A 55,897-nucleotide genomic window follows, 5' to 3' on the forward strand; every position below is an offset into this window, starting at 1 on the left:
GGACACCGGGCGGCTCCGCGCACGGGCCCAGCTGATGGTGGCCGCCGATGTGCTGCACCCGCTGACCGCGCATCCGCAGGACGGTATCGCGCTCGGTCTCGACCTGGGCATACGGACGGGTCTGGGGGACGACACGCTCTCCGTCGGGCCGGTGAAGATCTTCCTGGACGGCTCGCTGTTCGGGCGGACCGCCGCCGTCACCGAACCGTTCTGCGGCTGCCCGCACGAGAACACCGGCTACTTCCAGGGCGATCCGGACGCGATGGCCGACACGGTCGTCGCCGCGCACCGGGCGGGCTGGACGGTGGCCGCGCACGCCATCGGTGACCGCGCCGTCGATCTGGCCCTGTCGGCGTACGCACGGGCGCAGCGCGAGGCGCCGCGCCCCGGGGTGGCCCACCGTGTCGAGCATGCGGGGGTGGTCCGCCCCGACCAGCTCGCGGCGTTCGCGTCGCTGGGGGTGGTGCCCGTGCCGCAGCACAACTTCATCCCGGCGTTCGGCGGGAGCATGGCCACCGGTCTCGGGGAGCGCCGCGCCGACTGGGCGTACCGGCTCCGTTCCTTCCTCGACCTCGGGCTGACCGTGCCGGGCAGCTCCGACCGGCCGGTCGCGCCGGGTGCGCCGCTCGCCGCGATGCAGGCGATGGTGGAGCGGCTGACGGAGACCGGCGCGCGCTTCGGCCCGCAGGAGCGGGTGCCCGCCGCCACCGCGCTGCGCGCCTGGACGGTCGGTTCGGCCCGGGCCACCGGCGCCGCGGACCGCAAGGGCCGGCTGGCCCCCGGTCTGCTGGCGGACCTCACGGTCCTCGACGCCGACCCCACGGCCTGCGCCCCCGACCGCATCGGGGCGATCGGTGTCCTGGCCACCCTGGTCGGCGGCCGTCCGTCCCACGATCCGCACGGTCTCGTCACGTCCGGAGGCTGAGCCGGGCTGCCGCACCGGCGCCGAGCAGGCGGCGCGCTCCGTTCCACTCCCCATCTTCCCTAAGCGCTTAACTATTCATATGCTCGGCGCGTCCGTCTCCTCCACGCCCTGAGGACTCGTTCCATGACGCCTGCTCAGCGCCGCCACAACACCTCCGACCCGTCCGGCGAGGACGGGCCCCGCGCCGCGGCGGGCCCGCTCTCCCGCCGTCGGCTGCTCGGCGCCTCGGCCGCGGCCCTCGCCGCGGGCGGGGCCGCCGCGACCGTTCCCGGCGCGGACCCGGCTCAGGCCACCGAGCCGCCGTCGGCCCCCGCGCGCCCCTCCCGGGAGGGCACCGAACTCTTCCTGCTGGGCACGGCCGGCGGTCCGCCGCCGGTCACCACCCGGGCGGGCACCGCCTCCGCGCTCTCCGTCCGCGGCAGGGTGTACGTCGTCGACTGCGGGCGCTCCGCCGTCACCCAGTACGGGCGGAGCGGACTGCGGTTCCAGGACCTGACCTCGGTCTTCGTCACCCATCTGCACATCGACCACCTCGCCGACTACGCCAACTTCGTCCTGCTGGCCGCGCACGGCGCGAGCGGCGGGGGCGACGGCGTGCGGCCCCCGTTCGACGCCTACGGGCCCGGCCCGGCGGGCGCGCTGCCGGACGCCTACGGCGGCGGGCCGGTGGGGACCGTCTGCCCGGCCGATCCGACGCCGGGCCTGCGGACCCTGACGGAGAAGTCCCTCGAAGCCACCGCGTACAGCAGCAACATCTTCATGCGCGAGTCCGGCACCGCCGATCCGCACACCCGCATCGACGTCCACGAGATACCGCTGCCGCCCGCGACGGGCGCCGATCCGCTCGGGAACACCGCGCCGGACATGGAACCGTTCCTGGTCATGGACGACGGGACGGTACGCGTCAGTGCGGTCCTCGTCCCCCACGGACTGGTCTTCCCGTGCTTCGCGTACCGCTTCGACACCCCGGACGGTTCGGTGGTCTTCTCCGGGGACACCGCGCCGACCGACAACATGGTCCGCCTGGCCCGGGGCGCCGACATCCTCGTCCACGAGGTGATCGACCTCGACTTCTACCGCAACGGCACCGGCTACGGCGAAGCGCTGCTGCACCACATGGCGGCGGCGCACACCGACGTCACCGAGGTCGGGCCGCTGGCCCGGCGCTGCGGGGTGTCGACCCTGGTCCTCACCCACTTCGCCCCGCCGGACACCTTCCAGGTCCCGCACGAGTCCTGGCTGCGCCGGGCCCGGCGGGGTTTCGGCGGCCGGGTGGTGGTCGGCAACGACCTGGACCGGATCCCGCTGCCCCGGCGGTGACCTGCGGCGGCCGTGCTCCGTAGGCCGCCCCGGGGCAGGACGGATCCGTCCGTCTACCGGCCCTTACCCTCTGCTTCCAGGAGTTCCTTGAGCTGCTGAAGGTCGCTGCGTACCCCGCGCTCGATCGCGACCGCCTGCGCGAAGCCCTGGGGCCCGCCGAAGCTCTCCTTGATCGTGCCGGGGTCGTACTCGAACCGGGCCTGGAGCCGGGTGTGGCCCCGGTCGATCGGCAGCAGCGAGAAGGTCCCTGCCAGGTCGGGACCGGTCGTCGTCTGCCACGTCATCACGTTTTCCCGCTCCCGGTCGGCGATCTCGACCTCGCACTCCTGCGCCCGGCCGCCCGTGTCGATGTCCAGGTGCGTGCGTCGCTCCCCTTCCGTGCGGGCTTGGCGTACACCGTTCAGGAACCGCGGGTAGCTCTCTGGGCGGTGCAGGCAGTCCCAGGCCGTTTCGAGCGGAACGCCGATGTCGATGTGCTCTTCGAGAGTGCTCATCAGGCACCTCACACTTTCTCCACGACTTGCCCTGACCTCTCCAGCCTCCCCCGCCCGGCCGCCGGAAGCGACCCGGGCACGAGCCCGGCGAGCACGCGGCCGGGGAACTCGGCCGCCGCTCCGGCATCGGGCGCCCTCACATGTTGATCATGTGGCCGGCCAGGCCGTGCACGGCTTCCTTGACGGCTTCGCCCAGGGTCGGGTGGGCGTGCACATTGCGGGCGACCTCGTGCACGGTGAGGTCCCACTGCTGGGCCAGGGTCAGCTCCGGCAGCAGTTCGGTGACGTCCGGGCCGATCAGATGGCCGCCGATCAGCTCGCCGTGCGTGGCGTCGCTCATGAGTTTGACGAAGCCTGTGGTGTCGCCCAGGCCATGGGATTTGCCGTTCGCGGAGAACGGGAACGTGGCGACCTTGACGTCGTACCCCAGGTCGCGGGCCTGGGCCTCGGTGTAGCCGAAGCTTGCGATCTGGGGTTGGCAGTAGGTGGCCCGCGGGATCATCGCATAGTCGAGTTCCATGGTCTCGGCGCCGGCAAGCGTCTCGGCGGCGATGACGCCCATGGCCTCGGCGGCGTGCGCGAGCATCAGCTTGGCGGTCACGTCACCGATGGCGTAGAGGTGCGGGACGGACGTGCGGCAGCGGCCGTCGACGGCGATCGCACCGCGTTCGGTGAGCGCCACGCCCGTGTGCTCCAGGCCGTAGCCGGTGATGTTGGGAGCGAAGCCGATGGCCTGGAGGACCTTGTCGGCCTCAAGGATCTGCGGGGCGCCGTCCTTGCCGGTGACGGTGACCCGGACCTGCGGCCCGGACTCGTCGAGGGAGTCGACGCGGGTGGAGGTCAGGACCTCGATGCCCAGCTTGCGGTACTGGCGGGCGAGTTCGGCCGAGACCTCCGCGTCCTCCAGGGGCGCCATGCGATCGAAGAACTCGACGACCGTGACCTTCACGCCGTAGTGGTGCAGCACATAGGCGAACTCGATGCCGATGGCCCCGGCGCCCGCGATGACGATCGACCGCGGAAGCTCCTCGGCGAGGATCAGTTCCTCGTAGGTCACCACGCACGCGCTCCGCTTGGTGCCGGGCAGCAGCTTGGGGGTGGCGCCGGTGGCGATGATGCAGTCCGTGAAACCGATGGTCCGGGTGTCGCCGTCGTAGTCGGTGACCTGGAGGGTGTGCGGGTCGAGGAAGGTGCCGCGCCCGTTCACCTCGGTGATCTTGTTCTTCTTCATCAGGTAGTGGACGCCCCTGACCCGGCCGTCGGCGACCTTGCGGCTGCGGCGGAACGCCTCGCCGTAGTCGAAGGAGACCTGCCCGTCGACCTTGATACCGAAGGTCTTCGCCTCCCGGGTGAAGAGGTGGGCCAACTCCGCGTTGCGCAGCAGGGCCTTGGTGGGGATGCAGCCCACGTTCAGGCAGACGCCGCCCCAGTACCGCTCCTCCACCACGGCGACCCGCTTGCCGAGCTGTGCGGCACGGACGGCGGCGACGTAGCCACCGGGCCCCGCGCCGAGTACGACAACATCGAATCGCTCGTCCTGCTCGGCCATGATCCCGTCCTCCTCAACCACCTTCACAGGTCTTCCCGACTTCGTAGCATCCTGCCGAGCCCGCCGGCCCGACCGCCGCTCGGCCCGATGGGTCTTTCCTCCTCAGGCGGACCGCCCGGCCTCGCCGCCCACGGCGCGCAGGACGAAGGGCAGGAGGCGGTCCGCCACCTCCTGCGCGGTGGCCGCGTCGACCTGGTCCGGCAGCCGGGGCGTGAGCAGGAACCTGCTCATCACGGGGCCGACCACCACCTCCCCGAGCAGCTCGGCGTCCTCGACCGGCGGGATCTCCCCCCGCTCGGCGGCGCTCCGCACGACCTCGGCCACCCGCCGGTGGACCGGCTCCAGGAAGGCCGAGGTGAGCGCCCGGGCCAGCACGGTGCTCCGCGCCGCCTCGCCGATCAGGGCCCGCATCAGCCGGCCGCTCTCGCCGGTCACGGCGGCGGCCTTGTCGCGGAGCACCACCCGCAGATCGCCTTCGAGGCTGCCGGTCTCCGGGAGCCCGTAGGGGTCCTCGGCGAAGGTGGCGGCCGCGGCGATCACCAGGTCCTCCTTGGACGACCAGCGCCGGTAGAGGGTCGCGGTGGAGACGCCCGCCCGGGCGGCCACGGCGGCGGTGGTCAGTCCGCCGTAGCCGCTCTCGGCGAGCACGGCCAGGGTGGCGTCCAGCAGGGCCCGGTCCCGGGCGGCGTCGCGGGGACGGCCCCGGCGGGACGGGGCCTTGGGCTCGGGCTGCGGGGCGGGGGCGGTGCGACGGGTCATGCCACGACCTTAGCGGAATGCGAAACGAAAGCATTTCGTTTCGTTTATGCTCGCCGCCATGACCGCTTCCCCGCAGACCGCCGGGCCCGCGTCCGCCCCGGCGGCCGAGACGCCGTCCACCGACGTGGCAGCCACCGTCGCCCGTCTGAACGCCGCCTTCGCCACCGGCCGCACCAAGCCCCTGGCCTGGCGCAAGGCCCAGCTGCACGCCCTGCGGCGGCTGCTGGTCGAGCAGGAGGAGGCGTTCACGGCCGCGCTCCGCGCCGACCTCGGCAAGAGCGCCACCGAGGCGTACACCACCGAGATCGGGTTCACCCTCCACGAGATCGATCACACCCTGCGCCATCTCGACCGGTGGCTGCGACCGCGGCGCGTCCCGGTGCCGCCGGCGCTGCGACCGGCCCGGGCCCGTACGGTGCGCGAGCCGCTGGGCACCGTCCTGATCATCAGCCCCTGGAACTATCCGCTCCAGCTGGCGCTGTCGCCGCTGGTCGGCGCCCTGGCCGCGGGCAACGCCGCGGTGGTCAAGCCCAGCGAACTCGCCCCGGCCACCTCCACCGCGCTCGCCCGCCTGCTGCCGCGGGCACTGGACCCGCAGGCCGTGGCCGTCGTGGAGGGCGGCGTTCCGGAGACCACGGCCCTGCTGGAACACCGCTTCGACCATGTCTTCCACACCGGCAACGGCACGGTCGGCCGGATCGTCATGGCCGCCGCGGCCCGCCATCTCACCCCGGTCACCCTGGAGCTGGGCGGGAAGAGCCCGGCCCTCGTGGAGCCGGGCACCGATCTGGCGACCGCCGCCCGCCGCATCGTCTGGGGCAAGTTCATGAACGCCGGCCAGACCTGCGTCGCCCCCGATTACGTCCTCGCCGTCGGTGCGGCCGGGGCGGCCCTCGAACCGCTGCTGACCGCCGCGATCCGGGAGATGTACGGGCCCGACCCGGCGCGGAGTGCCGACTACGGACGGATCGTCAACGAGCGGCACCACGACCGGCTGACCGCGCTCCTCGCGGACGGCCGGACCGTGACCGGCGGCGACCACGACCGGGCCGACCGCTACCTGGCCCCGACCGTCCTCGCCGATGTGGCCCCGGACGCGCCGGTGATGCGCGAGGAGATCTTCGGGCCGATCCTGCCGATCGTCCGCGTCCCCGATCTGGACGCCGCCCTCGCCTTCCTCACCGCCCGCGACAAGCCCCTGGCCCTCTACGCCTTCACGGACTCGGCCGCCACCAAGCGGCGGCTGACGACCGAGACCTCCTCGGGCGCCCTCTCCTTCGGCATCCCCACCGCCCATCTCACCGTCCCCGGGCTGCCGTTCGGCGGTGTCGGCGAGAGCGGTCAGGGCGGCTACCACGGCGAGCACTCGCTCGACACCTTCAGCCACACCAAGGCCGTCCTCGACAAGCCCCTCCTCGCCGACCCGCTGCGCCTGGTCTATCCGCCCTTCACCGCCCGGAAGTCCCGCATCCTGCGCCGTTTCCTCTGAGGCCGGCGCGGCTTCGGCCGCCTCTCCGGGCGCTCAGCCGCCGACGGCCGCCGCGATCCGCGCGGCGGCCTCGGCGGGTGTGAGGTGCGTGGTGTCGACGACCTCGGCCGCGCCGTGCAGCCAGGTGCGGGCCGCCTCGGCGTAGGGCGCCAGATGGTCGAGGCGGAAGGGGGAATCGGGGCCCAGCACGGTGTCCCCCGCGATCCGCCCGCGGAGGGTCTCCTCCTCGGCGTGGAGGACGAAGTGCCGTACGGGAATGCCGTGGTGGGCGAGGCCGGTGCTGATCTCGCGCCAGTACTCCTCGACCAGGACGGTCATCGGCATCACCAGCGTGCCGCCGGTGTAGTCGAGGACATGGCGGGCGGTCTCGACCACGAGCGGCCGCCACGGCGGCCAGTGCTGGAAGTTGCCCGTCCAGGGCAGCCCCGGCGCGATGTCCATGAGGGTCTCGCCGACCTTCTCGGCATCGAGGACCCGGGAATCCGGGATCAGCTGCTGCACGAGTGCGCCGGTCGTCGTCTTGCCCACACCGTGGGTGCCGTTGAGCCATACGATCACGGGCCCGAGGCTAGCGCCGGACGGGCCACGGGGACAGGCGCCGCTGTGCGCGAAGATCCGCTCGGCTCAGGTCCGGGTGACGGTGACGAGCAGCGGCGTCCGGACGCCGAGGGCGGCGGCGGAGTCGGCGACGGCCTCGGCCAGCCAGCCGATCGCCTCGCACGACCACTCCGCGAGTTCGCCGGTGAGCGTCGTGCCGTACCCCGGCGGGCCGTTCCAGAAGCTGTCGTCGAACGGCGGCACCGGCGCACCGCCCGGGTCCGCGAGGTCGCTCGCCCCGTACGCGAAGACGCCCTGCTCCCACCGGCCGAGGCCGTCGGCGAGCTGCGGTGCGACCGAGGGGAGCGACGGGGAGCGGCCGCTGTCGACGCGGACCGTCACCGGCGTCCGCGACCGTGGATCGCACTCGCCGAACCAGTCGACCGTCTGCAGCGACGGCACCTGCGCGGAGGGCGGGCGCACCGACGGGTCGAGCCCCTGGACCGGCAGCAGGAGCTGTACCGCGGAGAGCTGCACCGTACCGATCCGCGCCGTCGTGTCCTCGGCGCAGCGCAGGAACGGCTGTACGGGGAGCGGCCGGTCCTCCGCCACGGCGCTGGCCTCGACCTGGAACCACGAGATCAGCCGCGGTTCGGAGGCGGCGCGCGGATGGCTCCACCCGGCGTCGTTCATGGCCCACAGCCCCGGGGCGACGGCCGCGCGCCGGGCGCGCTCCGCCTCCGCCACGGCGCCGGACCGGTCGTCGAGCCAGCCCATGGCGAGTGAGCGCTGGTGGAACAGCTGGTAGGCGTCGTGCTCGGATCGGGGGTCGTGCCAGGAGTGCGGGGTCACCTCACCGTAGAGGGCGGCGAACAGGGTGCCCGCGGTGGGACGGGCCGTGGGCGCGATGCCCGGCTGTGCGGTGGCGTCCTGTTCCGTCACTTCGTCCTCCGTGGTTCTGCGGCGGCTTGCGCGGCCCGCCCCAAAAGAGGCAGGCCGCGCCCGGTCTCTCAATACACCCGGCAGTCCACATCGGCCTGGTTCATCGGCTTCTCGGCGGTGTCGATCTCGCCGATCACGTCGACGTCCACATGGTTGCGCCACGACGTCCGCCGCGTGTCACGGCAGTCGCGCCGGGCCGCCGTGCGGTGGGTGCTCCCGCCACCGGGTTTGAGCGTCTCGGTGGCGGAACACGCCTGCTGGCGCCAGCTGTTGTCCGTATACCACTCGTACAGGCAGTTGAACACCTTGGCCCGGTCGTTGCTGCAGTTCCCCTTCTTCCACCAGCCGTGTCCGGACGCCGCCACGCCGGTGCCGGAGCGGTGCGGGTTGTCCCGCCCGCTGACCGGGGTGCAGCCGAACGCCGCGGGCTGCCAGGGCAGGCCGGAGCGCGCGGCGCCGGGCATGTCCAGTACCCGGCCGGTGCGGTCCCGGTAGACCGCGGTCGCCCCGGCGCCGGGCGGTGCGACGCCCGGCACCGCTTCCGCGGCGGTGTCCTGCGGAACGTACGCTCCCGGTGCGTGATCGCCCTGGGCGGATACGGAGGTTGCCGGTGCCGCCGCGCCCGCCACGGCCAGCGAGGCGAGTACGGCGAGAACACTGAGGTGAAATCTCCTGTGACGGATCGCTTTCCCCCTTCTGTGTATCCGGGACACACCTGGTCCGATCAGATGATCCCGGCATTCCGCACCAGTGTCGGGGCGGCCGGGCGGGGCCGACCGGAAGCGTCGGAGAGGTTCCACCCAAGTGATGAACCGGGCCACCGATCGGAATAATCGGGGGCCGGGCGGGTGCGAAGGCCGCGGACACGCCCTAGCTCGTCTGCAGCAGTTTGCGGGCCATCACGATCCGCTGGATCTGGTTGGTGCCCTCGTAGATCTGGGTGATCTTCGCATCGCGCATCATGCGCTCGGCGGGGAAGTCCTGGGTGTAGCCGTAGCCGCCGAGCAGCTGCACCGCGTCGGTCGTCACCGCCATGGCGACGTCGGAGGCCAGGCACTTGGCGGCCGCGCCGAAGTACGTCAGGTCGGCGGCGCCCGCGGAGCTGCGGGCCGCGGCCGCGTAGACCATCTGCCGGGCCGACTCCACCTTCATCCCCATGTCGGCGAGGAGGAACTGGACGCCCTGGAAGTCGGCGAGGGCCTTGCCGAATTGCCGGCGCTCCCGCACATAACCGACCGCGAGGTCGAGGGCTCCCTGGGCGATGCCGAGGGCCTGGGCGCCGACCGAGACGCGGGTGTGGTCGAGGGTCCCCAGTGCCACCCGCAGTCCCCTCCCCCGCTCGCCGAGCAGGCGGTCGGCGGGGATCCGGCAGCCGTCGAAGTACACCTCGCGGGTGACCGAGCCCTTCAGGCCCATCTTGCGTTCGGGCTCGCCGTAGCCGATGCCGGGGTCGTCGGCGTGGACGACGAAGGCCGAGATACCGCGGGATCCGGCGTCCGGGTCGGTGACCGCGAAGACGATGAGGTACGCGGCGACCCCGGCGGAGGTGATCCAGGTCTTCACGCCGTCCAGCACCCAGCCGTCGCCGTCGGCGACCGCCCGGCAGCGCATCGCGCCGACATCGCTGCCGGCCTCGCGCTCGCTGATCGCGTACGCCATCAGCGCCTCGCCCGCGGCGACTTCGGGCAGGTACCGGCGTCGCTGCTCCTCCGTACCGGCCAGCAGCAGCGGTACGACGCCGAGCTTGTTGGAGGTCTGGATGGTGGAGGACGAGGCGCAGACGCGGGCGACCTCCTCGACGGCGATGGCGGCGGCGAGGGCATCGACGCCGTCGCCGCCGTACTCCTCGGGAATGCCGGGCGCGTGCAGCCCGGCGGCGGTGAGCGTCGCGTAGTTGTCGTGCGGGAAGCCGCCCCGCGCGTCGACCTCCGCGGCCCGGGGGCCCAGCTCCTTCTCGGCGACGGCACGGGCCGCGGCGCGGAACTCGTCGTACATCTCGGGCAGCAGATACGGCGTGGTGGCGTGGTCCGTCATGGCGGCGTCCTTCATGAGTACGGGGATCGGCAGGGGCGCACGGGTCGGTGCGGGCCCGGCTCCATTCCGGCGTACGGGGATCCGCCACGCCAATGTGCGGGTGCACCGGGATCGGCGGGATGTTCGTGCGGCCGCACATCGACGCCGCGGCGGACGCCCGCATACGTTCCGCAGGCCGGATGCGATCCACCGACCGAAAGGCAGAAAGCGATGACCGTTCTCCAAGGGCTGCGGGTGCTGGATCTGAGCCGGGTGCTGGCGGGCCCGTACTGCACCGCGCTGCTGGCGGATCTGGGGGCAGACGTGGTCAAGGTCGAGCCGCCCGCCGGTGACGACGCCCGCCGCCTCGGGCCGTTCCGGGAGGGCGAGAGCGTGTACTTCGCGCAGCTCAACCGCGGTAAGCGCAGCATCGCCCTCGATCTGAAGAACCCCGACGACCATGCGCTGCTGCTGCGGCTGGCTGCCCGCGCCGACGTCTTCGTCGAGAACTTCCGTCCCGGCGTGGCGCAGCGGCTGGGCATCGACCATGCGGCGCTCGCGGCGGTCAACCCGCGCCTGGTCTACGCGAGCATCTCGGGCTTCGGGCAGAGCGGCCCGATGCGGGAGTACCCCGCGTACGACCTGATCGTGCAGGCGATGTCCGGGCTGATGGCCGGGACGGGCACGCCCGACGGGCCGCCGACGAGGGTGGGCGAGTCGGTCGGTGACCTGCTGGCCGGGCTGTTCACCTCCTGGGCCGTCAGCACGGCGCTGTACGACCGGGAACGCAGTGGCCGGGGGCGGCACATCGATGTGGCCATGCTCGACTCGCTGGTGTCGTTGCAGGTGACCGCGTGGAGTCTGCTCACCGCGACCGGCGATCTGCCGGGGCGGGTCGGCAACCGGCATCCGGTCTCCGCCCCGTTCGACACCTACCGCACCGCCGACGGGCTGGTGGCGATAGCGGTGGCGAGCGATGCGGTGTTCGCGCGGTTCGCCACGCTGGTGGGGCGGCCCGATCTGCCGTCCGACCCGCGGTTCGGCGACGACACCGCCCGCTCGCGCCATGTCGAGCAGGTCCGGGAGATCACCGAGGAGTGGTCCACCGGCGTCACCACGGAAGCGGCCCTGGAGCTCGCCCGGGCGGCGGGTGTTCCCGCCGCCCCGCTCTGGGAGTTGACCGATGCGGTGCACAGCGACCAGATCCGGCAGCGCGGCCTGATCGGCGAGTTCGACCATCCGGTCCTGGGCCGCACCCCGTTCCTCCGGCAGCCGGCGCACTTCGGGGACACGGCGCCGGGCCCGCTCGCGGGTGCCGCCGAAGACGCAGCGGGCGCCGCGGCGCAGAGGCCCGCGCCGACCGCCCCGAGTCCGGCGCTCGGGGAGCACGCCGAGGAGATCGTCGCGCAGTGGCTGTCGGAGACCGGGACCGCGTGAGGCCCCGCCCCGACCGGCCTCCCCGGCCCCGTCACTCCTCCCCCGGCGCCCCCGCGGGGTCGGCGTCCAGGGCGGTCAGGGCGAGCCACAGCTCCATGCGGTCGGCGAGGCGGGTGAGGTCGCGGGTGGTGAGCTGTTCGATGAGTCGGAGCCGGTAGCGCAGGCTGTTGCGGTGGAGGGTCAGGGCGCGGGCGGTCGCGGCGGGTGAGCAGTCGTGGGCGAGGTACGACCGCAGCGTGGGAAGCAGTGCGGCGCGGTGGGCCTCGTCGTGGTGGAGCAGCGGGGCGAGCACGGCGTGGCCCAGCTCCCGCAGCGGCAGGTCCAGATTGCCCATCAGCAGACCGGCGATGCTCAGCGGTGCCGCCCGGTGCACGCCGGGGCCGGACCGGGCGGCCTGGCGGGCCTCGAAGTAGCCGAGCCGCAGCCCGGTCACCCCGCGCCGCGGCTCCCCCACGCCGACGCGGACCTGCGGGTCCACCACGCTCAGGTGCTCCGCGACCGTCCCGGCGGCGGCCCCGGCGTCGACGGTGTCCGGTACGACGACCATCACCGCGTCGTCGACCAGTGCGGTGGGCAGCCGGTCGTGGGCCCGTTCCAGGAGCGGGCCCAGGGTCCACGGCAGGCTGCGCAGCCGTGCGGGGTCGCCGCCGACGCGGGCGACGACGACCGTGTGGGGGCCGTCCGCGGCGAGTCCGTACGAGGCCAGCCGGCGGCGGGCGTCGCCGTCGGAGACCGTGCGGTGCAGGACGTCCTCCAGCACCTGGCCGAGCAGTTCCCGCCGTCCGGTGAGCACGGCCTGATGGCGGGCCACTTCGAGGCCGAGGATGCTGGTGGCGAAGGAGAGGATGTCCTGCCGCGGGGTGGGGCGCCGGGTGCGCAGCTCCGCGACCGGTACGCCGTCCACCAGGACCGGTACGGATGTTCCCGCGCTCTCCGGGCCCTCGCCCTCGGCTCCGGAGCGGGCGTCCGCCCGGCGGGACGGGGCGGGGTGGCGCGCCAGGACGCGGCCGCCGGGCTCGACCACCGCCACCGGGCCCGCGCCCAGCTCCCGGTGGAGCCGCCGGAGCATGCCGCGCAGCCCGTGGCCGGAGAGCAGTTCGCGGACCAGTTGGTCCTGGAGGGTGGCGGCCGACCGCACCGCGTCGTACCGCTCCGCGAAGATCCGGTCGGCGACCCAGCGGCTGATCTGGACGAACGGCACCTCGACCGGGGAGCCGACGAGCGCAAGCCCGGTGCGTTCGGCGGTGTCGACGACGGCGGGCGGCACCGCCTGGTGCACCAGTCCGGTGCCGAAACAGAGCGCGGCGACCGGGAGTTCCGCCAGCCGTTCGAGGAGCCGGGTCCACCCGGCGTCGTCGCGCTCCAGCATGCCCGTGGTCATCACCAGCTCGCCGCCGCGCAGGAACGGCAGCGGATCCGGCAGCTCCGTCGTGGAGACCCAGTCGATGCGCCGGTCGGCGTCGTGGCAGTGGCTGCTCAGCGCCCGCAGCCGCAGGGTCGGTTCGGCGAGCAGATCGGCGAGGGAGACAGGCACGCGGCGATTGTGCAACAGGGCGGGGACGGCGGCGGAACGGGGGCCGGGCCGCCGGGTGGTGGCCCTTGTGTCCGGACACCGGGCGACGGTGGTGGGCGCAGGTCAGGAGAGCGCGGGGGCGGGCCGGGCGCAGTTCTGGCACAGGGCGCGGCCGAGGTTCTTGGCAGCACTCTCGGTGGTCCGCGCCAGACGGTCTTCAGGGGTGTCCACGAGGTGGTGACATCGGCGGTGCGGGTGGTACGGGGTGTTGCGGCTGTTGCGCAGGTGGTACACGGTGCGGGCACTGGACATGAGGGCTTCCTTCCGGCGGACGGCGGTGGCGGGGGCCCTTCCCCTCGGGGACCACGGACTGTGGCCGCGGAGAGAGGCGGGGCGGTCGGCGGAGAGCGGGCCGCCGCCGAACTCCCCTCTGCAAGAGAGCCGGTGGAGATCTTGGCACGGCGCCGCGGACACCCGCGCGGACACCCGCCCGCTCAGCCCGGTACGTCCATCCGCTGGGTGCCGAGGACCGACAGCAGCCGCAGGGACTCCTGCGACGGTGAGCCGGGGGCGGCGGTGTAGAGCAGGACGCGCTGGTCTCGGTCGGCGAGGTCCAGGATGTCGCAGGTGACGTGGACCGGTCCGACGAGGGGGTGGGCGAAGGCGGTGCAGGTGGCGGGCCGGGCGGCGACGTCGTGGGCCGCCCAGATCCGGGCGAACTCCGCGCTGCCGTCGCACAGTTCGCGGACCAGGCCGGTCACCTCCGGGGCGTCGGGGTAGCGCGCCGCGGCGCTCCGCAGCTGCTGGGCCGCGGTCCGGGCGAAGGTGTCGGTGTCCCCGAGGCCGTACAGCCGCCGCCCCTCGGGGTGCGGGCCGAGGAAGGCGCGCCGCAGGAGGTTGCGGTCGCGGCGCGGCAGGGCGGAGAAGTCCTCCATCAGGGCGGCGGCCAGGTCGTTCCAGGCGAGGACGTCGTAGGTCGCGGAGAGGACGAGCGCGGCGGTCTCCGGCAGCCGGGCGAGCAGGTCGACGATGCTCTGCCGCACCTCCCGCGAGGGCCCGGGCGGCGGGCCTGGCGGGGCGCCGGCGAGGTGGTGGAGGTGGTCGCGTTCGGCGTCCGTCAGGCGCAGCGCGCGGGCGAGCTGGGCCAGTACCTCGCGGGACGGGGAGGGGGCGCGGGCCTGTTCCAGCCGGGTGCAGTACTCGGTCGAGATGAACGCGAGCTGCGCCACCTCCTCGCGGCGCAGCCCCGGGGTGCGGCGGCGCGGCCCTGCGGGCAGGCCCACGGTGTCGGGGCGGAGGCGTTCGCGTCGGCTGCGCAGGAAGCCTGCCAGTTCTTGTCGGTCCACCCGCCCAGTGTGCGCGGGCGGCGGTCCGCCGAGCCAGGTACTGCCGGTGCCTGGCTGGGTCCGGCCGCCGGGGCCAGGCTCGTCGGCATGAACCACACCACCCTCACCTCCCCCACGGCTCCCGGTCTGCTCGCGGACAAGGTCGCCTTCGTCACGGGTGCCGGCCGCGGTATCGGCGCGGCGGCGGCCCGGCTCTTCGCCCGGGAAGGCGCCCGGGTCGTCCTCGCGGCCCGCAGTACCGATCAGCTCGCGGCGGTGGCCGGGGAGATCCGCCGGGCGGGCGGCACCGCGGACCACGTCCGGTGCGATCTGGCCGACCCGGCGAGCGTCCGCGCCGCCGTCGACCGGGCCGTGGAGCGGTACGGACGGCTCGACGTGGCCTTCAACAACGGTGCGGCGGGCCAGCCGCCCGGTCCGCTGGACCGGCTGCCGGAGGAGGAGTTCGACGCCGTGTCGGACGTCAATTTCAAGGGCGTGTGGGTGGCCATGGCCGCGGAGATCGCCGCCATCCGCGCCACCGCCGGGCGCGGCGCGATCGTCAACACCTCCAGCGTCGGCAGTCTGATGGCCAATCCGGAGCTGCCCGTGTACGGCGCGGCGAAGGCGGCGGTCAACAGCCTCACCGCGTCGGCGGCGGCCACGTACGGTCCGGAGGGCATCCGCGTCAACGCGATCGCGCCGGGCACCACGCTCACCGAGATGCTGCACGAGTGGGACGCGAACTCCCCGGGCACGATCGACCAGCTCAACTCCCTGACGCCGCTGGGCCGGGCCGCCGAGCCGGACGAGGTCGCCCAGGCCGCGGCGTGGCTGCTGAGCGACCGCGCCTCGTACGTCACGGGCACGGTGCTGCGGGTGGACGGCGGGATGCGGGCCTGAGACGGCAGGGGCGCCGGGCCGTCCCGGCGCCGCCGTGGCCCGGCTCCGTAGTACGGGGCCGGGCCACGGGTGAGGGCGGCCCGGCGGCCGCCCCTCTGTCAGACCTCCGGCTTCCCGGACGGCTGTGCTCCGGCCGTCATCAGGGCCGTGATCTCCTCGGCCGGCTGCGGGCCGAGCTCGCCCCAGCCCTCCTTGTAGCCGTAGACACCGGCCAGGGTGCGGGCCTCGTAGTCGCCGTTCATGATCTCGATGTCGGCGGCGGTGAGGAGCGCCGGGTGGGCGACGCCGACGGCCGACGCGACCTTCATCAGCTCCTTGCGCAGGGTGCGCAGGTAGACGGCGGCGCGGGTGGCCTTCGACGCCGGGTCGAGGCCGCGCATCAGCCACGGGTCCTGGGTGGCGATGCCGGTGGGGCACTTGTCGGTGTGGCACTTCTGCGCCTGGATGCAGCCGATGGACAGCATCGCCTCCCGGGCGACGTTGATCATGTCGACGCCCAGGGCGAAGGCGACGGCGGCGTTCTCGGGCAGACCGAGCTTGCCGGAGCCGATGAAGGTGATGTCGTCGGTCAGCCCGCGCTCGGCGAAGGTGCCGTAGACGCGGGAGAAGCCCATCCGGAACGGCAGCGACACCGAGTCGGAGAAGATCAGCGGTGCCGCGCCGGTACCGCCCTCGCCGCCGTCGATCGTCACGAAGTCGACGCCGCGGTCACCGCGCGCCATCAGCGTGGCCAGCTCCTGCCAGAACTCCATCTCGCCGACCGCGCTCTTGATGCCGACCGGCAGCCCGGTCTCGGTGGCGAGCAGTTCGACGAAGTCCAGCATCGAGTCGACGTCGTGGAAGGCGGTGTGGCGCGAGGGCGAGGCGCAGTCCTCGCCGACCGGGATACCGCGGATCTCGGCGATCTCCGGGGTCACCTTCGCGCCCGGCAGCATGCCGCCGAGGCCCGGCTTGGCGCCCTGGGAGAGTTTGATCTCCAGCGCCTTGACCGGGGCGCCGGCGACCACCTCCTTGAGCTTGTCGAGGTTGAAGGTGCCGTCGCCGTTGCGGCAGCCGAAGTAGGAGGTGCCGATCTGGAGGATGAGGTCGCCGCCGTTGCGGTGGTAGGGCGAGAGGCCGCCCTCACCGGTGTTCTGCATCGTCCCGGCCAGCCCCGCGCCCTCGTTGAGCGCGGTGATCGCCGCGCCGGAGAGCGAACCGAAGCTCATCGCGGAGATGTTCACCACGCTCGCCGGACGGAACGCCTTGGCCCGGCCGCGCGGTCCGCCCAGCACCTTGGCCGAGGGCAGCGGGACCTGCGGGTCGTGCAGGTCGGGCAGCGCGCCCGCGAAGGTGCGCTGCTTGACGTAGGCGTGGCCCTGCATGTGCTCGACGTCGTTGTCGGTGCCGAAGCCGAAGTAGTTGTTCTCGCCCTTGGACGAGGCGTAGATCCAGGTGCGCTGATCGCGGCTGAACGGGCGCTCCTCGTCGTTGGAGGTGACTATGTACTGCCGCAGCTCCGGCCCGATCGTCTCCAGCAGGTACCGGGCGTGCCCGATCACCGGGAAGTTCCTGAGCAGTGCGTGCTTCTTCTGCATGAGGTCGCGGGCGGCCACCACTGCCACTGCGGTGGCGGCGACCGCGCCGATGCTCCGGGCGCGCATGGACGTTCCTCTCTCGGTGCCCGGCTCCCCCGTCGGGGCGTGGAGCGTGGGGCGGCGGATAGAGCGGGCGGGCGCGGTGCCCGCCGGCGAAATGTCGAACGATCGTAGGGCTTCAGCTGGTCAGGGGCGAAGGGCCCCGGACCGCCGCAACGTCTCCGACGGCGACTCCCCGAACTGCCGACGGTAGGCCACGGAGAAGCGCCCCGGGTGCAGAAAGCCCCAGCGGGCGGCGACCGCGGTCACTGTCGTGGCGCCCGGGGCGCCGGCCCGGAGTTCCTTGCGTACGTGATCGAGGCGGACCTCGCGCAGATAGGCGAGGGGGGTGGTGTCGAGGTGGCGGCGGAAGCCCTCCTGGAGGGCCCGGACGCCGACGCCGACGCATTCCGCGATCTCCGCGACGGTGAGCGGCTCGGCGGCGTGTGCCTCGATGGTCTCCATGGCACGGCGGACCGCGGGCGGTGCGACACGGGGCTGCTCGCCGTGGAGCGCCGGGGTGTAGTTGTGCGGCTGGGCCATCAGCAGCTGCGTCATCAGCAGCGATTCGAGCTGTTTCAGCACCATCGGCTGACCGGCCATCCCGCCCTGGCCCTCCGCCTCGCGGCGCATGAGGTCGACGATGTTGAGCCAGGAGCGGGAGCCCGGTGTGGTGAGGTTCATACCGAGCGAGAAGGAGATCGGGCGGCGCACGGTGCGGCCGAGCAGGCTCCCCAGGTGTGTCTCCATGGCTGCCCGGTCGAGCCAGACGATCAGTTGCGGGTTGCCGCCGCCCCAGCGCATGTCCAGTTTTCCGGCCGGTGAGGGCACGGAGGCGAGTTCCGGCGAGGAGATGATCTCCTCGCGGCCGCAGATGATTTCCGCATGACCGGCGAGCGGTATCTGGACGAGGAAGAAGCTCTCCAGGTCGCCCGGGGTGATCCGGACCTCCGTTCCGTAATCGAGGTAGTACAGGCCGGTGCGGTCGAAGGGGGTGCCGTGCAGCCGGGCGTCGAGCGTCGCCGAGCGCTGCACGATGCGCAGGTCGTGCGGGCAGAAGGCGCGGCCGACCTCGGCGCGGGCTTCCCAGATGTCCGCTGTGTGGAAGAGCTGGTGATTTGCGAGCGGGGGCTCATCAGCGGGCATGTAAACCTCCACCGCCGAGATGCGCGATCGGGACAGCGACCCGCGTGATCCGGATAGCGCAGACGATCTTGCCATACCAAGGTGGATCCCCGACCGCCGCGGATCCGAGAAAGAGACCAGGGAATCAACGATGCAGGGAGTGCCGGGCCGGACCGTGCTCGACACGGGCGATGCCGCGACCGGCAGACGGCCCGCCGCAGCTACGCCGCGCGCCCCACGCGCGAGCGCCGCCGGTGCCGGCGAGGCCGAACCCCCGCACCCCGCTGCGCCCCTGCCGTCGCCCCGGCCCGCCGCGCCGGCCCGGACCCGGTAACCGGCCGGGCGCCCCGGACCTCTCCCCTGGTCCCACGGGCGAACCGGCTTCCCGCGGCTGCCCGCCGGACCCCCCGCCGGCGGGCAGCCGCCTTCCGCACCACCGTCCCCACCGCCGCCGCGTCGCCGCGCCGTCCCGCGCACGGCCTCGTACGGCACCCTTCACCACCGCATCATCCGCAACCCCGGAGGTCCCTCTCATGCGCAAGATCACCATCGTCGGAGCCGGTCAGGCCGGGCTCCAGCTCGGTATCGGCCTGATCGACCACGGTTACGACGTCACCGTCGTCTCCAACCGCACCGGTGACCAGATCCGCGAGGGCCGGGTCATGTCCAGCCAGGCCATGTTCGGCACCGCGCTGGCCCACGAGCGCGACCTCGGCCTCGACTTCTGGGGCGACGCCTGCCCGGCCATCGCCGGTCTCGGCGTGAACATCGCCGACGGCCAGGGCGGCCGCGCGCTCTCCTTCGACGCCCGTCTGGACGCCACCGCCCGCTCCATCGACCAGCGCGTCAAGATGCCGCTGTGGATGGGCGAGTTCGCACGCCGCGGCGGCCGTCTGGACATCCGCGAGGCCGGTCTCGCGGACCTGGAGCGCTACGCCGCCGAGTCCGACCTGGTGATCGTCGCGGCCGGCAAGGGCGCGATCGCCGGGCTGTTCGAACGGGACGCGCAGCGCTCCCCGTTCGCCGCCCCGCAGCGCGCGCTGGCCCTGGCGTACGTCACCGGTATGACGCCGCTGCCGCACCGCACCGGCGTCAGCTTCAACGTCATCCCCGGCATGGGCGAGTACTTCACCATGCCCAGCCTCACCACCAGCGGCCCCTGCGACATCATGTTCTTCGAGGGCATCCCGGGCGGCCCGCTCGACCGCTTCGACGGGCTCGCCCCCGAGCAGCAGCTCGCGACGTTCCAGGAGCTGCTGCGGGCGTACGTGCCGTGGGAGGCCGAGCGCTGCACCGATCTGGCGCTCACCGACGCGGGTGGCACCCTCGCGGGCCGTTTCGCGCCGACCGTCCGCAAGCCCGTCGCCACGCTGCCCTCCGGCGCGCAGGTGCTCGGCCTCGCCGATGTGCTCGTCCTCAACGACCCGGTCACCGGCCAGGGCTCCAACAACGCCTCGAAGTGCGCGGCCTCCTACCTGGCCAGCATCCTCGACCACGGCGACCGCCCGTACGACGCCGCCTTCATGGAGCTGGCCTTCGGCCGCTTCTGGGACAACGCGCAGTCCGCGACGGCGTGGACCAACGCGATGCTGGGCGCCCCGCCGCAGCACGTCCTGGAGCTGTTCGGCGCGGCGAGCGTCAACCCCCGGGTCGCCTCCCGTTTCGTCAACGGCTTCGACGACCCGCGCGACTTCTTCCACTGGTTCATGGACCCGGTCGCCGCGCAGAACTACCTGGCCGCGGTCAGCTCCTGACCGCGGGCCGGGCGCACCCCACCAGCACAGCGACAGCCAGGTAACGAGAGCAGGACAGCAGGACATGAGAAGGATCGCGGTGATCGGCGCCGGGCAGGCGGGTGCCCAACTCGCCCTGGGACTCCAGGCGCACGGCTACGACGTCACCCTGGTCACCGACCGCAGCCCGGAGGAGATACGCCGGGGCCCGGTCATGTCCAGTCAGTGCATGTTCGACACCGCGCTCCAGAACGAGCGCGAACTCGGCCTGCACCACTGGGCGGACCAGGCCCCGGACATCTCCGGCATCGCGTTCTCCCTCATCGGTGCGCACGGCACCCCTGACCTCACCTGGCGCGCCCCGCTGGAGGGCCCCGCGCACTCCGTCGACCAGCGCGTCAAGTGCGCGGCCTGGATCGAGCAGTTCGCGGAGGGCCACGGCGAGATCGTGCTGCACGAGGCGGGCGTGGGCGACCTGGAGTGGTACGCCCGTACGCACGATCTCGTCGTGGTCTCCACCGGCAAGGGCGAGCTGAGCCGCCTCTTCCCGCGCAACGCCGAACTCTCCCCGTACGACCGGCCGCGCCGTGCGCTGGCCCTGACGTATGTGACGGGTGCGGAACCGCGGGAAGGGGCGGCCGCCGTCCACTACCGGCTGGTCCCCGGGGTCGGCGAGTTCTTCTCCTTCCCCGCCCTCACCACAACGGGCCCCTGCGAGATCATGGTCTTCGAGGGCGTGCCCGGCAGTCCGATGGACTGCTGGGACGACATCCACACCCCCGAGGCCCACCTCACCCGGTCCCTGGAGATCCTCCACCGGTTCTTCCCCGACGAGTTCGAGCGGCACCGCAACTCCCGCCTCACCGACAGCGGCGGGGTGCTGCGCGGCCGGGTCACGCCGACCGTGCGGCAGCCCGTGGCCCGGCTGTCCTCCGGGCGGCACGTCCTCGGCATGGCCGACGCGGTGGTGCTCAACGACCCGATCACCGGCCAGGGCTCGAACAACGCGGCCCAGGCCGCGACCCACTACCTCGACAGCATCCTGCGCCACGGCGCCGCGGACTTCACCCCGCAGTGGATGCAGCGCACCTTCGACAACTTCTGGCGCGGCTGGGCCCAGTGGGCCGTCGGCTGGACCAACTCCCTGCTGACCGAGCTGGGCCCGCACCACCGCGAGATCCTGACGGCGGCGGCCGAGGTCCCGTCGGTCGCGGAGGCCGTCGCCGCCGGCTTCGACGATCCGCGCACCCTGTACCGCTGGTGGTTCGAGCCGGCCGAGGCGGAGCGCTTCCTCGCCGAGAAGCGCGCCCGGCACGCCGCCCGCTTCGACGGCCGGGAACTGCGCCGGGCGCTGGGCCAGTACGCGACCGGCGTGACCGTGGTGACGGCCCGCGCCCCCGACGGCCGGCACGTCGGCATGACGGCGAACTCCTTCACCTCCGTCTCCCTGGACCCGCCGCTCGTCCTGTGGTGCCCGGGCAAGAACAGCCCGAGCCTGCCGGACTTCACCGACGCCTCCCACTTCGCCGTCCATGTCCTCGCGGCCGACCAGCACCATCTCTCCCGCCAGTTCGCCACCCCGTCCGACGACAAGTTCCGCGCCACCCCGACCACCCCCGGCATCGCCGGGACCCCCCTCCTGGAGGGCGCGGTGGCCCGCTTCCAGTGCCGAACCGTCCAACGCCTCGACGCCGGCGACCACATCATCTTCCTCGGCGAGGTCGAGCAGTACGAGTCCGACGGCGGCACCCCGCTGGTGTTCCACTCGGGGTACTACCACGTGGCGACGAAGCACCCGGATCTGTGAGGGGCGGCCGCCGGGCGGGCGGTCCGGTCACATCGGCAACGAGAGCAGGCCGACCCGCCCGTGCGGCCACGGCGCGTCCCCGCCGAGGGAGAGCCACATGGCCGGCAGCGGCATGGTGAGCGGGCCGTCCGGCTGCTCGGCCTCGACATCGGCGGCCAGCCGGGTCCACCCCATCGTCGTGTAGACCGGCACACGGTCCGGCCGGCAGAACAGCAGGGCGAAGCCGAAGCCCTGCTCCGCCGCGTGGGCCACGGTGGCGGCTACGACCCGCCGGGCCAGGCCGTGGCCCCGCAGCCCGGGCGCGACGATGACCCCGCCCAGGCCCGCCACCTGCATCGGGGTGCCGTCGACACGGACGGGGAGGGCGACCCACCCGGCGTGCGCCACCAAGCGCTCGCCCTGCACGACACCGAAGTGGTGCTCCTTGGCACGCCAGGTCAGGCCCAGGTGGGAGACCTCGAACGGGTCGGGGTCGCCTCCCGAGATGCCGCGCAGATCGGCGGGCGTGTACTGCTCAAGAGCGGTCGTACGGAAGTCGGGTGAGGAGGCGGGCCTGGGGGATTTCCCGGCGGAGTCGTGGGGCATTGCTCATCCTTTCGGTGCGGTGTCGGTGTCGGTGCCGACATCGGTGTCGGTGTCGGCACCCTCGGCTTCGGGGGCCCGGCCCGGTGGGGCCGCGCCGGTGCGCGGCGCGCGCGGTGACCGTCAGCAGCAGGGCCGTGACGAGGCCGAGCGCGCCCGCCGCCAGGAGCTGCACCCGGTAATCGAGGGTGGCCACCATGGCGGTGCCCGCGAGGAGGGCGAGACCGGTCGGGGTGAAGATCAGGGTGTTCGCGGTGGCCGCGACCCGGCCGAGGAGGTGGTCCGGTGTCTCCCGCTGGACCGTGGTCAGCGCGCCGATGAGCGGCCAGGGCAGTCCCACGCCGATGAGCAGGCCGCCGCCCACGACGACGGGGACGGATCCGGTCAGCCGGGCCAGGGCCCCGAGGGCGAAGAGGGTGAGTCCGGCGGCCGACAGCGCGGGGGCCGGGACCCGGCGCAGCAGCGCGCCGACCGTCAGTCCGCCGACGACCGACCCCAGTCCCTGGACGGAGGTGAGGACGCCGGCGAACGCCGCGGGCCGGTGGAGCCCGGTGTCGAGGAGCGCGTACGTGGCCGTGCTGCTGAGGCTCGCCGCCGCCATGGCGCAGCCGCCCGCCACCACCAGGGGCCGCAGCACCGGATGGCGCCATACGTAGCGGATCCCTTTCGCGGTCTCGGTGCTCCAGCTCGTCCGTGTCCGGGGCGCGGGGACCGGTTCGTCCACGCGGATCAGGCGGAAGGCGGCGGCGCCCAGGAGGAAGGAGAGTGCGTTCAGCAGCGCGACGGCGGGGCCGCCGAGGACGGTGAAGAGGGCCGCGCCGGCCAGGGGGCCGATCAGTTTGTTGCCTTCGATCACGGTGCGGACCAGCCCGTTGAAGTCGCCGCGGAGTCCGCCAGGGGGTGTCTTTCCGGTCTTCGTGGATCTGGGCGTGGCGTCTGGTGCCGTGCATCGCAAGGCGGAGCCCCTCCCGCGGACCGGGTGTCCGTGGGAGGGGCGACAACGCCGCGAGGTGCGGTACCAGACGCCACGACCCCACGAAGACCGGGAAGACACCCCCTAGGCACGGCGGAGGCGATCAGTGCGGTCTCCGCGGCGTCCATGAGGACGGTTCCCGCCCCCACCGCGGTCAGCACGGCGAAGAGCAGCCAGACGTCCTGCGCCGCACGCACCGCGACCGGCGCGGTCATGACCACGGCGAGGGTCAAACTGGTGGCGATGAGCAGGGTGCGGCGGCGCATCCGGTCGGCCAGGGTGCCGAGGAACGGGCCGGCCAGGGCGGGTGCCCAGGAGCAGAAGCCCACCAACGCGGCGAGGCCGACGGAGCCGGTGAGTTCCTTCACCCAGATCCCGGCGGCCGGCAGCATGGCCGAGTCCCCGAAGCCCGAGACGGTCACCCCCGCCAGGTAGCGACGGGCGGTGCGGTCCCGCAGCACCGCCCCCAGGCCCGTGGTCATGCTCCCCCCTTCACACACCGTTCCAAGCTTCGGCACCCTACCCCCAACCATTCCGTTGGGGGTAGGTCTCCATCACGGCTCCATGCGCTTTACTTGCCGACGTGACCGAGGTGGACCCCGTTCTGAGAGCACTGGCACATCCCGTACGGCTGCGGATGCTCACGCTGCTGTGGCCCGGCCCGATGTCGGCCGCCGAACTCTCCCGCGAGCTGGACATCTCCCATGCCCTGGCCAGCCGTCACCTCCGGAGCCTGGACGCCGTGGGCCTGGTCGAACTGGCCGAGGAGCGCACCCGCCGCGGGGGCCGGGAGCGCCGCTACCGCGCCGTCCACGGCTCACCGCTCTCCGACCGGAGCGGCGGCGCCCCGCTGCTGGTCGCGGCGCTGGCCCACACGCTCAAGGAGCGCGCCGCGCGCCGGCGCCCGGACGGCAGCGGCGTGACGGTCGACGCGGAACTGTGGGTGGAGCCGGAGGTGTGGGAGACGGCCCGGCAGAAGCTCGCCGACGTCGCGGCGGAGCTCCACGCGGCGGCCCGCCCACCGCGCTCCCCCGGCACGGCCCCCGTAGGGATGACCCTGATGGCCTTCCCGGTGCAGGAAGCTCCGCCCGCCGCCGACGGCGAGCCGTCCCCGCCGCCGGACCCCACCACACGCCCCGTTCACGGTTCGCACGGCGCCTGAACGGGAGCGGGCGTCGCCCTCCGCCCGCACCGGGCGGTGCGCGTAAGAGGGAGAAGCCCCGAACGGAGTAACGATCAACTCACCCTATGGAGAAGCGGGTTGATCCCCCACGAGCGGTGTCTTTCGGACGGCGGAACCCCAGGCGTGTCCGCCGCTCCGGCCAGTCGTTGACGGGTGCGTGGTGCACCGTCACACCTTGACCGACCAGGCGCGGAAGCGGGGCGAGCCGGTGCCGGGACCGCCGTGGCAGGGCCGGGAGCGCGTCCGCCGTCGGTCGCGCCGGAGCGGGCGCCCCGGGGCCCGCTCCTTTCCGATTCACGCCCTTGCCCCTCCGTCACTCAGCGACATAGCGTCACTTCAGGACACGGGAAGATCCACGCCCGTCCGAGGCGGTGGATCACGCCAATGGGGGCTGTCCGACCGTGCCGCGCCCGTCGACCACCGAGGTAACCGACCACCGAGGTACGCATCGTGAACTCCCCGGCATCGCAGGCACAGACGCTTCTCTCCTCGCTGTTCACACCGGAAGGGCGGGAGAACCCGCATCCCGCGCTGGAGGCCCTGCGGCGGATCGCGCCCGTGTACCACGACCCGGACCTGGACACCTTCTTCCTCACCACCTTCGCCGACTGCCAGGCCGTCCTCACCGACACCACCTACCGCGCCCAGGATCTGACCTGGTGCGAGGAGAACCTGCCGGACTGGCGTGAGCACCCGGCTGCCGACTTCTTCTACTCCTCGATGCTGCGGGCCAACGGCGACGACCACGCCCGGCTGCGCCGGCTCGCCGGAAAGGGCCTCACCCCGCGCCGGGTCGCCGCGCTGCAGGGCGCCGTCGAGAGGATCACCGACGGCCTGCTCGACAACCTCGCCGACGCCACCTCGGACGGCGGCACGGCCAATTTCCAGGAGCTCGTCGGCTATCCGCTCCCCATGGCCGTGGTCGGCGAGCTGATCGGCGTACCGGAGGCCGACAGCGCCCGGTTCCGGGCGCTCGGCAGTGACGCCAGCCGGTTGCTGGAGCCGGTGCGCACCCCGGAGGACTGGGCGCGGGCCGACAGTGCCGTGGAGGAACTCCGGGCATATTTCCTGGAGTTGACCGAGCGACGGCGGCAGGAGCCCGCCGATGATCTCGCCACCGCGTTGGCCCTGGAGGACGCGGGGGCGCTGACGGAGCACGAGCTGGTCGACACGTTGCTGCTGGTGTTCGTCGCGGGCTTCGAGACCACCACCGGACTGCTGGGGCTGGCCGTGCACGCCCTGCTCCGCCACCCCGAGCAGCTGGCCCGGCTGACGGCCGACCCCGGGCTGATGCCGCAGGCCGTCGAGGAGGCGCTGCGGTGGGACACGCCCGCCCAGATGACCGAGCGCATCGCCGGGCGGGCCGGGGTCATCGGCGGGGTGCCGATTCCGGCGGGCGCCGTCGTCACCACCGTGCTGACCGCCGCCAACCGCGACCCCGCGGTCCACCCCGACCCGCACCGTTTCGATGTGACCCGCACCGGCAGCAGGGTGCTCAGCTTCAGCAGTGGGCCGCACTACTGCCTGGGTGCCGCCCTGGCGCGGTTGGAGGGCGCGGTGGCGCTGCGCCGGTTGCTCGCCCGTTTCCCGCGTCTGGCGTCCGCCGGGGATCCGGTGCGCCGGGAGTCGTTCGGCCTCCGCGTCTTCGAGGACCTGCCCGTGAGCCACGGTCCCGCCGCCCCGTCCGTCACGCACTCCGGAAAGGCCGCCGTATGAGTTTTCTGGACCCCGAGCGCGAGGTGCTCGCCCGCCTGCTGCCCGGTCTCGACGCGGCGCTCGCCGCGCACCCGCTGGCCGAGCTGGAGCGGCGCGGCAGCCCGGCCCTCGCGGCGTTCCGGGACGCCGGGGGCACCGGACTGCTGGTGCCCGAGGAGCATGCCGGTATCGGCGCGAGCCCGCTGGAGGCCGTCCGGTTGCAGCGGGCGGTGGGCGCCCGCTGTCCGTCACTGGCGGTCGCCACCACCATGCACCACTTCTCCGTGGCCGGTCTGGTGGAGGCCGCCAAGCACGGTGCCGGATTCGAATGGATGCTGCTGGAGGCGGTCGTCGGTGACCGGTTGCTGCTGGCGTCCGGCTTCGCGGAGGGCCGCACCGGGCAGTCCGTACTGCGTCCGGCCATCACCGCCGAACGCCGCGGCGACCACGTCGTGCTCAACGGCAGCAAGAAGCCGTGCAGCCTCGCCCACTCCATGGACATCCTCACCGCCTCCGTGACGATGACCGACGAGGACGGCACCGAGCGGCTGGCGGTGGCCGTCGTGCCCGCACGGACCGAAGGGATCTCCGTCCGGCCGTTCTGGGGCAACGCCGTGCTGGCCGGCGCGGAGAGCGAGGAGGTGGTCCTCACCGATGTCACGCTGGACCCGCAGATGGTCGTCACCACCGATGTGACCGTCGGATCCGCGCTGGACGCCCTGCACATCGCGGGGTTCCTCTGGTTCGAGCTGCTGATGACGGCCGGGTATCTGGGCACCGCCAGTGCCCTGGTGGAGCGGGCGCTGCGGCGCGGCGGGGGTGCGGCCGGCGACCGGGCCCTGCTCGTCACCGAACTCGACGCCGCGATGCTGGCGGTGGAGGCCGTGGCCCGGGAGATGGGCGAGAGCGCCGAGTGGGGCGAGCCGCTGCTGGTCAGGGCGTTGACCGCGCGCTATGCGGCCCAGGACGCCATCGCCCGCGCCACCCCGGTCGCGCTGGGCGTGCTCGGCGGGATGTCCTTCATCGGCTCCACCGAGGGCACCTATCTGGCCTCCGCCGCGACCGGTCTCGCCTTCCATCCGCCGTCCCGGGGCAGGACGGCCGAGGCGCTGTGCGCGGCCCTGGACGGCCAGGCCCTGCGGGTCGGGTGACGCGGTGAGCGCAGCGAACGGCCCCACCGTCGAGATCCTGTCCGGCATCGACGCCGTCCCCGCCGAACTCTGGGACGCCCTGGCCCCGCCGCACGATCCGATGTGGGGGCGCGAGGTGTTCACGGCGATGGAGCGCGGCGCCATCGGCCCGGACGGCTATGCGTACGCGGTGGTCCGGGAGGCGGGCCGGACGCGCGCGGTGCTGCCGCTGGCCGCCGTCCACGGGCTGCGTCTGGACCGGATCGTCGGGGAGCGGGAGCGCCGGATGCTGGCGCCGCTGCGCCGGTGGTGTCCCGGTCTGTTGCGGGTGCCGATGCTGTTCTGCGGCAACTTCCTGGGGCAGGGGCACATCCTGAGCCGGGAGCCGCTGCCGGAGCCGGTCGCCGGACTGCTGGTGCGGGCGGTGCTCGCCCATGCGCGGCGCCACCGGCTCGGCACCGTCGTCTTCAAGGACTTCGCCCCCGACGAGCTGACGCCCCTGCGGCCGGCCCTGGAGGCGGCGGGCTTCTTCGAGGTGGCGAGCATGCCCGACACCGAACTCGCCCTGGGCTACGGATCGTTCGAGGAGTACGTCGCCGCGCTCCCCGCGAAGGCGCGGCGCAACGTCCGCAGCAAGGTGCGGAAGTTCGAGGCCCGGGACGATCTGCGGATCGAGGTGCTGACCGACTTCGTCTCCCTCGTCCCCGACATGCTGGAGCTGTACGGGCAGGTGATGGCGCGGGCGGACCAGACGCTCGATGTCCTCGACGCGTCCTTCCTCCGGGCGCTGCACCGGCCCGGCGGCCCCGAACAGCGGCTCGTGGCCTGTTTCGAGGGGGACCGTCTCGTCGCCTATCTGCTCTGCCTTTTCCGCGGGGACGGGGCGATCGGGGCGCGGATCGGCCTCGACTACCGGCTGGCCCACGAGGCGCATCTCTACCACCACGTCCACTACGCGGCCATCGAGCTGGCCATCTCCCGCGGGTGCCGCCACATCCGGTTCGCGCAGACCGCCTACGAGCCCAAACGGGAGCTGGGCTGTGCGCTGGTCGAGCAGCGCTACGCCCTCACCCATGTGCGTCCGCTGCCCCGCGCGGTGCTGCGCCGGCTGCTCCCGGCCGCGCTCGACGCGGCGCTCGCCCGGACGCTCGCGCCCCGGTCGTGAGCGCCGCCGTCCCTTCAGTCCCGCCCGCTCACCTCTCCCGTGGAAAGGGTCCTCATGCCCCGCGTCGCAGTAGAGCTGCACATCGCCGCCCCGCCGGACCGGAGCTGGGAGGCGGTCGTCGATGTCGAGAGCTATCCCGCGTGCATGGACAGCGTCCGGTCCATCACCGTCGTCGAGCAGCGCGGGCCGCAGGAGCGGACCACCGCCTGGTCCGTGCGGCTCAAGGGGTCGGTCCTCGAATGGACCGAGGCCGAGCGGATCGACGAGGAGGCCCGCCGCTTCGACTTCCACCAGGTCAGCGGCGATCTGGCGCATTTCGTCGGCCACTGGGCGATCCGCCCGGCCGAGGACGGCGGCAGCCTGGTGTCCCTCCATGTCGAGTTCGACATCGGGATCCCGCTGCTCGCCGAGATGCTCAACCCCGTCGCCGCCACCGCACTGCGGGAGAACGCCGAGCAGATGCTCACGGCGCTGGAACGCCGCCTGACCGGCGCCGCGTGACCCGGACCGCCGCCGTCCGACCGGCACCGCCCGCCCGCCGTCCCCGTCCAGGAGGCCGCACATGACCGATCCGTCCCAGGCCACCGCGGTGTTCGAGCGGTTGCGCCGGCACCAGTCGCCCAAGCTCGCCCTCACCGGCAAGTTCGCCGGCCGCGGCGCCGTGGAATCCGCCGCGTCGGGCTCCCGCGTCACCCTCTCCGACGGCCGCTCGGCCCTGGACTTCGGCTCGTACGCGGTCACCCTGCTGGGCCACCGCCACCCCGGTGTCGTCGCCGCGGTCCAGCGGCAGCTGGCGGTGATGCCGACCTCCACCCGGAGCCTGGCCAACCCGGTGAGCGCCGAGGCCGCCGCCGTTCTCGTCGCGTACTTCGGCGGGGCGCTGCCCAAGGTCTACTTCGGGCTCAACGGCGCCGACGCCGTGGAGATCGCGGTCAAGCTCGCCCGGCTGGCCGCGGGCCAAGACCGGGTGCTGGCGGTGCGCGGCGGCTTCCACGGCAAGACGCTCGGCGCGCTGGCCCTCACCCACCACCCGCTGTTCCGCAGGGGGCTGCGCGGCTGCACCACGGACGTCGTCCACCTCGACCCCGACGACCCCGACGCGGTGCGCCGGGAGGGTGCCCGGGGCCCGTTCGCCGCGCTGGTCTTCGAACCCGTCCAGGGGGAGAACGGCGCCGTACCGCTCGCCCCCGAGGTGCTGCGGCGGTGGACGCGGGACGCGCAGGCGCAGGGTGCCTTCGTGATCGCGGATGAGATCCAGTGCGGTCTGCGGCGCTGCGGGGAGCGTTCGGTGGCGCTCGCCGAAGGGCTCCCCGTCGATGCGGTGCTCGTCGGCAAGCCGCTCGGCGGCGGCGTCGTACCGCTGTCCGCGATGGTCTGCTCGGAGGAGCTGTACGCGCCGCTGGCGGCCGACCCCTTCCTGCACTCGGCGACGTTCGGCGGGCACCCGCTGAGCTGTGCCGCACTGCCCGCCGCACTGGCCGCGGTGGAGGAACTGGCCGGTCACGGCCGGTTCCTGGCCGACCGGCTGGCCGCCGGGCTGCGCGTTCTCCAGGCGCGCCACGGGCGGGTGATGAGCGGTTTCCGTGGCCGCGGGCTGCTGTGGGGCATCGACTTCACCGCGCCGCAGGCCGCCGGTGAGGTCGTCGTCGGGCTGGCCAACGCCGATCTGCTCGTCTCGCCCTGCCTGAGCCGCCCCACGACCGTACGGCTGCTGCCCCCGCTGACCACCACGGCCGCCGAGCTGGACCGGGCCCTGGACATTCTCGACACCGCCCTCGACGACGCGGGCCGCATCCTCACCACGGACTGACCCGATCAGGAGAACGACGTGACCGACCCACAGGCCCCCCTCACCCCGGACGTCACCGGCCGCTCGCTGGCCGACATCGTCCGGACGACCATCGCCGACGTCCTGGGCACCACGCCCGACGAGATCTCCGACAGCACCGACCTGGAGGCCGATCACGGCGTCGACAGCCTGGAGTTGATGGCCGTCGGCGCCCAGCTCGAACGGGCCCTCGGCGTACAGATCTCGCCCGAGGACCTGATGCGTGCCGACAACGTCGGCCACGCCATCACCCTGCTGACCGAGCGGACGGCCGGCCGGTGACGCCTCCCCCGGATCACGCCGGCCGCCCCCGCGCCGTCGTCACCGGCATCGGCGTGCGGACCCCGGCCGGGAACACGCTCGACGAGGTGGTCGCGGCCGTCATGGCGGCCGCGGGGACCGCCGCCGCCCCCGTCGACGTCCTGGTCGAGCAGCGGGCGGCGGTGCGCTTCGCCTGCCGGGTGCCGGAGTTCGACCCGGAGTCCTCCCTCAGCCTGCGCGAACTCCGGCAGATCGACCGGCCCACCGCACTGGCCCTGTGCGCCGCGGTCGACGCCGTACGCGACGCGGAGCTGCCGCCGCTGCCGCCGGACCGTGTCGGTGTCCACCTCGGCGTCGGCATCGGCGGGCTGCCCACCATGGAGGCCACCACCCTCCACCACGGGGCCGATCCGATGGGGATGCCGGTGCACACCGTGCCGCGGATCATGGCCAACTCCGCGGCCGCGCGGATCGCCATGCGGTACGGCTTCCTGGGCTCGTGTCTGACCCACACCACGGCGTGCGCCAGCGGCACCAACGCTGTCGGGGAGGCGCTGCGCCGTATCCGGCACGGTGAGCTGGACGCGGTGGTGACCGGCGGTTTCGACTCGGCGATCACCCCCGTGGTGCTCAGCGCCTTCGCCCGGATGCGGGCCCTGTCGCTCCGCAACGACGACCCCGCCCGGGCCAGCCGCCCCTTCGACGCGGACCGCGACGGCTTCGTGATGGGCGAGGGCGCCGCCCTCCTGGTCCTGGAGCGGCGTGAGGCGGCGCTCGCCCGCGGTGCGCGGATCTACGGGGAGGTCGCCGGGTACGCGACCAACTCCGACGCGTTCCACATCGCCGCACCCCATCCGGAGGGGACGGCCGCGGCCGCCTGTATGGCCGGGGCGATAGCCGACGCCGGGCTGCGCCCCGGCGACATCGGGCAGGTCAACGCGCACGGCACCGCCACCCGGCTCAACGACGGCGCCGAGGCCACCGCTGTCGACCGCGCCTTCGCCGGGCAGGCGCCGCCGGTGACGTCGATCAAGGGCGTCACCGGCCATCTCATAGGCGGCTCGGGGGCGTTGGAGGCGGCGGTCGCCCTCGTCTGCGCCGGACGCCGCACCGTACCGCCGGTCGCCAACCTCACCCACTGCACCGAGGCCGACCGTATCGACGTGGTCGCCGGGGCGCCGCGGCGGGTGGCGCGCGCCCCCGTGCTGTCCAACTCCTTCGGCTTCGGCGGGCAGAACGCCTGCCTCGTGCTGACCCCCGGGACCTGACCGACCACCACCTCGCCAAGGAGACCTGGCATGCGCATCCTCCTCACCGGGGCGACCGGCATAGTCGGCACCGAGGTCACCGACCGCCTGCGCACCACCGCGCCCCGCGGCACCGTCCTCGTCCGCACCGCCCGCCGCCGCACCCCCGCCCCCCTGGTCCGCTGGGACATGGGCGCCGGGCCGGTGCCGCCGGAGCTGACCGGCCCCTGGGACGTCATCGTGCACACCGCCGCCTCGACCCGCTGGACGCTCACCCGCGCCGAGGCCGCCGACGCCAACATCCGCCCCCTGCGCGCGGCCTTGGAGCTGGCCGGACCCGACACCCATGTCGTCCATGTCTCCACCGCCTACGTCGGGGGCGTACGCAACCCCGAGGATCTGCGCGGACCGGAGTTCGAGGGCTACCGCAACGGCTACGAGTGGTCCAAGGCGGTCTGCGAGGAGATCGTCACCACCGAGCACCGTGGCCCGGTGACCGTGATCCGGCCGCCGCTGATCATGGGCAACCGCGCCGACGGCCGCATCTCCCGCTTCTCCGGCCCGTACACCCTCTTCCCGGCCCTGGTCTCCGGTCTGGCCGCGGTCGTCGTCGGTGACCCGGACGGTTACGCCGAGATCAGCCCGCTCGACGAGGTCGCCGACGCGATCGTGGCGGCGGCCCTGGGGCCCGCACCGGACGCGCCGCGCACCGAGACCCTTGCCGCGGGCGCGGCCGGTCTGCGGCTGCGGACCCTCGTGGAGATCAGCTGCGCCACCATCAACGACTTCCGGGCCGCCCACGGCGCCGGCCCCGTCGCCGTCCCGCCGACGGTCTCCACCGAGAGCTGGAACCGCTTCTTCCTGCCGTTGGCGCGGCAGTGGCTCTCGCCGGTGCAGCAGCAGGCGGTCGATCTGCTCGCGATGTTCCAGAGCTACACCAGCATGGCCGAACCCTTCTCGCCCACCCTTCCGGTGCGCGACCCGGGCGAGGTGATGGCCGCGTCCGTCCGCCACTGGGCCCGCAGCAGGCCCCGGCAGGCGCTGGCGAGCCCGCGTCCGTGGACCCTGGTCGGCGGCGGGGACGGGGCGTAGCGCGGGCGGCCCGTTCCCCCCTTTGCCGCCGTTGCGGTCCGCTCGCAGTATGGCGGGAGGGAGGGGTGTGCCCTCCCGTGCCGGTGCGGGGTCGTGACGGTGTGCCGTCGCCCGGCCGGCCCGTCCATCAGAGGGGACGTAACCATGCCTGTCTGCACGACGCGCGACGGTGTCGAGATCTTCTACAAGGACTGGGGGCAGGGCCGCCCGGTGGTCTTCCTCCACGGCTGGCCGCTCAACGGCGACGCCTGGCAGGACCAGCTCAAGGCGGTGGCCGGTGCCGGTTTCCGGGGCATCGCCCACGACCGGCGGGGCCACGGCCGCTCCACCCCGGTGTGGGACGGCTACGACTTCGACACCTTCGCCGACGACCTCGACGATCTGCTCACCCGGCTCGACCTGCGCGATGTCACGCTGGTCGGGCACTCGATGGGCGGCGGCGAACTGGCCCGGTACATCGGCCGTCACGGCACCGGACGGATCCGCTCCGCCGTCCTGCTGTCGGCGATCCCGCCGCTGCTGCGCCAGGGGCCCGAGAACCCCGAGGGCGTCCCGCAGACCGTGCTCGACGGTCTCAAGGACGGCATCCTCCACGAGCGCTCGCAGTTCTGGAAGGACGCCGCGGTCAGCTTCTTCTCCGCGAACCGCCCCGGCAGCAAGGTCACCGAAGGCAACAAGGACGCCTTCTGGTACATGGCGCTGCAGCAGACGATCGAGGGCGGGGTGGCCTGCGTGGACGCCTTCGGGGGCACCGACTTCCACGAGGACCTGAAGCGGTTCGACATCCCCACGCTCGTGGTGCACGGCGACGACGACCAGATCGTGCCGCTCGACGCGACCGGCCGGAAGACCGCCGGGCTCATCCCCGGCGCCACGCTCAAGATCTACGAGGGCGGCTCGCACGGCATCGCGCTCGTCCCCGGGGACAAGGAGAGGTTCACCAGGGATCTGCTGGACTTCCTCACCGGGTGAGGCCCCCGCCGTCCGCGGCGGCACCCGGTGCCGGTTTGCGGGGCGCCCCTTGCCGCGGGCCCGGTGCGGGGCGCCCCTTGCCGCGGGCCCGGTGCGGGGCGCCCCTTGCCGCGGGCCCGGTGCGGGGCGTCCCTTGTCGCGGGCCCGGACGCGGTGGCGCACAGTGGGAGGTGAGGCCGGGCCCGGGCACGTCGGAGGCCGCCGCCCCGGTTGACGCGTACGCGGTCCGGTGCCCCGCACACGGTGCAGACCGTCCCGGACAGGAGGAGAGATGCGCCTCACCTTGCCCGTCCCACTCGCCGGCACCCCGGCGCAACCGGCGCCGTACCCGTGGCCCACACCACCCCGCGAACCACCACTCCAACCGGACCCGGACGCCCCACACCCACCACCCCCGGGCCCACAGGACCCGATGCATCCGGCCCCCGAACCACCGGAGCCTGACGAGGAGCCCGTACCGGAGCCGGGTCGGGCGGGGGTGCCGGGCTGCGGTTCGTGACGCGGCGCCGGGTGGTGGGGCGAATTCCTTTGCCGTCTGGCCTGGTTGTGTTTCACGTCCCCACCGGCTCACCGGGGTACCACCATGCGTGCATGGGGATCAGGCCGCCCGACGCGCACTCCACCGGCTGCTCGCAGGCCGCCGACGACGCCGGCTGCTGACCGCCCTCGCGGCCGTCGGCACACTCGGGCCGCTGCCTGGAAATCCCCCGGCGGCACCACGACCAACGAGACCTTTGCGGCGGATCGCGGACTGTCAGGGGACGGCGGACAGGGGTTCAGGCTGAACCGCCCAAGTCCGAATACAGAAGGGCCTCCTCACCTCCCGCCTTGGCGATGTGGGCCTCGCCCGGTCGGGGCCCTATCCATCCGGCAGGCAGGGAAGTCAGCTTTCAACCCATCCGTCAACAAATCAACTTCCGCAATTTTCCTGCTATTTAGGGCAAGTTACAGCGGTAACACCCCAACCACCCTGCGCCGACAGCCGATACACGGAAAGTGATACGGTCTCCCGCAGTGCCAACTCGCTTCTCGTTGGCATGCGTTCAGGGGGGGCAGTGATTCAAGCGTGACGATAAGTGGCGACGGCTTCAGCGCTGAACCGGAAGACCTCAGGAGCGGCGCTTCGGACATCCTTAAATGCCTGAAGCCGGCAGAAGATGTCGACTTCGAGGCGATGTCCAAGGGTTTCGACGGTTCCGAACAGAGCGACGTGCTCCTCTCCGGGGAGTTCCAAAAATTCTGCAGCACATGGACCGTGGCCTACCTGAGCCTCGGTGACCGTTCGGTCGACGCTGCAGATCACCTCAAGATCACAGCCCGCAACTACGAGCAAGCTGATGCCTTTGCGGGTGGGCGCCTGCATTCATAGGGCACGACACAGGATGACAAAAGCAGCAGGCGGGAAACGGGGATAGGCGTGGCGGCAAAACTGGGGGAAACCAAGGACCCCAAGGAGCTGATTCCTGGCAACACCGGGGACCTGGAAAATGTCGCGGACTCGCTGAGAAAAGCGTCGGGAAAATTCGAGGACACCGGCACCCAACTGGGCGGTGTACGCATCTCCACCTGGTCCGGAAAGGCCAGCGATCAGTTCTGGGAGAAGTTCTCGGGCGAGAAGAAGAACTGGCTCTACGCCGCCGATGCCATGTCCGATGCAGCCTCGGCAGTGAGCAAGTACGCCTCAGCGCTCAGCGGAGCGCAGCAGCAGGCGGCGGATGCGATCGACCTGTGGGAGGGCGGCGACGAAGACCAAGCCCGAACCGTCCTGAATGCCGCTCGGCAATCCCTGAAGGAAGAGGCTGACACAGCAAGGAAGAAGCTGAAGGATCTTTCCGGTGGCGCCTCCAACGCACCCAGCTGGCTGACCAGGGCCGGGGAAGTCGCCGAGCAGCAGAAAGAATCGGGGAAAGGCAGCCAGACCTTCTGGGAGAAGGAAGGCAAGTCGATAACCGATCCCAGCAGACGGTGGAGCAGGAACAGGCCCTTCGGTACAAGCCCTGACCAGCCCGATGGCAATAAGCACGGGCCAGAGGTCAAACTGTGGGAGCGGAAGGGCGAAGCGAGCGTCTGGGGTGCCGAAGCCGAGGGCGAAAAGCAGGTCGGCGACGGAAAACTCAGCGGAAAGGCCGGAGTCAAGCTCCTCGGAGCCGAGGGTACCGCGGGAGCTTCCTACAAAGACGGCAGCGTCGAGGCGAAAGTCGGCGGGACCGCCTACCTCGCCAAAGCGTCCGCCGAAGGCGGCTACGAGAACGGCCCCTTTGCAGCCAAGGGCGACGCCTCGGCTTTCGCCGGGCTGGACGCGTCGGCAACGGCGTCCGTGGGCAAGCAGGGCGCGCACCTGGGCGCCGAAGCCTTCGCCGGCGCCAAGGCAACGGCGAGCGGGCATGCGGATGTCGGCGGTATCGGGGCCGGCGCCACGGCCGAAGGGTGGGCCGGAGTCGGCGCCGAGGCCCATGTGGATGCGGGCATGAAGGACGGCAAATTCGTCATCGGCGGCTCGGCGGGTGTCGGACTCGGGCTCGGTGGCAAGGTCGGCGGGCAGATCGAGATCGATCCGCACAAGGTCGTGGATACGGTCAGCGATGCCGCGGACGCGATCGGCGACGGCCTCGACGCGGTGGGAGACGGTCTGACATCGCTCAATCCCTTCGGCTGATAGTAGCCTCGGTTCCATACCTCACGGAGTTGATTTCACCATGGCGACCACACTGCCGGTAAAGATTGAATTTTCACTGCCAGAAGGATGGCAACCAGCGCCACCCGACGAGGTGGGAGCGCCTGGAGTCGCATTCATCGCACTCCACCCGGCATCACGCGACGGATTCACCGCAAACATCACCATCGCCGGAAAGATGCGGGACACCATCGATCTGACGACAATCGGCGATGAGTCGGTTCAGCGGCTGCGCGAGGCAGCGACGGTGAGCGTCGCCAATCGCACCGAGGTGGGGACCCCCGAGGCACCCGCACTCACCCAGACGCTGCGGATCTCCACCTCGCTGCACGGGCGACTGCTGGACCTGGTCCAGAGTCAGGTCTATCTGGTGATGCAGGACATCCACGACCCGACCGAGCGTGCGGTGATCGAATTGGTATTGACGGCCAAGACGACACAAATCGCTCAGGTCGAGGACGACTTCAAGGAATTCGTCCGGTCAATCCGCCCAGCGGATTCCGCAGCCGAATAGTTTTCGTGCGCCGCGGCGCCAACGAGTGAGCTCCACACCGCCGAAACCGATGGGTGTGGAGCTCACTCATGACTACCCCCTGAGCCGTCGATGCGTGCTCACGCCACCGCGCCCTGGCGGTCCAACACATCGCACAGGTAATCCAGTTTCGCCTCGACATGCTCCGCACGCAGCCGCCCCTTGAATGAGGTGACCACCGCGTTCCGCTGGAAGCGGAGCGCCTCCTTTTCGGCCCGAGGGTCGGAGGTGAGGAACCTCACCAGACCGTCGGTCAGCAGGTGCCGCGCGACGTTCCCGTCGGCGCTGATGACCCGAAATTTTTCATCAAACAAGGGGGTACCCAGAGCTACGACCTCGCCATGACGGAAAAGACGGGCCTCCACTGTGTCCAAGGGGCGACGCCGCTTGATCGTCGTATAGGGAACGGAGTCCGGTGTGGTCACCGCGAACAGGACGGTGTATTGCGTTCTTTCCGACTGGCTGGTTCCCCGGTGGCGGTACTCGAAGCAGCAGAAGGAACGCCCGCGAAACTCGCCGGAAACATAGTCGTAGACGGTCTCGTTGACGGTCTTACCGGCGAAATAAGCATCGCCCTCCCCTTGCGCGGACTGGGCGTAACTCCACCCACGCTGTTCTGCGAGCCGAACAACTTCCCCCCTCTGCTGTTCGCTTCGCTCGAACGTCTTCTTCCCCCACCACCACATATAGCCGACAAAGCCGAAGATTGCGGCCGCGAACAGGTACGCGCAGGTAGGGACAAGCACTTCCAACACCTCGTCCATGCGCCCGAGTATGGCGGACGCCGCCCCTCAAAGCACATCCCCGACCCAAACCCGGTCAAGCCGACGGCATTTTGACCGGTGAACGGTGAACGGGGGCTTTCTCGGTATTGCTTCGCCAGCGACCGCCACGCATTACCGGAGGTCACCACAGTGCCAGGTCGTGGTTGCCGGTGCCGAAGAGTTCGGGCCGGGCCCGCCCCGGGTGGCGGGTCCCGGCCCCCCTGTTCAGCAGATTCGAGGCAGTTGCTCCCCCAGGGGCAGGTCGACGATGCGGGTGCCGCCGAGGCCGGTGCGGGCGACGACCATGCCGGGGTGGTCGGGGACGCATTCGCCGATGAGGGTGGCGCCGGTGCCGAGCGGGTGGTTGCGCATCGCCGCCAGTACGGCGTCGGCGTGGGTGCGGGGGACGAAGGCGACGAGCTTGCCCTCGTTCGCCACGTACATCGGGTCGAGGCCGAGCACCGCGCAGGCGTTGGCGACCGGGTCGGGGACCGGCAGGGTGCGTTCGTCGAGGACCACGCCGACCGAGGCGGCGGCGGCGATCTCGCCTAGGGCGGTGGCCAGTCCGCCGCGGGTGGGGTCGCGCAGGACGTGCAGGTCCGGGGTGACGGCGAGCATCGCCTCGACGAGCCCGCCCAGTGCGGCGCAGTCGCTCTCCACGCCGACGCCGAACTCCAGGCCCTCCCGGACGCTCATCACCGCGATGCCGTGTTCGCCGATCGGCCCGCTGACGAGGACGGCGTCGCCGGGGGTGGCGCGCTGCGGGCGGATGTCGACGCCGTCCGGGATGAGGCCGATGCCGGCGGTGTTGAGGTAGATGCCGTCGCCGTGACCGGCCTCGACGACCTTGGTGTCGCCGGTGGCGATCTCCACGCCCGCGGTCCGCGCGGCGGCGCCCAGCGCCTCGGCGACCCGGGCGACCAGCGCGGTCTCCACGCCCTCCTCCAGGATGAAGCCGCAGGAGAGGTAGGCGGCGCGGGCGCCGCTCATGGCGAGGTCGTTGACGGTGCCGTTGACCGCGAGGTCGGCGATGCTGCCGCCGGGGAAGAACAGCGGCCGCACCACGTAGGAGTCGGTGGAGAAGGCCAGCCGGGCGCCGCCCAGCGTCACCGCGGCGGAGTCGGCGAGCGGGGCGAGCGCCGGGCCGCCGAACGCGGGCGCGAAGACATGCTCGACGAGTTCGGCGGAGAGCACCCCTCCCCCGCCGTGTCCCATGACGATCCGCGGGTGGTCGCGGAGCGGGGCGGGGCAGGTCCAGCCGGAGAAGTCCGGGGCCGGGGGCGCGGCCGGGGGCAGGGTGGTGTCAGACAACGGGGATCGCCTCCGGTGGCGCGGTGGGGGTGGAGAGCCGGCGGTAGAGGTAGTAGGCGGCGCAGGCGCCCTCGCTGGAGACCATGGTGGCGCCGAGCGGGGTGCGCGGGGTGCAGTCGGTGCCGAACGCGGGGCATTGATGGGGCTTGATCAGGCCCTGGAGGACATCGCCGCTGCGGCAGGCGGCGGGTTCCTCGGTGGTGATGCCGGTGACGGCGAAACGGTGCTCGGCGTCGTACTCGCGGTAGCGCGGGGAGAGTCGCCAGCCGCTGTCGGGGATGGTGCCGATGCCGCGCCAGGAGCGGTCGGTGACCTCGAAGATGTCGGCGATCATCGCCTGGGCGGCGGGGTTGCCCCGGGGGCGGACGGCGCGGGCGTAGGCGTTGTCGACGCGGTGTTCGCCGCGTTCCAGCTGCTGTACGGCGCGGCGGACGCCTTCGAGGATGTCGAGCGGTTCGAAGCCGGTGACGACGATGGGGACGCGGTGGCGGTCGGCCAGTTCCGGGTACTCGTCCACGCCCATCACGCTGCACACGTGCCCGGCGGCGAGGAAGCCCTGGACGCGGCAGTCGGCGGAGCGCATGATCGCCTCGATGGCCGGGGGGACCCGGACGTGCGAGACGAGCAGGCTGAAGTTGCGGATGCCGAGGCGGCGGGCCTGATGCACCGTCATGGCATTGGGCGGTGCGGTGGTCTCGAAGCCGATGCCGAAGAAGACGACTTCCTTGTCCGGGTTCTCCCGGGCGACCTTGAGGGCGTCCAGCGGGCTGTAGACGACGCGGACGTCGCCGCCCTCGCTGCGGACGCGGAAGAGGTCGCGGTCGGTGCCGGGGACCCGCAGCATGTCGCCGAAGGAGCAGAAGATCACGTCCGGGCGGGAGGCGATCTCCAGGGCCTTGTCGATGACCTCCAGCGGGGTGACGCAGACCGGGCAGCCGGGGCCGTGGATCAACTCGACCTGGTCCGGCAGGAGTTGGTCGATGCCGTGGCGGATGATGGTGTGCGTCTGGCCGCCGCAGACCTCCATCAGGGCCCAGGGCCGGGTGACGGTGGCGTGGATGTCGTCGAGCAGCCGCCGTGCCAGGTCCGGGTTGCGGAACTCCTCCAGGTACTTCACCGCTGCGCCTCCCGCGCCGTGTCCGCCGTGGCCCGGCCGCCGGGCGGCGCGCCGGTCCCGCTCCCGGTACTTCCCCGCTCGGCGGCGGCCGCTTCCCACGGGTCGCCGAACTCCTCCTCCAGCAGGCCGAGATCCTCGAAGAGGGCGAGGGTCTGCCGGGCCGATTCCTCGTCCAGCCGCTGGAGGGCGAAGCCGACGTGCACGATGGCGTACTCCCCGACCGCGAGATCCGGCAGGTATTCCAGGCAGACGTCCTTGTGGACGCCGCCGAAGTCGACGGTGGCCATGCGCGTACCGTCGCGCTGCCGGATCTCCAGCACCTTGCCGGGTACCGCGAGACACATGGGGTTCTCCTCGCTCTGCGGGGTCGGGTGGTTCAGGGGGCGGTGGGTGCGCCGTGGCGGGCGGCGACCATCAGCTGGCCGAGTGCCAGTCCGCCGTCGCCGGGCGGGACGAGCCGGTGGCGCAGCACGGTGAAGCCCGCCGCGCGCAGGGTGCGGGCGCACTCCGTGGCGAGCAGCCGGTTGGCGAAGACGCCACCGGTCAGGGCGACGGTGTCGAGTCCGTGCCGGTCGCGGGCGGCGGCGCAGACCCGGCCGACCAGTGCGGTGACGGCGTGGTGGAAGCGGGCCGCGAGCCGCTCGGCGGGGACGCCTGCGCGTACTCCGTCGGCGAGGGCGGCGAGGAGCGGCGTGGGGTCGGCGGCCAGCGGGCCCGCCGCGGTGGCGCGCAGGGTGAAGGCGGGCCCCGGCGGCGGCTCGTGCGGTACGGGGTCACCGGCGCGGGCGGCCGCCGCTTCGAGGGTGGCGGCGGCCTGGGCCTCGTATCCGGCGGTGTGGCAGAGGCCGGTCAGGGAGGCGGCGGCGTCGAAGAGGCGGCCCATGCTGGAGGTGGGGGCGCAGTTCAGGCCGAGCGTCAACTGCCGTTGCAGCAGCGGGAGTTGGTCCGGTGGGCAGGCGCGGACACAGGGCAGGCCGGGGTCGTGGGGCAGGCCGGCGGCGTGCAGATGGGCGAGGGCCATCCGGTAGGGGTGGCGGACGGCGGCGTCGCCGCCGGGTTGCGGGACGTGGGCGAGGTGGGCGAAGCGGTGGTAACCGTCGTAGTCGGCGAGGAGGAATTCGCCGCCCCAGACGGTGCCGTCGTCGCCGTAGCCGGTGCCGTCGAAGGCGACGCCGATCACCTTCCGGCTGCCGTCGAGGCCGTGTTCGGCCATGGCGGAGGCGATATGGGCGTGGTGGTGCTGGACCTGCCGTACGTCGCCGGTTCCGGCGGCGCGGCGGGCGCGGCCCAGGGAGCGGTAGCCGGGGTGCCGGTCGGCGACGACGTGGCGGGGGCGGACGCCGGTGAGGTCCGCGAGGTGGGCGGTGGCGCGGTCGGCGGCGGTGAGGGTCGCCGGATGGTCCATGTCGCCGATGTGGGCGGAGAGCCAGGCGCGGCGCCCCTCCCCGAGGCAGAGGACGTTTTTGAGGTCGCCGCCGACGGCGAGCGCGGGGGCGACGGGCACGGGCAGCGGCAGCGCGGCGGGGGCGTAGCCGCGGGAGCGGCGCAGCAGTACCGGCGCCCCGTCGACCATGCGGACCACGGAGTCGTCGCAGGGTACGTGGATGGGCCGGTCGTGGGTGAGCCAGCCGTCGACGAGCGGGGCGAGGGTGGTGAGGGCGTCCGCGTCGTCGGTGACGATGGGCTCCCCGCCGCGGTTGCCGCTGGTCATGACGAGCAGCGCGGGCCCCGGCGGGTCGCCCGGCAGGCCGAACAGCAGGTGGTGCAGGGGGGTGTAGGGCAGCATGACGCCGAGGTCGGGGCTGCCGGGGGCGACGGCGTCGGCGAGGTGCGGGGCGTGCGGCGGGCGGTCGGCCGCGTCCCGTCGGCGGAGCAGGACGATGGGGCGGCGGCTGCCGGTGAGCAGGTCACGTTCGGCGGCGGAGAGGTGGACGAGTCCGTCGACGGCGGCGAGGTCGCGGGCCATGACGGCGAACGGTTTGCCGCCGCGCGCCTTGCGCTCCCGCAGCAGCCGCACACCGGCCTCCCGGGTCGCGTCGCAGGCCAGGTGGTAGCCGCCGAGGCCCTTGACCGCGAGGATCGCGCCGTCGGCGAGCATCCGGCGGGCCCCGGCGACCGGGTCGGCGCAGGCGTCGGCGGTCCCCGGGTGGCGGCGCAGCGTCAGCCGGGGACCGCAGTCGTGGCAGGCGATGGGCTGGGCGTGGAAGCGGCGGTCGGCGGGGTCGGCGTACTCGCGGGCGCAGCGGGCGCACATCGGGAAGCCGGCCATGGTGGTGGTGGCCCGGTCGTAGGGCAGGGCGGTGACGATGGTGAAGCGCGGGCCGCAGTGGGTGCAGGTGAGGAAGGGGTGCCGGTAGCGGCGGTCGGCGGGGTCGGTCAGTTCGGCGAGGCAGTCCGCGCAGGTGGCGGTGTCGGGGGCGATGAGGGTGCGGGCGCGGTCGCCGGTGGCGGTGGCGGCGATGCGGAAGCCGGTGGTGCCGTCCGCCGGGAGCGGGGTGTGGGTGACGGATTCGACGACGGCCAGCGGCGGTGCGTCGGTGCCGATCCGGCGGCAGAACGCGGCGAGTGCGCCGGGCGCGCCCTCGACCTCGGCGACCACACCGTCACCGGTGTTGCCGACGTGGCCGGTCAGGCCCAGTTCCGCGGCGAGGGTGAAGACGAACGGGCGGAAGCCGACGCCCTGGACGACGCCGCGGACGGTGACCCGGCGGCGTTCGGCCGCGGGCGGCGCCGCGACCGTCTCCCCGGTCACGGTCATGAGTGGCTGGGCACGGCGCCGTCGTGGTGGTGGGTGTGGTGGTGTTCCCGGGACGGGGCCTGACGGGCCATCACGGGGCGGTGGGCGGGGGCGTTGCCGTGGGCGGCGAGCGCGTGCTCCAGCAGGACGCCGGCGCCCTCGCCGGTGCGGGTGGAGGTGAGGACGGTCTCCACGCCGGGGTTGATCTGCTGGACGTGGGCGCGGAAGGCGCTCTCGTCGAAGCCGACGGCGTCGGCGAGGTCGCTCTTGGTCACCAGGACGAGATGGGCGAGGCCGAAGGCGGTCGGGTACTTCAGCGGTTTGTCCTCGCCCTCGGTGACCGAGCAGAGCGCCACCCGCAGGGTTTCGCCGAGGTCGTAGGTGGCGGGGCAGACGAGGTTGCCGACGTTCTCGACGAACAGGACGCGGGTGCCGTCCGGCAGCCAGCCCTCGAGGTGGCCGCGGAGCATCTCCGCCTCCAGGTGGCAGAGCCCGTCGGTGAGGACCTGCTTGACCGGGGCGCCGGAACGGCCCAGGCGCCGGGCGTCGTTCTCGGTGGCCAGGTCGGCGGTGAGGGCGGCGACCGGGATGCCGCGGGTGCGGGCGAGGGTGAGTTCGGCCTCCAGCAGCGCGGTCTTGCCGCTGCCGGGGCTGGAGAGCAGGTTGACGGCGGTGGTGCCGCGGGCGGCGAGTTCGGTGCGGAGGGTCCGGGCGCGCCGGTCGTTCTCGGCGAGCACGGCTTGCTGGAGGTCGACGACGCGGCACATGGCTTCAGTTCTCCTCGGATGCGGATGCGGGGGCGGGGACGACGCCGTGGTCGGTCCGGTGCACGCTGACGATCTGGAGCTCGCGGCCCGCGACGAGGGCGGCTGCGGTGGAGCGGCAGGCCGGGCAGTGCAGGTGGGGCGGTATGCCGGTGGCCCACTCCGCGCCGCACGGGGTGCAGCGGGCGCGTCCCGGCACGGTGTCGATGTGCAGGGCGGCGCCTTCGAGGGCGGTTCCCTCGCAGGCGAGGGTGAAGGAGAAATGCAGGGCGTCGGGGACGACCCCGGCCAGTTCGCCGACCTGGAGGCGGACGGTCTCGACGGTGCCGGGCGGCTCGTCCCGCAGGGCGCCGTCCACCTGCTCCACCACCGCCACCGCGAGGGACATCTCGTGCATCGGCCTCACTCCGGATCGCGTGCCGGACCGCGCCCGCCGTCCGGCTGCGCGGCCGGTGCCATTACAGGGGGCGCGGTGGCGGCGGGCGGGGCGCCACGCCGCCGTCGGTGCCGCGCCGTGGGCCGTTCGGGCGGCGGCGCGGACCGGCGGCGGGCGCGCGTCCGTCACATGGACCGGATGCGCAGATAGCGCTTGATGTCGGGCAGCAGGGCGACGGCGCCGGCCGCGGCGGCGACGGCGGCGAGTGCCGCGGCCGCCAGCAGAACCTTCCGCATGGGGTCCTCCTTCGTGTCAGGTGCGGGCCGCGGGTCCGCCCGCGGGTTCGGGTGCTCCGGCAGGGGTGTCGGTGGCCTCGTGCAGCAGTGTGGTGAGCAGGTGGACGGCCTCGTCGACGGCGGCTGCCACCGGGGCGCTGAGGCCGATGCCCTCGTCCAGGTCGGCCGGGACGCAGCCGACGACGAGCACCCGGCGTGGCCGGCCGCCGCCGGTGGTCTCGCTCAGGTGGTCCAGCAGCGCCAGGACCGCGTCCGGTGTCATGTGGTGGCCGTCCACGGCGACCTGGCCCGCGGGCGGCCCGGCGGCGTCGGGTGCGATGAGGTGGAGGGTGCCGGGCGGGCCGTCGCCGGGGACGGCGTCCACCAGGACGACGGTGTCGTAGCCGTCGAGCATCCGGTAGGCGAGGTGGACGCCGCGGACGCCGATGTCGGCGAGTTCGGTGCCCGGCGGCAGCGGCTGTGCGGCGAGGCGGCGGACGGTCTCCACGCCGAAGCCGTCGTCGCCGAGGAAGATGTTGCCGATACCGGCCACGAGGACGCGGGGCGGGGCGGCGGTCATCCGTCCTCCACGGTGGCGAGCGGGGTGAGTTCGTCGGGCTGGAAGTAGAGGAAGCGGCCCTGTTCCCGGCGGATGTCGGCGCCGGGGTCGCCGTCCACGGTGACGGCGAGGTGCACCCCGCCGTCCACGTCGTGCAGCACCGCCTCCACCACCGCGGTGCGGCCGTGCAGGAACAGGTCCTGGGCGTCGGTGCGCCGCGGTCCGGGACGGAGCGCGACGCGGCTGCCGGCGCCGACGGGGGTGCCGTCGACGAGGACGCGGTCGCGGACCGGGTCGACGGCGGCGTCGGCGGCCGGGTCCCACCAGGGGGCGCCGCCGGTGTCGCCGTCGAACGGGTCGGGGGGTGCGGCGGCGGGCCGGTCGGGCGGCGGGGGCGGTCCGTCGCCGGTGACCTCGCGCAGTGCGCGGACCGCGCCGTGCAGCCGCTCCAGCACCTCGGGCGGCATCGAGTCGGCGAGGTCGATGACGGCGGCGGCCCGGTCGTCGGTGCCGCGGGCCTCGCGTTTCTCCTGGTCGGTGAGGGCGGCGGTGCGCAGCGCGAGGATCTCGTCGATCTCCGTGGCGTCGTAGAGGACGCCGGGGCTCTCGGGGGCGATCCGCGGGTGGTCCTCCAGGATGATCGGGGAGGACAGGACGGTACGGGCGGTGCCGTCGGCGCCCGCCAGGACGGGCCAGGTGTGGACGTTGCGGCAGTCGGCGGCGGCGCCGGACGCCCACTCGGGCGGGTCGGTCGGCGAGAGGAACGCGCCGGAGGTGACGCCGAGCAGCAGATGCGCGGAGAGCAGGGAGTGCGGCAGGGCCGCCGCCCGGTCCGCTCCGCCGTCGCCGCGCCAGTCGCCGGTGTTGCGGACGGTCGCGGTGATCCGCAACAGGCGGCAGGGGCCGTCGAGTTCGGTGGCACTCAGGTGGAGTTCTCCCGCCACCCGCTCCCGGCGTCGCAACTGACGTCCCATCAGGCGTCCGCCGTCGTACAGCGGCTCGCTCTCCTCATGGACCGGCAGGGTGAAGGGCAGCCGCACCCCGTCGCCGATGAGGTCGGACAGCTCCGCGGTGAGGTCCACCTGCTCGATCACGCCCTCGTCCCAGGGGCGGAGGACACGGTCCGGCAGCTCCAGCGCCTCCACGGTCTCGTAGGTGCCGTCGGGCAAGGCCCGCTGGACGGTGCGGCGTTGGGCGTGCAGGAAGCGGACCTGGGCGTGGAGGGACGGGTTGCCGTGGGGCTCCAGCAGGCATTCGGTGCGCTGGAGGGTGTGTTCGGCGGCGGCCCCGGGCCACTTGGGCGGGACGAGGACGCCGAACTGCCAGCGCATCCGGTTTTTCGCCGCCGACGCCCGGTACGGGTAGAGCACATAGCCCTCCAGCAGGACGGCGTCGGCGATCTGGCGGGCGTGGGCGAACAGGTCCTCCGTCGCGGGCGCGGCGGACGTCATGACAGGGCCTCCCGGGGGCGTGCGGGCAGGGGGTGCGCGCCCTGCTCCGCCTCGGCGAGGAGCGTGCGGACGGTCTCCTCCCAGGACGGCAGGGCGCGGCGGGAGCGGTAGGCGCCGAGGGCTTCCATGGCGGTGCGGGACAGGCGCAGCCAGCCGCAGCCGGGGAAGTGCTGCTCGATCATGTCCCGCCAGACGGTCACCGGCATCCGGCAGACCGCCTCCCGGTCCCAGGGCACCGGCTGCACCCGGAAGCCGCCCGCGCCGCGGAAGGCCGTACCGGAGAAGAGGAGCAGCAGCGGGACCTCGCCGGTGTCGAGGGCGGCGAAGTACTTGGCGGAGGCGATGTCGGTGTCGTAGGTGCAGGGCACCGGCAGATCCACCTCGGTCTCGCCGGTGAAGCCGTTGACGACCACGGAGACCTGGGCGAACTGGAGCGGGTTGAGGGTGGCGCCCCAGCGCTCCCGCTCGCCGAAGAGGTCGCCGAGGTGTGCCGCCTCGGCGTCGGTGTAGCGGCGCCGGGCCGGTTCGATGCGCAGCTGGCAGCGGAGCGCGAGGGCGTGCACCCGCTCGGGTCCGGAGGCGGTGATGCGCAGCCGGAAGACGAGGGTGGGGCCCGCGGCGTACGGATCGGCGCGGACGCCGGTGCAGGAGAAGGCGAGGTCGCTCACGGGTGGGCCGCCTCCTTCGGGAGTGCGGTGGCCCGTTCGGCCAGCGCGGCGAAGAAGGCGTCGAGGGCGGCGCGGGCCTCGGCCCCGCCGTCGAAGCCGGTCCAGTGGAGCCGCATCCGGCCGACCAGTTCGTAGGCGGTGTCGACCGGTACGAGGTAGCAGACGGCCGCGTCGCCGGTGCGCCGGACCAGGAGCGCCTCGACGTCCGGTGCGAGCAGTGCGGCGAGGCGGGAGTCGGCGAAGGCGGTGTCCCAGGCGGCGGGGTCGATCTCGGTCTCGGTGGCGCCCGCGGGGCTGGGGCAGAGGGCGATCGGGCGGCCGAGCGTGGAGTTGCGGAAGAAGAAGGTGAGGGCGACGGGGATGTGCAGCGCGGCCCAGGCGGCGGCGGACGGTGCGGAGCCGGGGTCGGTGAGGACCCGGTCGGGCACCGTGCGGAACCGGCCGCCGCCCGCGCCGGACCGGTCGAAGAGCAGGGCGCAGGGCGGGCAGGCGCAGGCGAGGGAGCGCCGGGTGGTGTCGACGAGGTGGCGGTGGCCGGTGTCCAGGGCGGTGCCGCACAGGTCGCAGCGTTCCGGCGCCGGGGGCCGGGGCCGGGTGAAGCGGTGCAGTCCGCGCGGTGCGGGTCCCGGGCGGTGCCGGGCGGGGTGCGGCGCGGTCACGGCGCCGCGCTCCGGCCGTCGGGGGCGGCGCCCGCCGGGACGGGCTCCGGCGGACGGGTGCCGATCTGCAGCAACGGCGGTGCGGCGGCTGCCTGCTGGAGGTCGACGCCGGTCACCTCCGGTGCGTGGCAGGCCAGGGCGGCCTCGATGCGCTGCCGGGTGGCGTCGGCGGTACCGGCGCAGCCGCCGCCCTCCTGGCGCAGCCGCAGCGCGCCGGTGGTCTCGTCGAACTCCTCGACGACGGCGTCGGGGGCGCCCGCGGTGCGCAGCGCCCGGGCGATCCGGGCGGCGGCGTCCTCGGGGTGCAGTCCGTGCAGGACCAGCAGTCCGGCGACGCAGGCGTCGTCGAGGAGCGCGGGCGGGGGCGTGCCGTCCGCGGCGGAGACGAGGGTGAGGAGGCGGGTGAGTCCGGTGCCGTAGAACTCCATCAGGACGCGGACGAGTTCCTCCGCCGCGGCGCCGACGTCGGGGTCGTCGTGGGCGGCGAGGCGGTCGAGCACCGCCTCGACGCGGCGGGCGGTCTCCTCGGCGCTCATCCGGCCAGTCCGCTCAGTCCGGTGGGCAGATGCGTCTCCTGGACGGTGCGGCCGCCGCCGACGTACATGTGGACGCCGCACGGCAGACAGGGGTCGAAGCTGCGGACGGCGCGCATGATGTCGATGCCCTTGAAGTTCTCCGGCGGGTTCTCCTCGAAGATCGGGGTGTTCTGGACGGCGTCCTCGTACGGGCCGGGGGTGCCGTAGCTGTCGCGGACGCTGGCGTTCCAGGGGGTCGGCGGGTACGGGTGGTAGTTGGCGATCTTGCCGTCCCGGATCACCATGTGGTGGGAGAGGACGCCGCGGACCGCCTCGGTGAAGCCGCAGCCGATGGATTCGTCGGGCACTTCGAACTTCTCCCAGGTCCGGGTGCGTCCGGCGCGGACCTCGTCGAGCGCCTTCTCGGCGAAGTGCAGGGCCAGCGCGGCGGTGTACGCCTGGAAGTAGGTCCGGGCGCGGTTGCGCTCCAGTGCGTTGCTCCACCGCGGGATCTTCCACTCGAAGCTGGTCTCCGGCTTGGTCAGGGAGCGCGGCAGGTTGATGACGACGCTGTGGCCGGTGGACTTGACGTAGCCGCAGTCGACGAGCCCGGACAGCGCGGTGGACCACAGGCGGGCGAGGGGTCCGCCGCCGGTGTCGAGGGCGAGGTGCTCCTTGCCGTCGAACCAGCGCGGGGACATCACCCAGCTGTACTTGTCCTCGAAGTTCCGCTTCTGCGGGGCGGGGATGGTGTGCTGGTTCCAGGGGTGGCGCGGGTCGACGGGGTTGCCGAGCGGGTCGTGGGTGACGAACTGTTCCTGGCCCGCCCAGTCGTCGTAGTAGGAGCTGCCGAGCAGGATGCGGATGCCGAGGTTGATCTCGGTGAGGTCGTTGGTGACGAGCTTGCCGTCCACGATGATGCCGGGGGTGACGTACATCCGCCGGCCCCAGTCGGTCATGTTGCGGTAGGTGAAGTCGCAGTGGTCGGGGTCGTTGAGCGCGCCCCAGCAGCCCAGCAGGACGCGGCGGCGGCCGACCTCCTCGTAGCCGGGGAGCGCCTCGTAGAAGAAGTCGAAGAGGTCGTCGTGGAGCGGGACGACGCGCTTCATGAATTCGACATAGCGCATCAGGCGGCTGAGGTAGTCGGTGAAGAGCTGGACGGAGGCGACGGTGCCGACGCCACCGGCGTAGAGCGTGGAGGGGTGGACGTGCCGCCCCTCCATCAGGCAGAACATCTCCCGGGTGTAGCGGCTGACCTGGAGCGCCTCGCGGTAGAACTCGCCTTCCAGCGGGTTGAGGGAGCGCATGATGTCGGCGATGGTGCGGTAGCCGTGCTCGGCGGCGTGCGGCGCCTCGGTGCGTTCGGCGAGGTCGAGGACGCCGGGGTTGGTCTCGCGGACCATCTTCTCGCAGTAGTCGACCCCGACCAGGTTCTCCTGGAAGATGTTGTGGTCGAACATGTACTCCGCGGCTTCACCGAGGTTGATGATCCACTCGCCGAGGTGCGGCGGCTTCACGCCGTACGCCATGTTCTGCGCGTACACCGAGCAGGTGGCGTGGTTGTCCCCGCAGATCCCGCAGATGCGGCTGGTGATGAAGTGGGCGTCGCGGGGGTCCTTCCCGCGCATGAAGACGCTGTAGCCGCGGAAGATCGACGAGGTGCTGTAGCACTCCGCCACCCGCTTCTGCTTGAAGTCGATCTTCGTGTGGATGCCGAGGCTGCCCACGATCCGGGTGATCGGGTCCCAGGACATCTCGGTCAGTCCGCTGCCGTCCGCGGTCTTCGTCGTCGGTGCCATCGTGTCTGCGGTGCCCTTCACCTTCGTCAAGCGGGGAGGTCGGTCGGATCGGGTGGCGACGGGGGCGTCACCACGGGGCGCGGTAGCCGGTGGTGAGTTCGGTGCCGGTGTGGCGCCAGCGCGGTTCCTTGTCGAGCGTGTCGAGGGTGATGCGGCGCAGCCTGCGGATGACGCTGCCGTAGAGACCGCTGGCGGTGCTGGAGACGAGGCCGCCGGGCGGCGGGTCCATGAACGGCATGAACTTGTCGGGGAAGCCGGGCATGGTGCAGGCGATGCAGATGCCGCCGACGTTGGGGCAGCCGCCGATCCCGTCCATCCAGCCGCGCTTGGTGACGTTGCACTTCACGGTCGGCCCCCAGCACCCCAGCCGGACCAGGCACTTCGGCGAGTCGTAGGTGGTGGCGAACTCGCCCTGTTCGTAGTAGCCACCGCGGTCGCAGCCCTCGTGGACGGTGGCGCCGAACAGCCAGGTGGGGCGCAGCTTGTCGTCCAGCGGGATCATCGGGGCCGAGCCCGCCGCCTGGTACAGGAGGTAGGTCAGGGTCTCGGCGAAGTTGTCCGGCTGGATGGGGCAGCCGGGGACGCAGACGATCGGGACGCCGGCGCCCGACTTCCAGTCCCAGCCGAGGTAGTCGGGGACGCCCATCGCACCGGTGGGGTTGCCCTCCATGGCGTGGATTCCGCCGTAGGTGGCGCAGGTGCCGATGGCGACGACGGCGAGGGCCTTGGGGGCGAGGCGGTCGATCCATTCGCTGGTGGTGATCGGCTGGCCGGTCGTGGGGTCGTCGCCGAAGCCGCACCAGTACCCCTCGGCCTTGATCGCCTCGTTGGGGATGGAGCCCTCGACGACCAGGACGAACGGTTCGATCTCGCCGCGCTCCGCCTTGAAGAACCATTCGATGAAGGCGTCCGCGCCCTGGACCGGACCGCACTCGAAGTCGATCAGCGGCCAGTGGACGGCGATCTTGGGCAGACCGGGCAGCCCCTGGAGGGCGATCTGTTCGATGCTGGGCTGGGTGGCGGCGGTCAGCGACACGGAGTCGCCGTCGCAGCTCAGACCGGCGTTGATCCAGAGGATGTGGATCGGCGCCGCCTCCTCCGTACCGGCGGAGGGCGGGGCGGTGGAGCCGTTCGGAGCCGATGGTGCTGCATCCATGAGGATGCCTCCTCTGGGGACCGGGGCAGAAAGGCCGCATAAGGCAGATAACGTGCCTGCTGCCCGTGATAGCAGCAGACACGCCGCGTGATGCCGTCGAGCGGGGCAGTCCAGTGATGCCCGTGCGGCAGTCCGGGGGGGGGGCGGGGCGCCGCCCGGCCCGCCGGGGCACGGGTCCGCGCACGCGGCACTCCCCCGTCCGGTCCGGTCCGAAGTGTTGACGTGCCCCGGGACCGGGTTCACGCTATGGGGCAATTGGTCTGGACCATCTCCATTCCCTGGGAGGTCATGTGCCCACCCGTCACGCCCGCGCCTTCGGCGCCGTCACCGCCGCGGTCTGCCTCGCGCTCACCGCCGCCGGTACGGCGCTCGCCGCGGGTCACCCCACCGCCCCGCGGCCGCAGGCCCTGGGCAGCAACTGGTACGCGGCCGCGCCCTATCTCATGCCGCTCGACAACGACCCGCCGGACGCCACGGCGGTGATGGCCGCCACCGGCCTCAAGAGCTTCCAGCTCGCCTTCGTCCTGGCGCCGAACGGCGGCGGCTGTACGCCCACGTGGGACGGCACGAGCCCGGTGGGGTCGGACACCGCGGTCGCCGGGGTGATCTCCGCGATCCGGGCGAAGGGCGGCGACGTCTCCGCCTCGATCGGCGGCTACAACGGCACCAAGCTCGGGCAGGCGTGCTCCACCCCCGAGGCGACGGCCGCCGCGTACCAGAAGGTGATCGACAAGTACGCCCTCAAGGCGCTCGACTTCGACCTGGAGGAGCCGGAGTACGAGAACACCGCCGCCATCCACAACGAGATCGGCGCCGCCAAGATCCTCCAGCAGAAGAACCCCGGACTCTATCTCTCGGTCACCACGGCGGGGACGGCGGACGGCACCGGCTGGTTCGGCAAGCAGATGCTGAACGAGGCGCGGTCCCAGTCCTTCACCCCGGACAACTTCTCCATCATGCCGTTCGACGGCGGCTTCAACGGGGCGGACACCCAGACGTCGGCGCTGGTGAAGTTCCACGCGCTCCTGCGGTCCACCTTCGGCTGGGACGAGGCCACCGCCTACGCCCACGAGGGCATCTCCCAGATGAACGGCCGCAGCGACACCGGGGAGTACTTCACCCAGGCGGACTTCCAGAAGGTGCTGGACTTCGCGACCGCCCACCACATGGCGCGCCTGACCAACTGGTCCGTCAACCGCGACCGCCAGTGCACCCCGCCGGACAACAACGGCCGGACCTCCGGTACGTGCAGCAGCGTGCCGCAGGGTGCGTACGACTTCACCGCCTACTCGGTGAAGTTCGCCCAGGCCACCGGGTGAGACGGGTCCGCACGTCCGGCCGGCACCCGCGGGCCCGGCCGGACGTGCGGACCGTCACTCAGGGACGGTCCTCAGCAGCTCAGATTGCCGCCGGGCTCGGTCCCGAGGATCTTCACGAAGTTCTGGTAGTTGTCGATCCGGCTCTGCACCTGGCCGGGGTTGCCGCCGTTGCACTCGATGGACCCGTTGATCGCGCGGATCGTCTCGCCGAAGCCCGCGCCGTTGACCATCGCGTCGTGCGGCGTCATGGTGCCCGGACCCTTCTGGGTGTTCCAGTACCAGAGCGCGGTCTTCCAGGCGACGGCCGGGTCCTTCTCCACCAGCGACGGGTTGTTCAGCAGGTCGATGCCGAGCGCGTCCCCGGCCGCCTTGTAGTTGAAGTTCCAGCTCAGCTGGATCGGGCCGCGACCGTAGTACGCGGCCTGACCCGCGGGGCAGCCGTAGGGCTGGGTGGCGTCGCAGTAGTGCGGGTAGTTGCCGGTGTTCTGCTCCACGACGTAGACGAGACCGCCGGTCTCATGGCCGACGTTGGCGAGGAAGGCGGCCGCTTCCTGACGCTTGACGGTGTCGCTCCCGGTGTTCGCGAACTCCGGGTAGGCGCTGAGCGCGTCGGTCAGCCCCTGGTACGTGTAGAACGCGTTCCGGTTCGGGAACATCTGCTGGAACTGCGCTTCGCTGACGACGAAGCCCTCCGCCTTGGTCGCGGCCTTCGTACAGGTCACGGCGGTCGGGGCACACCCGGGCGCGGCCCCCGCGGGGGCGGCGGGCGCCAGCACGGCCACTCCTGCGGCGAGGGTGGCGGCGCCGATCAGGGCGGCGATACGTGATCTCATCGGGAACTCCTTCGTGCGGCCGCCCGCCGGCGGGAGAACCGGGCCTCACGGGCTCCGGACCCCGGGCGGGCAGCGGCCGCTGTGGGGGAATTGCCTTACCGAGCAGACCTGTCGGGCGGTGGCGCCGCACAGGCCGGGTGGAACACCAGCACGCGAAAAGGACCGCACACCAGCTGCGGTCTAGACCAACATCAGGCTAGAGGGGCCGCGCCGAACGCGTCCATACCGCGTCCCCGGAAAGCGAACTCCGCTTCCCCGCACCAGAGGTGATGACGCGTCAGGTCTACCGTTGCACTCCGCCCGACCGGTGCCCGCCCTTGCCCGTCACGCACCGTGCCCTGCCCGAATGTGCCCGCGCGCCCCTCGTTCCGATTTGAACATCCTGGTGGGGAGCCCGGAGACTGGACGGGACCGGATCCCTTCCTCACGCGGCAGTTCCGGCATGCCCACACAGCAGCACACAGAGCAACACACAGCACTACCCGTTGGAGGCCCCATGTCGATGTCGCGTGGCGACTGCCTGAGGGTCGAGACCCTGGGACCGCTTCGCGCATACACCGGCGACCGGGAGCTGGCCCTCGGCCCCCCGAAGCAGCGCGCGGCCTTCGCCATGCTCGCGCTCCGGACCGGAAAGACGGTCTCCCGGGACGAGTTGATCGACGGCCTCTGGGGCCAGTCGCCCCCGGCCACCGCGGTCGGCAGCCTCCACACCTACCTGTCCGGCCTCCGCCGGATCCTGGCCGGGTCGGGCGATCCGCCCCTGCCGCCGACCGGCTCCGGCCAGGGCTACGCACTCCGCCTCGCCCCCTCGCGCCTGGACATCACCGTGGTGGAACAGCTGGCGGCACAGGCCCGCAGCAGCCGGGCGCAGCAGGACCCGGCCGCGGCGGTCAGCGCCTACGACCGGGCACTGGCACATTGGCAACCGGGCACCCCGCTCAGCGGGCTCCCCGGCCCGCACGCCGCCACGCACCGGGCCCGGGTCTCGGAACTGCGGCTGAGCCTGCTGCTGGAGCGCGCCGAGTCGCTGCTGGCCCTCGGCCGGCCCGAGCAGGTGGCCGACCAGTTGCAGCGGCAGGTGGTGGACAACCCGTACCACGAGCGGTTGAGCGCCCTGCTGATGACGGCGCTCCACCGGAGCGGCCGCACCGCCGACGCCCTCGCCCACTACCACGGCCTGCGCAAACGCCTCGCCGACGACCTGGGGATCGATCCGACGGCAGAGCTGCGCACGCTGTACGCCTCGCTGCTCACCAACCCTCCGGTGCGACCGGCGCCACCGGCCGCCGAACCCGTACGCCCGGCCCAGCTGCCGCAGAGCGTGGGCAGGCTGGCGGGCCGCACCGAATCCATGCAGCAGGTGCTGGACGCGGCACGCGCGCCGTCGCCCGGGGCGCCGCGTATCGCGATGATCGTCGGGGTCGGCGGCGTCGGAAAGACCGCGCTCGCCGTGCACTGCGGCCACCAGCTCGCCGATGCCTACCCGGACGGCCAGCTCTATGTGAACCTGCGGGGCTTCGACCCCAAGCGCCCCGCCGGCGCACCGGCGGACGTCCTCCACCATCTGCTCACCTCCCTCGGCGCCGGGGCGATCCCCGCGGGAGAGGAGGCGCGCATCGCCCAGTGGCGCAGCCTCGTACGGAACAAGCGGCTGCTCATCCTCCTCGACAACGCCGAATCCGCCGACCAGTTGGACGCCCTCCTGCCCGGCGCCGGTCCGTCCTTCACCCTCGTCACCAGCCGCAACCGGCTCGGTGGTCTCGCGGTCCGCTACTCCGCCCGCCGGGTGACGCTCTCCCCGTTCCACACCGGGGAGTCCCTGGAACTGCTCTCCGACGCGATCGGTGGATCGCGGGTCGGCGAGGAGGCCGCGGCGGCCCGCCGCCTCGCGGAACTGTGCGGGCATCTGCCGCTGGCGCTGCGCATCGTCGCCGATCAGATCTCCGCGGGCCCCCGGCCGCGGATCGCCGACATGGTGACCGAGCTGGAGGACGTGCGGCGCCGGCTCGACACCCTGGAGATCCCCGGCGACGAGCTGGCCTCCGTCCGCGGGGTGCTCTCCTGCTCCTACGCCAAGCTCCCCGCCGACGAGGCCCACGCCTTCCGCGTCCTCGGCCTGTTCCCGGGCGGCAGCATCCGGCTGGAGACGGCCGCCGCCCTGCTGGACGCCCCGACGCCGGCCGCGGCGGACGCGCTGCGGAGCCTGGCCGCCCAGAATCTGCTGGAAGTCTCCGGCGACCGCTATGTGATGCACGATCTCACCCGGATCTACGCGGAGGAGGTGTGCCGGGGCGGTGAGTCCGCCGCCTCGCGGCGCGGGGCGCTGGAGCGGGCCCTGCGCCGGCACCTGCAGACGCTGTCACACGGCCGCACCCTCGACGAGCCGCCCCTTCCGTTCGCCGTCGAGACCGAGCCCGCGGACGGCGGGCCGCCGCGCTTCGCGGACCGGCAGGAGCTGATGGCCTGGTGCGCCCAGGAGTGGGAGAATCTCGGTCCGCTCGTCCGCACGGCGCACCGGATCGGCTGCCACGACGCGGCCTGGCAGCTGACCTATCTCCTCTTCGACTACTTCGCCACGGCCGGGCAGGCCCAGGACTGGGTCGAAACGCTGCGGATCGGCCTGCGCAGCGCCGAACTGACCGGGAACCGTACCGCCGAGGCCGCCCTCCTCAACCACCTGGGCGTGGCCCACTCCCGGCTGGGACGGAACGACTCCGCCGTGGAGCAGCTGGAGCGCGGGCTGCGGCTCGCCGACGAGCTCGACGACGATCTGCTG

52 protein-coding genes and 1 pseudogene (2 of these 53 only partly in view) are annotated in these 55,897 nt (G+C 72.7%); 22 read left to right on the top strand and 31 right to left on the bottom strand.

Translation table 11 applies throughout. From position 1 onward, the window contains the following. On the top strand, positions 1-925 hold the 3' portion of the coding sequence (locus tag ACZ4U4_RS14825; protein WP_467873399.1) for an amidohydrolase. 719 nt of this gene lie to the left of the window's left edge; only the last 925 of its 1,644 coding nucleotides appear in the window; the start codon falls outside the window, past its left edge; the stop codon is at positions 923-925. Positions 926-1,048: 123 nt separating this feature from the next. Beyond that, entirely contained in the window at positions 1,049-2,245 is a 1,197-nt protein-coding gene (locus tag ACZ4U4_RS14830) for an MBL fold metallo-hydrolase (protein WP_467873402.1), read from the top strand. Between the two features lie 53 nt (positions 2,246-2,298). Here ACZ4U4_RS14830 and ACZ4U4_RS14835 read toward each other — a convergent pair whose 3' ends face one another. From ACZ4U4_RS14835 to ACZ4U4_RS14845, 3 genes are all read right to left on the bottom strand, one after another. Then, a complete protein-coding gene (locus ACZ4U4_RS14835) occupies positions 2,299-2,739 on the bottom strand; it encodes an SRPBCC family protein (RefSeq protein WP_467873404.1) in 441 nt (146 codons plus the stop codon). Positions 2,740-2,875: 136 nt separating this feature from the next. Beyond that, complete coding sequence (lpdA, locus tag ACZ4U4_RS14840; protein WP_467873407.1) at positions 2,876-4,288, bottom strand: dihydrolipoyl dehydrogenase; 1,413 nt, start codon at positions 4,286-4,288, stop codon at positions 2,876-2,878. Positions 4,289-4,390: 102 nt separating this feature from the next. Further along, positions 4,391-5,047: a TetR/AcrR family transcriptional regulator gene (locus tag ACZ4U4_RS14845; RefSeq protein ID WP_467873410.1), complete on the bottom strand. Its 657-nt coding sequence runs from the start codon at positions 5,045-5,047 to the stop codon at positions 4,391-4,393. Positions 5,048-5,105: 58 nt separating this feature from the next. Between ACZ4U4_RS14845 and ACZ4U4_RS14850 the strand changes: the two genes are divergently transcribed. Further along, positions 5,106-6,536, top strand: a complete 1,431-nt coding sequence (locus tag ACZ4U4_RS14850; protein ID WP_467873413.1) for an aldehyde dehydrogenase family protein — start codon at positions 5,106-5,108, stop codon at positions 6,534-6,536. A gap of 33 nt (positions 6,537-6,569) precedes the next feature. Here the strand turns inward: ACZ4U4_RS14850 and ACZ4U4_RS14855 are convergent, their stop codons facing one another. The 4 genes from ACZ4U4_RS14855 to ACZ4U4_RS14870 all read right to left on the bottom strand — a co-directional run bounded on the left by ACZ4U4_RS14855 (position 6,570) and on the right by ACZ4U4_RS14870 (position 10,049). Continuing rightward, the gene (locus ACZ4U4_RS14855; RefSeq protein ID WP_467873416.1) at positions 6,570-7,094 is read right to left on the bottom strand and encodes a P-loop nucleotide/nucleoside kinase family protein; all 525 of its coding nucleotides are present in this window, start codon (positions 7,092-7,094) and stop codon (positions 6,570-6,572) included. 66 nt (positions 7,095-7,160) lie between these two features. Beyond that, complete coding sequence (locus ACZ4U4_RS14860; protein ID WP_467873419.1) at positions 7,161-8,015, bottom strand: hypothetical protein; 855 nt, start codon at positions 8,013-8,015, stop codon at positions 7,161-7,163. Between the two features lie 68 nt (positions 8,016-8,083). Further along, the gene (locus ACZ4U4_RS14865; RefSeq protein WP_467873421.1) at positions 8,084-8,551 is read right to left on the bottom strand and encodes a hypothetical protein; all 468 of its coding nucleotides are present in this window, start codon (positions 8,549-8,551) and stop codon (positions 8,084-8,086) included. Between the two features lie 334 nt (positions 8,552-8,885). Next, entirely contained in the window at positions 8,886-10,049 is a 1,164-nt protein-coding gene (locus ACZ4U4_RS14870; protein ID WP_467873423.1) for an acyl-CoA dehydrogenase family protein, read from the bottom strand. Between the two features lie 210 nt (positions 10,050-10,259). Between ACZ4U4_RS14870 and ACZ4U4_RS14875 the strand changes: the two genes are divergently transcribed. Further along, a complete protein-coding gene (locus ACZ4U4_RS14875; protein ID WP_467873425.1) occupies positions 10,260-11,465 on the top strand; it encodes a CaiB/BaiF CoA transferase family protein in 1,206 nt (401 codons plus the stop codon). A 31-nt stretch (positions 11,466-11,496) separates the two neighbouring features. Here the strand turns inward: ACZ4U4_RS14875 and ACZ4U4_RS14880 are convergent, their stop codons facing one another. The 3 genes from ACZ4U4_RS14880 to ACZ4U4_RS14890 form a co-directional block, all read right to left on the bottom strand. Next, positions 11,497-12,999 (bottom strand): PucR family transcriptional regulator, encoded by a 1,503-nt coding sequence (locus ACZ4U4_RS14880; protein WP_467873428.1) that lies wholly within the window; start codon positions 12,997-12,999, stop codon positions 11,497-11,499. A 102-nt stretch (positions 13,000-13,101) separates the two neighbouring features. After that, positions 13,102-13,290 carry a hypothetical protein gene (locus tag ACZ4U4_RS14885; protein WP_467873431.1) on the bottom strand — a complete coding sequence of 63 codons (189 nt, stop codon included), beginning with the start codon at positions 13,288-13,290 and terminating at the stop codon, positions 13,102-13,104. Positions 13,291-13,472: 182 nt separating this feature from the next. Next, positions 13,473-14,324, bottom strand: a complete 852-nt coding sequence (locus tag ACZ4U4_RS14890) for a helix-turn-helix transcriptional regulator (protein ID WP_467873433.1) — start codon at positions 14,322-14,324, stop codon at positions 13,473-13,475. An 87-nt stretch (positions 14,325-14,411) separates the two neighbouring features. Here ACZ4U4_RS14890 and ACZ4U4_RS14895 point away from each other — a divergent pair, with 87 nt between their 5' ends. Then, complete coding sequence (locus ACZ4U4_RS14895) at positions 14,412-15,203, top strand: SDR family NAD(P)-dependent oxidoreductase (RefSeq protein WP_467873436.1); 792 nt, start codon at positions 14,412-14,414, stop codon at positions 15,201-15,203. A 98-nt stretch (positions 15,204-15,301) separates the two neighbouring features. Here ACZ4U4_RS14895 and ACZ4U4_RS14900 read toward each other — a convergent pair whose 3' ends face one another. Both ACZ4U4_RS14900 and ACZ4U4_RS14905 read right to left on the bottom strand, forming a co-directional pair. After that, a complete protein-coding gene (locus ACZ4U4_RS14900) occupies positions 15,302-16,846 on the bottom strand; it encodes an FMN-binding glutamate synthase family protein (protein ID WP_467873439.1) in 1,545 nt (514 codons plus the stop codon). 120 nt (positions 16,847-16,966) lie between these two features. Then, positions 16,967-17,965 carry an AraC family transcriptional regulator gene (locus ACZ4U4_RS14905; protein ID WP_467873442.1) on the bottom strand — a complete coding sequence of 333 codons (999 nt, stop codon included), beginning with the start codon at positions 17,963-17,965 and terminating at the stop codon, positions 16,967-16,969. 512 nt (positions 17,966-18,477) lie between these two features. On the opposite strand from ACZ4U4_RS14905, the gene ACZ4U4_RS14910 reads away from it, so the two are divergent. Both ACZ4U4_RS14910 and ACZ4U4_RS14915 read left to right on the top strand, forming a co-directional pair. Next, positions 18,478-19,698, top strand: coding sequence for a styrene monooxygenase/indole monooxygenase family protein (locus tag ACZ4U4_RS14910; protein WP_467873445.1), 1,221 nt, complete (start codon positions 18,478-18,480; stop codon positions 19,696-19,698). 64 nt (positions 19,699-19,762) lie between these two features. Further along, positions 19,763-21,484, top strand: coding sequence for a flavin reductase (locus tag ACZ4U4_RS14915; RefSeq protein ID WP_467873448.1), 1,722 nt, complete (start codon positions 19,763-19,765; stop codon positions 21,482-21,484). Between the two features lie 27 nt (positions 21,485-21,511). On the opposite strand, the gene ACZ4U4_RS14920 is transcribed toward ACZ4U4_RS14915, so the two are convergent. From ACZ4U4_RS14920 to ACZ4U4_RS14930, 3 genes are read right to left on the bottom strand one after another with little or no spacing between them, the layout of a single operon-like run. Then, positions 21,512-22,069 carry a GNAT family N-acetyltransferase gene (locus tag ACZ4U4_RS14920; RefSeq protein WP_467873451.1) on the bottom strand — a complete coding sequence of 186 codons (558 nt, stop codon included), beginning with the start codon at positions 22,067-22,069 and terminating at the stop codon, positions 21,512-21,514. Beyond that, a complete protein-coding gene (locus ACZ4U4_RS14925; protein ID WP_467873454.1) occupies positions 21,999-22,922 on the bottom strand; it encodes an MFS transporter in 924 nt (307 codons plus the stop codon). Before ACZ4U4_RS14925 ends, ACZ4U4_RS14920 begins: the two co-directional genes overlap by 71 nt. Then, on the bottom strand, positions 22,919-23,521 hold the full coding sequence (locus ACZ4U4_RS14930; protein WP_467873457.1) for an MFS transporter: 603 nt from the start codon (positions 23,519-23,521) through the stop codon (positions 22,919-22,921). Before ACZ4U4_RS14930 ends, ACZ4U4_RS14925 begins: the two co-directional genes overlap by 4 nt. A 101-nt stretch (positions 23,522-23,622) precedes the next feature. On the opposite strand from ACZ4U4_RS14930, the gene ACZ4U4_RS14935 reads away from it, so the two are divergent. The 13 genes from ACZ4U4_RS14935 to ACZ4U4_RS14995 all read left to right on the top strand — a co-directional run bounded on the left by ACZ4U4_RS14935 (position 23,623) and on the right by ACZ4U4_RS14995 (position 36,800). Next, positions 23,623-24,201: an ArsR/SmtB family transcription factor gene (locus ACZ4U4_RS14935; protein WP_467873460.1), complete on the top strand. Its 579-nt coding sequence runs from the start codon at positions 23,623-23,625 to the stop codon at positions 24,199-24,201. 471 nt (positions 24,202-24,672) lie between these two features. Next, the gene (locus ACZ4U4_RS14940; RefSeq protein ID WP_467873463.1) at positions 24,673-25,938 is read left to right on the top strand and encodes a cytochrome P450; all 1,266 of its coding nucleotides are present in this window, start codon (positions 24,673-24,675) and stop codon (positions 25,936-25,938) included. Further along, positions 25,935-27,068 (top strand): acyl-CoA dehydrogenase family protein, encoded by a 1,134-nt coding sequence (locus tag ACZ4U4_RS14945; RefSeq protein ID WP_467873466.1) that lies wholly within the window; start codon positions 25,935-25,937, stop codon positions 27,066-27,068. Before ACZ4U4_RS14940 ends, ACZ4U4_RS14945 begins: the two co-directional genes overlap by 4 nt. 4 nt (positions 27,069-27,072) lie before the next feature. Continuing rightward, positions 27,073-28,212: a GNAT family N-acetyltransferase gene (locus tag ACZ4U4_RS14950; protein ID WP_467873468.1), complete on the top strand. Its 1,140-nt coding sequence runs from the start codon at positions 27,073-27,075 to the stop codon at positions 28,210-28,212. A gap of 54 nt (positions 28,213-28,266) precedes the next feature. Then, on the top strand, positions 28,267-28,713 hold the full coding sequence (locus tag ACZ4U4_RS14955; RefSeq protein WP_467873471.1) for a type II toxin-antitoxin system RatA family toxin: 447 nt from the start codon (positions 28,267-28,269) through the stop codon (positions 28,711-28,713). A gap of 61 nt (positions 28,714-28,774) precedes the next feature. Further along, entirely contained in the window at positions 28,775-30,022 is a 1,248-nt protein-coding gene (locus ACZ4U4_RS14960; RefSeq protein WP_467873474.1) for an aspartate aminotransferase family protein, read from the top strand. A gap of 18 nt (positions 30,023-30,040) precedes the next feature. After that, complete coding sequence (locus ACZ4U4_RS14965) at positions 30,041-30,322, top strand: acyl carrier protein (protein WP_467873477.1); 282 nt, start codon at positions 30,041-30,043, stop codon at positions 30,320-30,322. Further along, entirely contained in the window at positions 30,319-31,569 is a 1,251-nt protein-coding gene (locus ACZ4U4_RS14970) for a beta-ketoacyl-[acyl-carrier-protein] synthase family protein (RefSeq protein ID WP_467873479.1), read from the top strand. Before ACZ4U4_RS14965 ends, ACZ4U4_RS14970 begins: the two co-directional genes overlap by 4 nt. Before the next feature lie 30 nt (positions 31,570-31,599). Further along, positions 31,600-32,640 carry an SDR family oxidoreductase gene (locus tag ACZ4U4_RS14975; protein ID WP_467873481.1) on the top strand — a complete coding sequence of 347 codons (1,041 nt, stop codon included), beginning with the start codon at positions 31,600-31,602 and terminating at the stop codon, positions 32,638-32,640. Positions 32,641-32,784: 144 nt separating this feature from the next. After that, a complete protein-coding gene (locus tag ACZ4U4_RS14980) occupies positions 32,785-33,612 on the top strand; it encodes an alpha/beta fold hydrolase (RefSeq protein ID WP_467873484.1) in 828 nt (275 codons plus the stop codon). A 1,066-nt stretch (positions 33,613-34,678) separates the two neighbouring features. Continuing rightward, positions 34,679-34,981, top strand: coding sequence for a hypothetical protein (locus tag ACZ4U4_RS14985; protein WP_467873487.1), 303 nt, complete (start codon positions 34,679-34,681; stop codon positions 34,979-34,981). Between the two features lie 48 nt (positions 34,982-35,029). After that, complete coding sequence (locus ACZ4U4_RS14990) at positions 35,030-36,268, top strand: putative T7SS-secreted protein (RefSeq protein WP_467873489.1); 1,239 nt, start codon at positions 35,030-35,032, stop codon at positions 36,266-36,268. A gap of 40 nt (positions 36,269-36,308) precedes the next feature. After that, positions 36,309-36,800 (top strand): hypothetical protein, encoded by a 492-nt coding sequence (locus ACZ4U4_RS14995; protein ID WP_467873492.1) that lies wholly within the window; start codon positions 36,309-36,311, stop codon positions 36,798-36,800. A gap of 98 nt (positions 36,801-36,898) precedes the next feature. Here ACZ4U4_RS14995 and ACZ4U4_RS15000 read toward each other — a convergent pair whose 3' ends face one another. The 15 genes from ACZ4U4_RS15000 to ACZ4U4_RS15070 all read right to left on the bottom strand — a co-directional run bounded on the left by ACZ4U4_RS15000 (position 36,899) and on the right by ACZ4U4_RS15070 (position 50,969). Continuing rightward, the gene (locus tag ACZ4U4_RS15000; RefSeq protein WP_467873494.1) at positions 36,899-37,582 is read right to left on the bottom strand and encodes a hypothetical protein; all 684 of its coding nucleotides are present in this window, start codon (positions 37,580-37,582) and stop codon (positions 36,899-36,901) included. Between the two features lie 225 nt (positions 37,583-37,807). After that, on the bottom strand, positions 37,808-38,893 hold the full coding sequence (gene hypE, locus ACZ4U4_RS15005; protein WP_467873496.1) for a hydrogenase expression/formation protein HypE: 1,086 nt from the start codon (positions 38,891-38,893) through the stop codon (positions 37,808-37,810). After that, positions 38,886-40,010: a hydrogenase formation protein HypD gene (gene hypD, locus ACZ4U4_RS15010; protein WP_467873499.1), complete on the bottom strand. Its 1,125-nt coding sequence runs from the start codon at positions 40,008-40,010 to the stop codon at positions 38,886-38,888. Before hypD ends, hypE begins: the two co-directional genes overlap by 8 nt. Further along, entirely contained in the window at positions 40,007-40,354 is a 348-nt protein-coding gene (locus tag ACZ4U4_RS15015) for a HypC/HybG/HupF family hydrogenase formation chaperone (protein WP_467873502.1), read from the bottom strand. The genes hypD and ACZ4U4_RS15015 overlap by 4 nt, the downstream gene beginning before the upstream one ends. A 32-nt stretch (positions 40,355-40,386) precedes the next feature. After that, complete coding sequence (gene hypF, locus ACZ4U4_RS15020) at positions 40,387-42,768, bottom strand: carbamoyltransferase HypF (protein ID WP_467873505.1); 2,382 nt, start codon at positions 42,766-42,768, stop codon at positions 40,387-40,389. Then, a complete protein-coding gene (gene hypB / locus ACZ4U4_RS15025) occupies positions 42,765-43,514 on the bottom strand; it encodes a hydrogenase nickel incorporation protein HypB (protein ID WP_467873508.1) in 750 nt (249 codons plus the stop codon). Before hypB ends, hypF begins: the two co-directional genes overlap by 4 nt. A gap of 4 nt (positions 43,515-43,518) precedes the next feature. Next, complete coding sequence (locus ACZ4U4_RS15030; RefSeq protein ID WP_467873511.1) at positions 43,519-43,908, bottom strand: hydrogenase maturation nickel metallochaperone HypA/HybF; 390 nt, start codon at positions 43,906-43,908, stop codon at positions 43,519-43,521. Between the two features lie 164 nt (positions 43,909-44,072). After that, a complete protein-coding gene (locus ACZ4U4_RS15035; protein ID WP_467873514.1) occupies positions 44,073-44,183 on the bottom strand; it encodes a DUF6893 family small protein in 111 nt (36 codons plus the stop codon). 16 nt (positions 44,184-44,199) lie between these two features. Then, positions 44,200-44,742: a hydrogenase maturation protease gene (locus ACZ4U4_RS15040; protein ID WP_467873517.1), complete on the bottom strand. Its 543-nt coding sequence runs from the start codon at positions 44,740-44,742 to the stop codon at positions 44,200-44,202. Further along, positions 44,739-46,172, bottom strand: coding sequence for a hypothetical protein (locus ACZ4U4_RS15045; RefSeq protein ID WP_467873519.1), 1,434 nt, complete (start codon positions 46,170-46,172; stop codon positions 44,739-44,741). Before ACZ4U4_RS15045 ends, ACZ4U4_RS15040 begins: the two co-directional genes overlap by 4 nt. After that, a complete protein-coding gene (locus ACZ4U4_RS15050; protein WP_467873522.1) occupies positions 46,169-46,840 on the bottom strand; it encodes a DUF6084 family protein in 672 nt (223 codons plus the stop codon). The genes ACZ4U4_RS15045 and ACZ4U4_RS15050 overlap by 4 nt, the downstream gene beginning before the upstream one ends. Further along, a complete protein-coding gene (locus ACZ4U4_RS15055) occupies positions 46,837-47,499 on the bottom strand; it encodes a DUF5947 family protein (protein WP_467873525.1) in 663 nt (220 codons plus the stop codon). The genes ACZ4U4_RS15050 and ACZ4U4_RS15055 overlap by 4 nt, the downstream gene beginning before the upstream one ends. Next, positions 47,496-48,035, bottom strand: coding sequence for a hypothetical protein (locus ACZ4U4_RS15060; RefSeq protein ID WP_467873528.1), 540 nt, complete (start codon positions 48,033-48,035; stop codon positions 47,496-47,498). The genes ACZ4U4_RS15055 and ACZ4U4_RS15060 overlap by 4 nt, the downstream gene beginning before the upstream one ends. Next, positions 48,032-49,813: a nickel-dependent hydrogenase large subunit gene (locus ACZ4U4_RS15065; protein WP_467873530.1), complete on the bottom strand. Its 1,782-nt coding sequence runs from the start codon at positions 49,811-49,813 to the stop codon at positions 48,032-48,034. The genes ACZ4U4_RS15060 and ACZ4U4_RS15065 overlap by 4 nt, the downstream gene beginning before the upstream one ends. Before the next feature lie 67 nt (positions 49,814-49,880). Beyond that, the gene (locus tag ACZ4U4_RS15070) at positions 49,881-50,969 is read right to left on the bottom strand and encodes an NADH-quinone oxidoreductase subunit B family protein (RefSeq protein WP_467873533.1); all 1,089 of its coding nucleotides are present in this window, start codon (positions 50,967-50,969) and stop codon (positions 49,881-49,883) included. A 290-nt stretch (positions 50,970-51,259) separates the two neighbouring features. Here ACZ4U4_RS15070 and ACZ4U4_RS15075 point away from each other — a divergent pair. Next, positions 51,260-52,282 (top strand): annotated as a pseudogene (locus tag ACZ4U4_RS15075) (chitinase); the annotation flags it as partial. Between the two features lie 77 nt (positions 52,283-52,359). On the opposite strand, the gene ACZ4U4_RS15080 reads toward ACZ4U4_RS15075, so the two are convergent. Further along, positions 52,360-53,121 (bottom strand): chitinase, encoded by a 762-nt coding sequence (locus ACZ4U4_RS15080; protein WP_467873536.1) that lies wholly within the window; start codon positions 53,119-53,121, stop codon positions 52,360-52,362. Between the two features lie 496 nt (positions 53,122-53,617). Between ACZ4U4_RS15080 and ACZ4U4_RS15085 the strand changes: the two genes are divergently transcribed. Next, a protein-coding gene (locus tag ACZ4U4_RS15085; RefSeq protein ID WP_467873538.1) for an AfsR/SARP family transcriptional regulator crosses the window boundary here: on the top strand, positions 53,618-55,897 show its 5' portion. It continues 579 nt past the right edge of the window; 2,280 of the gene's 2,859 nt are visible here — the first part of the coding sequence; its start codon is at positions 53,618-53,620; the stop codon falls past the right edge of the window.

Source organism: Streptomyces sp. NPDC029159 (genome assembly GCF_055564055.1).

Excerpts from the sequence above, each read along its gene's own strand:
- ACZ4U4_RS14830 (WP_467873402.1), top strand. The coding sequence starts at position 1,049 with ATGACGCCTGCTCAGCGCCGCCACAACACCTCCGACCCGTCCGGCGAG.
- ACZ4U4_RS14835 (WP_467873404.1), bottom strand. The coding sequence starts at position 2,739 with ATGAGCACTCTCGAAGAGCACATCGACATCGGCGTTCCGCTCGAAACG.
- lpdA (WP_467873407.1), bottom strand. The coding sequence starts at position 4,288 with ATGGCCGAGCAGGACGAGCGATTCGATGTTGTCGTACTCGGCGCGGGG.
- ACZ4U4_RS14845 (WP_467873410.1), bottom strand. The coding sequence starts at position 5,047 with ATGACCCGTCGCACCGCCCCCGCCCCGCAGCCCGAGCCCAAGGCCCCG.
- ACZ4U4_RS14850 (WP_467873413.1), top strand. The coding sequence starts at position 5,106 with ATGACCGCTTCCCCGCAGACCGCCGGGCCCGCGTCCGCCCCGGCGGCC.
- ACZ4U4_RS14870 (WP_467873423.1), bottom strand. The coding sequence starts at position 10,049 with ATGACGGACCACGCCACCACGCCGTATCTGCTGCCCGAGATGTACGAC.
- ACZ4U4_RS14875 (WP_467873425.1), top strand. The coding sequence starts at position 10,260 with ATGACCGTTCTCCAAGGGCTGCGGGTGCTGGATCTGAGCCGGGTGCTG.
- ACZ4U4_RS14885 (WP_467873431.1), bottom strand. The coding sequence starts at position 13,290 with ATGTCCAGTGCCCGCACCGTGTACCACCTGCGCAACAGCCGCAACACC.
- ACZ4U4_RS14895 (WP_467873436.1), top strand. The coding sequence starts at position 14,412 with ATGAACCACACCACCCTCACCTCCCCCACGGCTCCCGGTCTGCTCGCG.
- ACZ4U4_RS14900 (WP_467873439.1), bottom strand. The coding sequence starts at position 16,846 with ATGCGCGCCCGGAGCATCGGCGCGGTCGCCGCCACCGCAGTGGCAGTG.
- ACZ4U4_RS14905 (WP_467873442.1), bottom strand. The coding sequence starts at position 17,965 with ATGCCCGCTGATGAGCCCCCGCTCGCAAATCACCAGCTCTTCCACACA.
- ACZ4U4_RS14910 (WP_467873445.1), top strand. The coding sequence starts at position 18,478 with ATGCGCAAGATCACCATCGTCGGAGCCGGTCAGGCCGGGCTCCAGCTC.
- ACZ4U4_RS14915 (WP_467873448.1), top strand. The coding sequence starts at position 19,763 with ATGAGAAGGATCGCGGTGATCGGCGCCGGGCAGGCGGGTGCCCAACTC.
- ACZ4U4_RS14920 (WP_467873451.1), bottom strand. The coding sequence starts at position 22,069 with ATGCCCCACGACTCCGCCGGGAAATCCCCCAGGCCCGCCTCCTCACCC.
- ACZ4U4_RS14930 (WP_467873457.1), bottom strand. The coding sequence starts at position 23,521 with ATGACCACGGGCCTGGGGGCGGTGCTGCGGGACCGCACCGCCCGTCGC.
- ACZ4U4_RS14945 (WP_467873466.1), top strand. The coding sequence starts at position 25,935 with ATGAGTTTTCTGGACCCCGAGCGCGAGGTGCTCGCCCGCCTGCTGCCC.
- ACZ4U4_RS14955 (WP_467873471.1), top strand. The coding sequence starts at position 28,267 with ATGCCCCGCGTCGCAGTAGAGCTGCACATCGCCGCCCCGCCGGACCGG.
- ACZ4U4_RS14960 (WP_467873474.1), top strand. The coding sequence starts at position 28,775 with ATGACCGATCCGTCCCAGGCCACCGCGGTGTTCGAGCGGTTGCGCCGG.
- ACZ4U4_RS14975 (WP_467873481.1), top strand. The coding sequence starts at position 31,600 with ATGCGCATCCTCCTCACCGGGGCGACCGGCATAGTCGGCACCGAGGTC.
- ACZ4U4_RS14980 (WP_467873484.1), top strand. The coding sequence starts at position 32,785 with ATGCCTGTCTGCACGACGCGCGACGGTGTCGAGATCTTCTACAAGGAC.
- ACZ4U4_RS14995 (WP_467873492.1), top strand. The coding sequence starts at position 36,309 with ATGGCGACCACACTGCCGGTAAAGATTGAATTTTCACTGCCAGAAGGA.
- ACZ4U4_RS15000 (WP_467873494.1), bottom strand. The coding sequence starts at position 37,582 with ATGGACGAGGTGTTGGAAGTGCTTGTCCCTACCTGCGCGTACCTGTTC.
- ACZ4U4_RS15015 (WP_467873502.1), bottom strand. The coding sequence starts at position 40,354 with ATGTGTCTCGCGGTACCCGGCAAGGTGCTGGAGATCCGGCAGCGCGAC.
- hypF (WP_467873505.1), bottom strand. The coding sequence starts at position 42,768 with ATGACCGTGACCGGGGAGACGGTCGCGGCGCCGCCCGCGGCCGAACGC.
- hypB (WP_467873508.1), bottom strand. The coding sequence starts at position 43,514 with ATGTGCCGCGTCGTCGACCTCCAGCAAGCCGTGCTCGCCGAGAACGAC.
- ACZ4U4_RS15030 (WP_467873511.1), bottom strand. The coding sequence starts at position 43,908 with ATGCACGAGATGTCCCTCGCGGTGGCGGTGGTGGAGCAGGTGGACGGC.
- ACZ4U4_RS15035 (WP_467873514.1), bottom strand. The coding sequence starts at position 44,183 with ATGCGGAAGGTTCTGCTGGCGGCCGCGGCACTCGCCGCCGTCGCCGCC.
- ACZ4U4_RS15040 (WP_467873517.1), bottom strand. The coding sequence starts at position 44,742 with ATGACCGCCGCCCCGCCCCGCGTCCTCGTGGCCGGTATCGGCAACATC.
- ACZ4U4_RS15045 (WP_467873519.1), bottom strand. The coding sequence starts at position 46,172 with ATGACGTCCGCCGCGCCCGCGACGGAGGACCTGTTCGCCCACGCCCGC.
- ACZ4U4_RS15060 (WP_467873528.1), bottom strand. The coding sequence starts at position 48,035 with ATGAGCGCCGAGGAGACCGCCCGCCGCGTCGAGGCGGTGCTCGACCGC.
- ACZ4U4_RS15065 (WP_467873530.1), bottom strand. The coding sequence starts at position 49,813 with ATGGCACCGACGACGAAGACCGCGGACGGCAGCGGACTGACCGAGATG.
- ACZ4U4_RS15070 (WP_467873533.1), bottom strand. The coding sequence starts at position 50,969 with ATGGATGCAGCACCATCGGCTCCGAACGGCTCCACCGCCCCGCCCTCC.
- ACZ4U4_RS15080 (WP_467873536.1), bottom strand. The coding sequence starts at position 53,121 with ATGAGATCACGTATCGCCGCCCTGATCGGCGCCGCCACCCTCGCCGCA.